Below are 56,602 nucleotides of genomic sequence, written 5' to 3' on the forward strand. Positions count from 1 at the left end.
GCGGCGGATATCGGCGCGCGTCAGATATGGTGGTACGCCACCGTCGGTGCGGCGATCGTGGCCCTGTTCCTTCTGGCGTTCGGTCGCAGCTGGATCGCATGGTCCGGCGCGGTGGTGCTGCTGATTGCGCCCCATGTCTGGGGTGCGCCGCAGCCCGAAACCTACGCGGGGCCGGTACCGCCCGAACTGGCGGCGCTCTTCGCCTCCCGGGCGCTGGGGACGGGACTGGCCGCATGGGTCGTGCTGGGTAGCCTCGCGGGATATTTCTGGCGGCGCGAAACGCTGCGCGCGGGGTGATCCCGCAGCTCAAGGAGCTATTCCATGGACAGGGCTTTGTGGCTTTTCCTGATCGGCCTCGTGTTCGGGGGCGGGCTCGGGTTCACGCTGGCCGCGGGCTATGGCGTGACCTTCGATGGTCATGACCATGCCGCTGCCGGTGCTGAGGCCCACGTCACAGTGGGCACGGAACACATGGCCCAGCATGCCACCCCGCTGGAGGTTTCGGCCATCGCCGCCCCGGAGGTTTCGCTGCTGATCGATCCCGACCCGGACGCAGGCTGGAACCTTCAGGTCAAGACGCGCAACTTCGACTTCGCCCCCCGCGATGCCGGGGGCGTTCACGTGGACGGCACGGGCCACGCGCATCTCTACGTCAACGGGGTGAAGCAGGCGCGGCTCTACGGCGATTGGCACCATATTCCCGACCTGCCCGCGGGAGAGGTGATCATCGAGGTTGTGCTGAACACGAACGACCACCGACCGCTGGCAGTGGCGGGGCGGAAGATCGCCGCCGAAACCCGGCTCATCGTCGAATGACGCGCCGCAATTTCCTCCGTCGCTTGCCCGAGGGCCCCGCTTGCGTTAGGCCCGGCCCATCCCCTTTGCCCCTATCACGATTGGACGTTTCAGTATGACGGTGACCCTGCATGTCTGCACAACCTGCCGCGCTGGCGAGATCGAAGCGGAGGATGCTCCCCGCCCCGGCGCGCGGCTTCACGCGGCCCTGACCGAAGCGGGCGCGCCCGAAGGCGTGCGCATCGTGCCGGTGGAATGTCTTTCCGCCTGTTCGCAGGGGGCTTCCGTGGCGCTTTCGGCCCCGGGCAAATGGACCTATGTCTACGGTCGCCTGAGCTGCGCGGATACGTCTGACATCCTCGCCGGTGCCGCGGCCTATGCCGCGACGACAGATGGCCTTGTGCCATGGCGCGAACGCCCGGTCATTTTCCGCAAGCAAAGCCTTGCCCGCATTCCCCCGATGGAGATTCCGAATGACTGACCTCGCAAAGATACCGGTGACCGTGATCACCGGCTTCCTCGGATCGGGCAAGACCACGCTGATCCGGCATTTGATGACCCATTCGCAGGGCCGCAGGCTCGCTGTTCTGGTCAATGAATTCGGGACGGTCGGCGTGGACGGAGACATCCTGAAATCCTGCGCGGACGAAGATTGCCCCGCCGAGAACATCGTCGAACTGGCCAATGGCTGCATCTGCTGCACCGTGGCCGATGACTTCATTCCGACGATCGAGGCGCTGATGGCGATGCCCACCCGGCCCGATCACATCCTGATCGAAACCTCCGGTCTGGCTTTGCCGAAGCCGCTGCTGAAGGCGTTTGACTGGCCCGCCATCCGGTCGAAGATCACCGTGGACGGGGTGATCGCGCTGGCCGATGCAGAAGCGGTGGCCGCCGGACGGTTCGCGCCCGATGTGGCGGCGGTGGATGCCCAGCGTCAGGCCGATGACAGCCTCGACCATGAAACGCCCCTGAGCGAGGTATTTGAGGATCAGATTTCCTGTGCGGACATCGTGCTTCTGTCAAAGGCCGACCTCGCGGGGGAATCCGGCCTCGCCAAGGCGCGCGAGGTGGTAGAAGCCGAAAGCCCGCGTCGGATCCCGATTCTGGAAATGAGCGAGGGCGTCGTTGACCCCAAGGTCGTGCTGGGCCTGAACGCGCAGGCAGAAGACGACCTAGCGGCACGTCCTTCCCACCATGACGGCGCCGACGATCATGAACACGACGACTTTGAAACCGTCGTGATCCCGATGCCCGAAATCGAAGATGTAAGCGCGCTCGTATCCGCGATCGAGGAAATGGCGGCGGAGCAGAACATTCTGCGCGTCAAAGGCTACGTGGCCGTCGCGGGCAAACCCATGCGCCTGCTTGTGCAGGCCGTGGGCGGGCGTGTCCGCCACCAGTTCGACCGGCCTTGGGGCAGCGACATGCGCGCCGGGCATCTGGTTGTCATCGCCGAACATGACGACGTGAACGAACCCCGCATCCGCGCGGCGCTGGGGGCCTGAAACGATGCATGTCGTCTTCCGCGACAGCCACGGGTTGGAGGATACGGACACACCGTTCGATCCCGGACAGACCCCGGCTGACCTGATCGTCCTGTCGTTTTCCGACAGCGATCTGGGGGCTTTCGCGGCGGGCTGGCATCGTGGGGGCGGCCCCGATGGGGACTTGCCCAGCCTGCGGTTGTGCAACCTCGTCGCGCTGCGGCACCCGGCCAGCGTGGACAATTACGTGGAACAGACACTCGCCGGAGCCAAGGGCATCCTGATCCGCCTGATCGGGGGCGAGAATTATTGGCCCTACGGGGTGATGCAGGTGCAGGACTTTGCCCGTCGCAACGGGATTGCACTGGCGATCCTGCCCGCCGACGGGCGCGAGGACCCGGCGCTCGACGGTTATTCCACCCTTCCGGTTTCCACCCTGCGGCGGTTGCAGCATTTGTGTGATGCGGGCGGCGCGGTCGCTGCGCAGGCGGCGCTTGCGCAGCTTGCCTTGGCTGCTGGTTTCTATGCGGGTCCCGTTCCCGGCGCCAAGTCGGTGCCGGACTGCGGCTTCTACACGCCGGAACGGGGGTTCGTGCCCTATTTCGATGCAGGCGCCGGCGATGTGGTGGTGGTGACCTTTTATCGCAGCTACCTCATGGCCGCCGATACCGCACCGGTGGACGCGCTGCTGAACGAACTCGCTGAACGCGGCTTCAACGCCGTCGGAATCTTCGTGCCCTCGCTAAAGGCCGAAAGCGCGCGAACGTTCCTGATCAACGCCTTCACCGGCGTGAAGCCTGTGGCCATCGTGAACGCCACCGCTTTCTCGGGTCGGGGTGAGGATGGCACCACGCCGCTGGACACGCCGGGCTGCCCCGTTTTTCAGGTGGCGCTCTCCACCGCGCGGCAGAAGGACTGGGCAGAGGCGGAGCGTGGATTGTCCCCGGCAGATCTGGCCATGCATGTCGTATTGCCCGAGGTGGATGGCCGGATCTTTGCCGGGGTGATCAGCTTCAAGGCCCCGGAGCGCAGGGACCCGCATCTGCAATACGCCCGGTTCAGCCACAGGCCCCATGTGGCCCGCATCCGCGCTGTGGTTGATCGCGTCAAGGCATGGCACCGGCTGTCGGAAACGCCGAAGGCGAAGCGGGAACTGGCGCTTGTCCTGTCCACCTACCCGGGTCGGACAGATCAGCTGGCCCATGCGGTCGGCCTTGATGCGCTGGCGAGTGTCGAAGACATGCTGCTGATGCTGGCGGGCTTCGGCTATGGGGTGCGCCCGCAGATAGGTTTTGGCCGGGCGCTGGCCAGCGAGATACTCGAATGGTCCCTGTCTGACTACGAGGCGGCGCTCGATGATCTGCCGGAGCCACTACGCGAGGCGGTCCATGAAGCATGGGGCAGGCCCGAAGCGGATCCCCTGGTGCGCGACGGTAGCTTTCACTTCCCCGCCATCCGCTGCGGGAACGCCTTGGTGGCGCTGCAGCCCGAACGCGGCGATCCTGCATCCCGGGACGACGATTATCACGACCTCGCCCGGGTCCCGCGCCATTCCTATGTGGCGTTCTACCTTTGGCTGCGGTCGCAGCGGCTGCATGCCCTGATTCACATGGGGGCGCATGGCACGCTGGAATGGCTGCCCGGCAAGGCGGTGGCCCTGTCTGACGAATGCTGGCCCGAAGTTCTGACCGGCCCGCTTCCGGTGATCTATCCCTTCATCGTAAATGATCCGGGTGAGGCGGCGCAGGCCAAACGGCGCATCGGGGCAGTCACGTTGGGCCATCTGCCGCCGCCGATGAAGGACAGCGCCGTGCCCGACGGGCTGTTGCAACTGGAACGGCTGCTCGACGAATATTCAACCGCCGACGGGCTCGACCCCTCCCGCCGGGACCGGCTGGTCGAAACGATCCGCTCCGAAGCGCAGGCCGCCGGGGTCGAGGAAGACCTCGGTCTCGATGCCGCAAGCTCCGCCGCCGAAGCGATCACCCGGATCGACCGTTTCGTCTGCGACATCAAGGAAAGCCAGTATGGTGACGGGCTGCATGTCTTCGGCACCGCCGAGGGTGAGAACGACGGCCTGTTGCAGGCACTGCGGGGCCGCAGGGTCGATGCGGGCCCGTCGGGCTCCCCCTACCGGGGCCGGTCCGATGTTCTGCCCACAGGCCGCAACCTCTTTTCCGTCGACCCGCGTGCCGTGCCCACCCGTGCCGCCCATGCGCAGGGCGTGAAACTGGCGGAGGAACTGCTGCGCCGCCATCTGCAGGACACCGGCGACTGGCCGCGCGGTCTGGTCGTGGACCTCTGGGGGTCCGCCACCATGCGCACGGCGGGCGAGGAAATCGCCATGGCCATGCATCTCGCCGGGCTGGCGCCGAAGTGGGACGCGGGCAGCGAACGGGTTTCGGGTTTCGAGGTCATACCCCTCACCCTGTTGAACCGGCCCCGCATCGATGTGACGCTGCGGGTCTCGGGGCTCTTCCGCGACGTTTTCCCGGGCCTTTCACAATTGTTCGAAGCGGGTGCCGAAGTCCTTTCGAAGCGAGAGGAAGCGGCGGACATGAACCCCTATCTTCAGCACGCGCCCCGGGTCTTTGGCCCGAAACCCGGCCTTTACGGCATGGAAATGGCCCATGCGCTGCACGATTACACCGATGCGGGCCGCGAAGCGGCGGGGCAGGCGTGGCTCAAGGGTTCCGAATGGGCCATCGATGCGCAGGGTACGGCGCGGCAGGATCGTCACGCGCTCGAGGCGCGGCTCAGATCGGCGGATGGCTTTGCCCATGTTCAGGATCTGGCGGAAACCGACATCCTGCTGGCGGCGGATTACGCGGACCACGAAGGCGGCTTTGCCGCCGCGATGGCGCACCTGGGGGCAGAGGCCCCGGCGATGTACCACGTCGACAGCACCCGCCTGAACGATCCCCGCGCCCGCACCCTGCCAGAAGAGGTCGCCCGCGTCGTCCGCGCGCGCGCTGCCAACCCCGGCTGGGCAAGCGGCATGATGCGCCACGGCTATCGCGGCGCCGCCGAGATCACCGCGACATTGGACAACCTTGCCGCCTTTGCTCATCTCACGCGGGAGGTCTCCGCGCATCTGTTCGATCTCTATTACGAGGCGACATTGGGCCGGAATGATCTGGTGGAGTTCATGGAAAGGGAAAACCCCGCCGCGCTGGACGCCTTGCGTCGCCGGTTCGAAGCGCTGCGCGATGCGGGGCTCTGGGTGACACGGCGAAATTCGATCTCCGCCGGGATGGACGCGGTTCGATGAACGCGGCCGCGCAGAACACGACGAGTCCCGCCGTACGCGGCTGGTGCCCCGGCGCGCTGCGCCCGATGCTTTCCGGCGACGGGCTCGTTGTGCGGCTGCGCCCGCGGCTCGGGCGTCTCTCGCGTGAACAGGCCGCCGGAGTGGCAGAGCTTGCGGAAATGCATGGCAACGGCATGCTCGACCTTTCCAGTCGTGCGAACCTGCAGATGCGGGGGGTGAGCGAAGAGGGACACGAAGGGCTGCTGACAGGGCTGCGCGCCCTTGGCCTGCTGGACGATGATGCAGAGGCGGAGGCGCGGCGCAACGTGCTGCACCATCCGTTTGGCGCCTGCATGGAAACCAGCGCCCAACTTGAGGATGCGCTCGCCGATCCGTCGCTGCCGGTCCTCTCCTCGAAATTCGGCTATGTTCTGGATGCTGGGCCCGTGCCGCTGCTTCGGGATGCGCCCGGCGACATCCGGCTGGAACGTCACCCCGAAGCCGGGCTGATCCTGCGCCCCGATGGCGCCGCTTTCGGCAAGCCCGTGGCTGAGGCGGATGCTGTACCGGAAATGCTTGCACTGACCCGTTGGTTCGCCGGGGCGGGCGGCTTTTCAACAGGGCGGATGCTGCACCTTGTGGCGCAGGGCGCCGCATTGCCGCCGGGCTACGTTGCGCCTGTGTCAACGGATGCTCCCGCGACGCCCGTCCCGGGACCGCAGGAAAACGGATACCTCGTCGCGCTCGCCTTCGGCCAGATGGATGCCGCGACGTTGCGCGAATTGTCCCGGCTGGGAGACGTGCGGCTGACGCCCTGGCGCATGGTCCTGATCGAGGGACTTGGGCAGGCACCCGACCTTCCCGGCCTCATCACGCGCGGGGATGATCCGCTGCTGCGGGTCGTGGCCTGCGTCGGGCATCCCGCCTGCCTGCAGGCGCGGGGAGAGACGCGGCAAACGGCCCGGACGCTCGCGCCTTTGGTCCCGCCGGGGCGCAAGCTCCATGTGTCGGGCTGCGCCAAGGGCTGTGCCCACGCCAAGCCCGCCGACTTTACGCTGATACCGGGACCCGAGGGATTTGATCTGGTCCGAAACGGCCGCGCCGACGCCCGACCGGATCGCCGGAGGCTGGATATGCCCGCACTTGCCCGCGTGCTGAAAGAGGAAGCCGATGCCACATAGCTACATCACCGACGGGGCGGAGATATACCGCCAGTCCTTCGCTACCATCCGGGCGGAAGCGGCGCTTTCCCGCTTTACTCCGGAGGAGCAGATCGTCGCCGTGCGCATGATCCATGCCGCCGGCATGGTGGGCCTGGAAGCGGCCATCCGCTTTTCCGAAGGCATGGCCATCGCCGCGCGGGCCGCGCTGGAGGAGGGCGCGCCGGTGCTGTGCGACGCCTACATGGTCTCCGAAGGGATCACCCGCAAACGGCTGCCCCGCGACAACGAGGTCATTTGCACCCTGCGCGATCCGAAGGTGCCCGACCTTGCCGCGCAGATGGGCAACACCCGCTCCGCCGCAGCGCTGGAACTCTGGCGGCCCCATCTATCCGGCGCCGTGGTGGCCATCGGCAACGCGCCGACGGCGCTGTTCCACCTGCTGAACATGCTGGAGGATCCCGAGTGCCCCCGCCCGGCGGCCATCATCGGGTGTCCCGTGGGTTTCATCGGGGCGGCCGAAAGCAAGGATGCGCTGATGCAGGATCTGCCCGTGCCTTCGATGATCGTCGAAGGGCGGCTGGGCGGCTCGGCGATCACGGTCGCGGCGGTCAATGCGCTCGCCAGCAGGGTGGAGTAGGACATGGGCCGCATCATTTGCGCGGGGCTCGGCCCCGGCGACGTCGAACTGATGTCCGTGAAGTCCGACCGGGTGATCCGGGGCGCCCGCCATGTCGCCTATTTCCGCAAGAAGGGGCGCGAGGGGCAGGCGCGGAGCATGGTGGCCGGAATGCTGGCCGATGGCGTGACCGAATACCCAATGGAATATCCCGTCACGACCGAACTGCACTTCGGCTCCGAAGAATACCGCCGCGAAATGGTGGCGTTCTATGAACACTGGGCGGACAAGCTGGCCGAACTCGCCGGGCAGCATGACGTCGTCGTGCTCTGCGAAGGCGACCCGTTCTTTTACGGATCCTTCATGCATCTGCACACCCGCCTTCAGGGCCGGGCCGAGGTGGAGGTGCTGCCTGCCATTCCGGGTATGGTGGGCTGCTGGAACGCGCTGGATACGCCCTTTACATGGGGTGACGATGTGCTCACCGTTTTGATGGGCACCCTGCCGGAGGATGAACTGGCAGGCCATATGGACCGCGCCGATGCGCTGGTCGTGATGAAAACGGGCCGTAACCTGCCCGCCGTGCGCCGGGCGCTGGACCGGGCCGGGCGGCTTGATCAGGCGTGGCTCGTTGAGAAGGGCACGATGCCCGGCCAGCGCATCGCGCGACTGGCCGAGGTGGACGATGCCGATTGCCCGTATTTCGCCATCGTGCTGGTGCACGGAAAGGGCCGCCGCCCGGAGGCACCGGAGTGAGCGGCTGGGTCGCGGTTGTCGGCCTTGGCCCCGGGCGCGACGATCTGGTGACGCCCGAGGTCAGCGCAACGCTAGCCGAGGCGACGGATATCATCGGATACATCCCTTATGTCGAACGGATCGCACCCGCCGCTGGGCTGACGCTGCATCCCAGCGACAACCGGGTGGAGCTGGAGCGCGCGGAACTTGCCCTGCGGCTCGCGTCCGAAGGGCGGCGGGTCGTTGTGGTCTCTTCCGGTGATCCGGGGGTTTTCGCCATGGCCTCTGCCGTGTTCGAAGGGCTTGAAGCGCATCCCGGATACATGGGCACAGAGATCCGCGTTCTGCCCGGGATCACGGCCATGCTGGCCGCCGCGGCGGCGGCAGGCGCACCGCTGGGCCATGATTTCTGCGCCATCAACCTCAGCGACAACCTGAAGCCATGGTCCCTGATCGAGCATCGCCTGCGCATGGCGGCCCGGGGCGATTTCGCCATGGCCTTCTACAATCCCCGGTCCAAATCGCGCCCGCATCAGTTCGGTCAGGCGCTCGATATTCTCCGCGAAGAATGTGGCCCGAAACGGCTGATCATTTTCGCCCGCAACGTCAGCCGCCCGGACCAGACGATCAGGACCGTCGAACTGGGGGAAGCCACGCCCGAAATGGCTGATATGCGAACGGTCGTTCTGGTCGGCAATGCCGCGACTCGGCGGGTCGGCCCGCATGTCTATACGCCGCGCGGGGCCGAATGACGCAGCCAGCTCAATACGGCTTCCGGCTGCGCGAGGACGTGGCCGCCGGGCACCTCCGGTCGCTGGGCGAGGATGACGGGCAGGCGCAAGGCACGCGCGGCATCCAGCTTGGCCCGCGCGCCGCTGCCGCCGGCATTCTTCGCAACCACATGGGTTATGCCGTGGGTTTCCATGAGCGCGCGGTCCCCCGCCACATCGAAAGGCCCACGCGCCAGTACGATGGCCGTATCCGGCAGGGGCAGCGCGCCTTCGGGCGGATCCACCAATCGCAACAGATAGTGGTGGTGGGGCGCCGTAGCAAACAATCCGATATGCTGTTTGCCGATCGCCAGAAAGATACGGGCAGGCTGTTCGGGCAGGGCGGCGGGCAAATCCTCCACCCCGGGTACGAAGGTCCAGTCATCCTCTGGCCCGGGATGCCAAGCGGGGCGCTCCAGCCTTGCCAGCGGCAACCCCAGTTGCGTGCAGGCGTCGTGGGCGTTGCGTGTCATCCCTGCGGCGAAGGGATGTGTGGCGTCGATCACATGGGTGATCGCTGCGCCCTCAAGGTAACGCAGAAGCCCCTCGACCCCGCCGAAGCCGCCAACCCGCGTGGGCAGGGGCTGGGAAACCGGCGCGCGGGTACGCCCCGCGTAGGAAAAGGTCGCATCGATCCCCGCGGCAGCCAGCAGGCCCGCCATTTGACTGGCCTCGGTCGTACCGCCGAGCAGAAGGATGCGCATGATGGGTGATCCCTGGCTCGTGATCATCGGGTTGAACGAAGATAGCCTTGCCGGTCTGTCGGGGGCAAGCCGGGCGGCCCTGGATGGCGCGGAAATCGTCTTCGGCGGGCCCCGGCACCTTGAACTGGCAGAGGTCGGCAGCCGGGGACGCCCCTGGCCCGTGCCGTTTTCGGTGGAACCCGTGCTCGCACTGCGAGGGCAGCAGGTGGCGGTTCTCGCCTCGGGCGATCCGTTCTGGTTTGGGGCTGGCGGCAGTCTTTCGGCACATCTCGAACCCGGTGAATGGCGGGTGTTTCCCGCCCCTTCCACCTTTGCGCTGGCTGCCGGCAGGCTGGGCTGGCGGCTGGAGGAAGTGCGCTGCATGGGGTTGCATGCGGCACCCATGGCGCGTTTGCGCCCCGCACTCGCCCCCCGAAGGCGCCTCATCTGCCTGTTGCGCGATGGCGACGCCCCGGCGGAACTGGCCCGTTGGCTTACCGGGGAGGGGGCCGGGACGGCAACCCTGCATGTCCTAGAAGCGCTGGGCGGGCCGAGGGAGCGCATTCGCAAGACCACAGCCGCCGTGTTTGACCTCAACGATATTTCCGCGCCGGTGGCCGTGGCTGTCGAACTGCCCGAAGACGTTGGGCTGTCGCGGACCTCTGGTCTTTCCGATGCGCTTTTTGCGAGCGATGGGCATCAGATCACCAAACGGCCCATTCGCGCGGTAACGCTGTCCAGCCTCTGCCCGCGCCCCGGTGAACGCCTTTGGGACTTGGGCTCAGGCTCCGGCTCGATCTCTGTTGAATGGTGCCTCGCCGGGGGGCGCGCCGAAGCGGTGGAGATGAAGCCCGCACGCCTCGACGCCATGCGCCGCAATGCCGAGGCGTTCGGGATCGAACATCTGATACAGATCCACGCGGGCGATTCACTGTCGCTCATCCACGACCTGGCAAAACCGAACGCGGTCTTTGTCGGCGGGGGTGCTTCCGCGCGGCTCTTCGATACGCTCTTTGCCGCCTTGCCCGCAGGGGTGCGGATCGTGGCGAATGGCGTCACGCTGGAGACCGAGGCGCTGCTGATCGAACAGCAGGCCAGCCGCGGCGGCACGTTGCTCAGGATCGAGACCGCGCAGGCCGAACCACTGGGTACGCTGCGCGGCTGGACGGCGGCGCGGCCGGTCGTGCAATGGGCGACAACGACATGAGGGTGGCTGGGATTGGCTTCCGGGGCGCGGCGGATGCAGCCGCGATCAACGATGCGCTGGACCGCGCCTTGGCCGAAGCGGGCGGGGCGATCGATGCGCTGGTGACCGAAGCCGCTAAGGCGCGCGCCCCTGTTTTCCGGGAAGTGGCGCAGGCGCGTGGCCTCCCCGGCCTCGGGGTGCGGGTAGAAGATATCGGCGGCCTGATGACGCCGACCCAATCGCAGCGCATTCAGGACCGTTTCGGGACCGGGTCGCTCTGCGAAGCGGCGGCGCTGGCCGCGGTGGGGCCGGGGGGGCGGCTGGTTGCGGTGCGGGTGATCTCGGGTGATGGTATGGCGACGGCGGCGATTGCCGAAAGCGAAGGGAACGACAGGTGACGGTACATTTCATCGGCGCGGGGCCGGGCGCGCCCGACCTTATCACGTTGCGGGGGCGGGACCTGATCGCGGCTTGCCCGGTTTGCCTCTATGCGGGTTCCCTCGTGCCCGAAGCGCTGCTTCAGCACTGCCCCGAAGGCGCGCGCGTGGTGAATACGGCGCGCATGTCGCTCGATGAGATCATGGAAGAGATCGCCGCTGCGGACGCCGCCGGCCATGATGTCGCGCGCCTTCATTCGGGGGACCTTTCAGTGTGGTCGGCCATGGGCGAACAACTGCGCCGCCTTCGCGCGATGGGGATCGCCTATGACGTCACGCCGGGCGTGCCGTCCTTTGCCGCAGCCGCCGCCGAACTGGGCGCGGAGCTGACGTTGCCGGGGGTGGCGCAATCGGTCGTGCTCACCCGGACATCCGGGCGGGCGACCGCCATGCCCGAGGGCGAGACACTTTCGAACTTTGCCAAAACGGGCGCCACCCTTGCCATCCACCTTTCCGTTCACGTGCTCGAAAAGGTCGTTGCCGATCTGACCCCGCATTATGGAGAAGACTGTCCGGTCGCCGTGGTCTGGCGTGCAAGCTGGCCCGATCAGCGCATCGTGAAAGCATCGCTCGGCACGTTGCGCACGGCAATCGGTGAAGAAATGGAGCGCACGGCGCTCATCCTCGTGGGCCATGCCATCGGGGCGGAGGACTTTGGCGAAAGCAGGCTCTATGCCGGAGATTATGACCGCCGCTTCCGCCCGGTCGGAACCGCGCCCCGCTTCCCGGAGGAAACATGATCCCCCCCGGCCTCCTGATCTCTGCCCCCTCCTCCGGGGCTGGCAAGACCACGCTGATGCTGGGGCTGCTCGCGGCGCTGCGGGCGCAGGGGGTGACCGTCCAGCCTTTCAAGAGCGGGCCTGACTACATCGATCCCGCGTTCCATACGGCTGCGTCTGGTCGTGCCTCCTTCAATCTGGATAGCTGGTCGATGCCCGATGCGGACATCGCCGGGCTGGTCGGTAATGCGTCAGGTGCGGACATGATCCTCGCGGAAGGGTCGATGGGCCTTTTCGACGGGGTCGCCAAACCGGGGGCCTGCGGAAACGGCGCAAGCGCCGATATCGCCGCGCGCATGGGCTGGCCCGTTGTGCTGGTGCTGGATGTGTCGGGGGCGGCGCAGTCCGTCGCGGCCACCGCGCTTGGTTTCAGCAGGATGCGGCCCGACGTGACGCTTGCCGGGGTCGTGCTGAACAGGGTGGCATCGCCGCGTCACGAAACGCTGGTGCGGGTCGGGATGGAACAGGTGGGCATCCGCGTGCTGGGCAGCCTGCCGCGCCGCAAGGAGATCGAGATGCCGGAACGACACCTCGGACTCGTGCAGGCGGGAGAGCAGGAAAACCTGCCCGATATCCTGTCGCAGGCCGCCGCGTTTGTAACCGAACATATCGACATTGCTGCCCTGCGGGCCGCCGCCGCGGGCACCTATGGCGAAACGCTGCCACCCGCTGTGATCACCCCGCCGGGGCAACGCGTGGCCCTCGCGAAGGACGACGCCTTCGCTTTCGTCTATCCGCATCTCGCCGCCGGATGGCGCGCGGCGGGGGCTGAGGTTCTGCCGTTCTCCCCGCTGGCCGACGAAGCCCCGGACCCAGATGCGGACGTCTGCTGGCTGCCCGGCGGCTATCCGGAATTGCATGCCGGTCGCCTCGCTGCAGCCGAACGGTTCCGCAATGGGTTGCAGACCTTTGCGCAGACAAAACCGGTGCATGGAGAGTGTGGGGGCTACATGGCGATGGGGGCGGGATTGGTGGATCGGGATGGCATACGCCACCGTATGGCTGGGCTGCTGGGGCTGGAGACATCCTTTGCCACGCGCAAAATGCACCTCGGTTATCGCCGCGCCGACCTCAACGCGCCGATCCCGGGGCACTCGGCGCGGGCAATGTTGCGCGGGCATGAATTCCACTATGCCACCATCCTTTCCGAACCGGATGCTCCCTTGGCAAGGATTTGCGACGCCAATGATCAGGACGTTCCCGAAACGGGTTCTGTCCGCCGGTTCGAAGGGGGCGGTCAGGCTACCGGGACATTCTTTCACATGATCGCCGTTGCATCGTGACCGGCTTCGTCTCATTCGTTTCCTCGGGCCCGGGAGATCCCGAACTGCTGACGGTAAAGGCCGTCCGCCGTCTGGAAGAGGCGGACGCGGTGCTGTTCGATGACCTGTCGTCCGGCCCGATACTTGCCCATGCACGCGACGATGCCGACCTGATCGGTGTGGGAAAACGCGCGGGTCGCGCCTCCCCCAAGCAGGACCATGTGAGCCGCGTTCTCGTCGATTACGCGCGGACGGGCCAGCGTGTGGTACGCCTGAAATCCGGTGACAGCGGGATGTTCGGGCGGCTGGAGGAAGAGATCACCGCCCTGCGCGGCGCCGGCATCCCCTATGAGGTGGTCCCGGGCGTGACCAGCGCCTCGGCGGCGGCGGCTGCCGTGGGTATTCCACTGACGCGGCGGTTGACCGCACGGCGGGTGCAATTCATTACCGGCGCGGATGTGACCGGCGGATTGCCGTCCGACGTCAACATGGCCGCGCTTGCCGATCCCATGGCAACGACGGTCATCTACATGGGCAAACGTACCTTTGCGGAACTGGCCGCGCGGCTGATCGCGCATGGTCTCGCGCCACAGACCCCGGCAATGCTCGCCGAAGCGGTTTCCACCCCCGCGCAGAAGATCACCCGGATGACGATAGAAGAGCTCGCCACGCATCTGCAATCCGCACCGAGCAGCACGCCCGCGCTCATCTTCTACGGCCCGCTGGCGGAGTTCGATCCTTGAAGGCTTTCGTTTGCACCACCTGTTCGCTGGGTCGCGTCGGGTTTCTCGAGACTTTGCGCGAGGCCCTGCCGGAGGGGATCCCGGTAGAGGGGGTTGAATGCATGTCCGGCTGCGCCCGGGACCAGACGGTCGCATTCCGCGCGACGGGAAAGGTGGCCTATCTGTTCGGAGAGATCACCGCTGCCGATCTGCCGGAACTGCGCCGGTTCGCGGAACTCTACGCCCGGTCCCCCGATGGGACATTCGCGGATGCCCGGGTGCTTGGCGGGCTGCGCATGAAGGCGATGGCGAGGATACCGGGATGAAGCTCACTCTCATCGGGATCGGCACAGGGAATATCGATCATCTGACACTGCAGGCGGCGAAGGCGATCAATGCGCAGGATGTCATACTGATCCCCCGCAAGGGGCCGGACAAGGCCGATCTGGCAGAACTGCGTATGCGGATTTGCCAAGAGGTCATTACCGGGAACCGGACGCATATCGTCGAATTCGATCTGCCAACACGGGACCCCGAGACGCCGGACTATCGCAGGCGCGTGGAGGACTGGCACGATGCCATTGCCGAGGTCTGGATGAAGGCGATGGAAGGCCAAAGCGGAGCCGAACGGTTCGGCCTGCTGGTCTGGGGGGATCCGTCGCTCTACGATTCGACGCTGCGGATCGCGAAACGGCTCGTCCCCCGCCCGGAAATCGAGGTGATCCCCGGCATCACATCCCTTCAGGCGCTCACGGCCACCCATGCTATTCCGCTGAACGATGTCGGCGCGCCTGTTACCATCACCACAGGGCGGCGCCTGCGAGACGGTGGCTGGCCCGAAGGCGTGGATACGGTCGCGGTCATGCTGGATGGCGAATGCAGCTTCACGGTCTTGCCGCCCGAGAATCTGCACATCTGGTGGTGCGCATATGCCGGCATGCCGAATGAAATCGCCATTTCGGGCCCTTTGGCGGAGGTAGGCGAACGCATCATCCGGCAAAGGGCCGAGGCGCGCGCGGCCCATGGTTGGATCATGGACATCTACCTGCTGAGACGCGGCTGATCGGTCCGCTCAGCCGGGGGGATCGACCTTGCCGCGCAGCGCTTTGATCTCGCCCCGGGCCTTCTTCGATTTGAGCCTGCGCTTCTTCGACCCCAGGGTGGGCCGCGTGGGGATACGCCGCTTCGGCGGAGTGAGCGCGCCCCGGATCAGATCGGCCAGCCGGTCGCGGGCAATATCGCGGTTCCGCGCCTGCGAGCGGGTTTCGTCGCATTGGATGATCAGCGCGCCCTCGTTGGTCCAGCGGCGCCCGGCAAGCCGTTTAAGCCGGGCTTTGACGGGGCCCGTCAAGGAAGGCGAGGTCGCGGCCTCGAACCGCAGTTCCACCGCCGTTGCGACTTTGTTGACGTTCTGCCCCCCGGGTCCGGAGGACCGCACGAAGCTTTCGGTAATCTCCCAGTCCTGTATCGCGACGTCTTTGGTGATATGCAGCATCGTGCCCCCTTGGCCCCATCATCGCATCGGAACGGGGCAGGGTGAAGGGGCGTTGATCCTGCGACTCCCAGACTGCGAAGGACCCGCGATGACACAGATGCTCACCCTCCCCGCGGTGGCGCAGATCGGCACCAGCCGCGAAGACCTGATTGCCCTGCGCGTGACCGGAGGGATCGACGCGGAACAGATGGACGCCCTCGCCAGCTTTTTGAATTCTGTGTTCGATGAGCGGGACACCGTCGATCTGTTGATTGTTTTCGACCGGTACATCCCGGCCGCCCCGGCGGACACATTCGACTGGGACGCGATCAAGGCGTGGTTTCGCGCGGATGGCAACCTACGGCGCTATATCGTCGTGGGAGACGGGGCGCATGTGAACGAGCTGCTGGACGGCCTGTCGAGCATCCTTCCCGTGACGCCCGAGATTTTCGACGAAGAATTGTCGGCCTGGCGGGCGCTCGATGCCCATGCGACAGCCCCGGGAAGCGTGTGAAACGATTACTCAAATGAAATGGGCCGCCCCCGATAGGGAGCGGCCCAATCGAATGGTTTCAGGAGGCGGAGCCGGTAAGACCCTGCGATCAACCTGGTGACTTCGACTGCCGGGGTTTGCCCTAGCAGGAAACCTCCCAAGCTGTTCCGACACCTCTCTCCAATACCGTTCTTGACACTGGATCACCTCCTTTACATTTGTTGAACTCACCCGCAGCGTTGCACAGCCTGCATTTTCCGCAAAGCGATTTTTCAACCTCTTGGCAATCAATCGCGCAGAGCGTGCGGGATCAGCCACTAGTTGCTGCGTGACAGGAAGCTTGATCAACGTACGACAGCGACCCGCCGCAGCCAATTACTCCGTCACGATGAACTCGGTCATCCGGGTGGATTGTATAGGCAGGAAATTATCGTCCGATATCGTGGTGAGCCGGGTCTGGCCGAAACGGTCCTTCCAGACGCTGATCGCTTCGAGGTTGTCGAAGCGCGAGGGCAGAGAGGTGATGAGGGTGACCTCTTCTGGAACGGGACCCTGAAATTCGAACCGGCGGATGCGGCTGCGAAAGCCCAGCGGTGTCACGCTGCGTTCCAGCAGGTACAACCGCCCCTCGTGGTCGTAATCCGCGCCCACTGGCACGAACGCGCCCCTGCGGATGAGGCGATGCACCCTCCGCCAGCGCCCCCGTTCGAGCGCGTAAACCGAAAAGGGGGCTGTGCGGCTGGTACTGCTTTCCGGAATGGCGTGAAGCGTTCCGCCCGGGGTGATGGCCAGCGCCTCCAACCCCTGATTGATGGGGAATCCCTTGAAGGCCTGACTGCGGGGAAGAACCCCGGTACGCCCTGTTTTCGGATCGATCCGCATGACCCGGTGGTCATTCTCTAACGAAACATAGAGTTGCCCGTCCGGCCCTTCGGCAAGTCCTTCGGCATCTGAATCGGGCTTTCCCAGTACGCTGCCGGCTGGGCTGCGCAGGGGCTGTGTATCCAGTACCTGGATGGCAGCAAGCGTGTCCAGCCCGTCCCGGATCAATCCCGCGGTGACGATCCGGCCCCGGTCCGACACGATGTAGGCCCGTTTGCCATCATCGGACACTTCCATGCCGGAAAACCCGCCGAACCAGCCTTCGTTCTGGGTCCAGACAACATCTGAGACCTGCTTCAGCGCGGGTTCGGCAACAGCGGGCAGGGCCGCGCTGCCCAGCGCGGCCATTAGGGCGAAAATACGAAGGATCAATTTGCGTCCAGTACCGCTTTGCACTGTGCCGGAAGGTCCGCCAGCAGAATTTCACGCCGGGGTTTGGCGGGTTTGGCATTGGGATCCGGCGGTGGCGGGTTCAGAATGTTCTTCTGCCACTGCGCGGCCTCTGCACAGCCGTCACCCGGCGGGGGCGGGGCCTGATTGGTGCAATCCGTCGCGCCCGGAGGGCAGGTCAGGCGCACGTGGAAATGGTAGTGATGCCCATACCATGGCCTGATCTTGCGCAGGTAGGACCGGTCGCTGGTTTCATCGGCGCACATCTGAACCTTGGCGCCGGGAAAGATGAAGATTCGCGCGACACGCGGATCGGAGGCGGCGGCCTTCAGCAACTGATGGTGCTGGGGCGTCCAGCTTTCGTTCACATAGGCGCCCGCCGCGCGCCGAAGCGAGATGGAGGAAATGCTTTCACGCTGGGCGCGGGAGAGGGCGAGCGATTTGGGCGGTAACAGCCAGATATCTGCATCGAGACCGATCTGGTGGCTGCGGTGGCCGGTCAGCATCGGGCCACCCCGCGGCTGGCTTATGTCTCCTACGTATATGCCGCCCCAACCGGGAAGCTGTGCGGCACGCTGGCTCAGCTTGTCGATGTAGTCGAGCATCTCCGGATGGCCCCAGTTGCGATTGCGGCCCAGCCGCATCGCCTGCCATGTCGAGCCGGTTTCCGCCAGTTGCATCCCACCGGCAAGGCATCCCTTGGAATAGCCGCCGTAGGGCGCGGGTGCCTGTGCGGAGCCATGGGTCTTCGCCCCGAAAAGGCGCTTTGCCTCCACATTGCTAAGCGCCCCGCCCGAAGAGCCGATCGTCGGCAGCACGGCAGATGGCGTGCCGTCAATGTCCAGATTTGCCTGCGCCTCGGGCGTGTCGCCGCCACAGGCTGCCAGAAGGATCGCCAACAGGGCGGCACTCGTCACACGATTTAAACTCATTCCTCAAAATCCCCCTGGGGTTTCACCCATGCTAGCAGGAGAAGGCCGATGATGAATAGCCCCACGATGGGGGCGATCCCCAATCTTTGACTGCCCGTCAGATCACTGGTCACGGCAATCAGCGCCGGGGCAAGGAACGAGGTTGCCTTTCCCGACAGCGCATAGAGACCAAATGCCTCCGTCATTCTTTCGGGATTGCCTTGCCGCGTCAGCATGTTGCGCGAAGATGCCTGCAAAGCGCCGCCTGCGGCGCCGATCAAGGCGCCAGCCACGTAGAACAGGATGTCCGGCAGGGGGGAGCCTTCGGGCAGTGCAATGCCCAGTACCGAAACGGGCGTGAGCGAAATGATCAGGCAGCCGGTGAGGATCAGAACGACACAGCAGAAGACGATCACGGGCATCGGCCCCACGCGCCGATCCACCCGGCCGCCCACCCAGCAGAATACCGCGCCGGAAATCGCGGCAAGGATGCCGAAGATGCCGATATCGATGATAGACCATTCCAGCACGCCGAGAGCATAGATACCGCCGAAGGTATACATCCCGTTGAGCGCATCGCGGTAGAACATGGAGGAACCGAGATAGGCCATTAGCGACGGGTGGCGGGGCAACCGCCGCAGGGTACGGACCAGATCGCGCAACCCCTGACCCACCCGGTAGCGCGCCGCCGCAGGCGCCGGCTGGTCGCGGATATAGAGGAAGAAGGGGATCATGAATATCACGTACCAGACGGCGGTGAAGGGGCCGACGATACGGGTATCGGCGCCGGTCTCCGGGTCCAGCCCGAATAGCGGGGGAAGCCCTGCCATCGTCACCCCCGATGGCGTTGCCTGAAAAAGCGCGATCATCACGATCAGCGCCAGCACGCCACCCGCATAGCCGAATGCCCAGCCGGAGCCTGATATGCGACCGCGCTCGGCAGGGTCGGGGTGCAGTTCCGGCAGATAGGAATTGGTGAAGATCGTGGCAAATTCCATCCCGATCAACCCAATGCCGAAGAACAGGAGCGCCAAGGGGACGGAAAAGCTCTGCGGCGCTGTCCACCATAGCCCGGCGGAACCCACCACGTAGAGCGCCGAGAAGAGCCAGATCCATGGCAACCGCCTGCCGGAGGAATCGGCCACCGCGCCGAGGATGGGCGCCAGCACCGCGATCAGCACACCCGCGACTGTCAGCCCGTAGCCCCAGTAGGCCTGCGCCTGCGCCTTTGCCGCACCGGGTTCCATGCCGTTTTCGATCAGCGCGGTCGTCGCCGTTTGCGCGAAGTAGGGGCCGAAAATGAAGGTCAAGAGCAGGGTATTGTAGGGCTGACTGGCCCAATCGAAGAAATACCAGCCCCAGATACGCTGTTTGACCGTGCCCATTCTTTCTGCCCTCCCGCCGTTGCGGAAAGGTAGAGCAGGGGCACCGCGTTGCTGCAAGCAATGATTGCAGCACGAACGTGACGACAACCAAGCCGCGCGGGTGTCTGAGGTCATCGACGCGATGAAGCACTGACCTTTGGCGTCAGCTTTGCATCTGCATCGGCGGCCACGCCCTGTCGGCCTCCGCTGCGACCCAGCGGGCGACCCAATCCGGCATGGGGGGCGATGTGTCCGCCCGACCCATGGCTGCAAGGATGCGCGGCGGCGGGATTAACCCCTTCGCATCGGTCAGTGCTGTGCGGTAGAGCACGTGGCTTGCACATTCTCCGTTGCCCTTCCACATGCTCTGTTCCAGATAGATGAACCTGTCGTCCCAGCAGGTCAGTCTGCTGCGCATCTCGAACCGCTCGAACCCGCGGATGCGACGGCGAAAGCGTGTGCTTGTCCCCGCAACCGTCATGCCCCAGCCTTCGCGCCGCAGTACGGCGATGAGCCCGAGCCGCTGCGCCAGCGCGGTCCGCCCCAGATCGTAAAGCGACAGCGCCCGCCCGTTATTGAGTTCGAGCCAAAAATCCAGATCATGCGGCCAGCACCTGTGATGGCTCACATGAACCTCCGTCAGCGAGGCCAAAGCGGGCTGCCGCCGGGCACGAAGCAGATCCTTGGTCATGCGCACGAAGGGAAACATCGGAATCCTCGGTTGGTCTGGGAAAGACGCGGGATTGCTTTTCCGAGCGGACGGGGTGGCGGTCAACGACAACCTCGCGGCACCCTTGCCCTTTGGTGTCGCGCCCTTTATCTCAACCACGTCTCGCGAAAGGGTACGCCATGGCCTCGTTGTTCCAAATCATCATGCTGCTGCTGGACATTGTCTGGTTCGTCATCATTGCGCATGTGATCATGTCGTGGCTGATCAACTTTCAGGTTCTCAACCTGCGCCAGCCGCTGGTGGCCCAGATCTGGGACGGCCTCAACCGGCTGCTGGAGCCGCTCTATAGCCGGGTCCGGGCCTTTCTGCCCGCCATGGGCGGCCTTGATCTTGCCCCGCTGGTGGTTCTGATCGCGGTGGCGATCCTGCGGATTGTCCTGATCAACAACGCGCCCGCGTTCTACTGACCGGATGCGCCCCCGTCGCGGGGGCGAAACCGGGTGGGGCCTTGCCCCGGATGCCGCCCTGTGGGACCTTGGGCGAAAAAGCGAAAACCCCTCCCGAGGTCATATGACAGGCGCTTCCACGCTTCTTCAGAACGTATTCGGATTCGATTCCTTCCGGCCCGGGCAGGAACCGATCGTCGACGCGGTGACGGCGGGGGAAAACGTGCTGGCGATCATGCCCACGGGTGGCGGTAAATCCCTATGTTTTCAACTTCCTGCCCTGCTGCGTGACGGGGTGACGGTGGTGATATCCCCCCTGATTGCCCTGATGCGGGATCAGGTCCGGAGCCTGCAGGAAGCGGGCGTGGCGGCAGGGGCGCTCACCTCCGGAAACACGCCGGAAGAAACGGACGCCGTATGGGAGGCGCTGGAAAGCGGGGCATTGAAACTGCTCTACATGGCGCCTGAACGGCTGGCTGCCGGTTCGGCCGCCGGAATGCTGCGCCGGGCGAACGTGCGCCTGATCGCGGTGGACGAAGCCCACTGTGTGAGCCAGTGGGGCCATGATTTCAGGCCGGACTACCTGCGCATCGGTGCCCTGCGGCGGGACCTTGGCGTGCCGCTCGCGGCCTTTACCGCCACGGCAGATGCCGAAACCCGTGCCGAAATCGTCGAGCGGCTGTTCGACGGAGAAGACCCGCGCCACTTTCTTCAGGGGTTCGATCGCCCCAATATTCATCTTTCCTTCGCGGCCAAGAATTCACCGCGCCAGCAGATCCTTAAATTTGCGGCGGCCCGCCGGGGGCAATCCGGCATCGTCTACTGCGGCACGCGCGCAAAGACCGAGGGGATCGCCCGCGCGCTTCAGGATGAAGGCCATGCCGCGTTGCATTACCACGGCGGGATGGAGGCCGATGATCGCAGAATGGCGGAACGCCGTTTCCAGCAGGAGGACGGGCTTATCGTTGTGGCGACGGTCGCTTTCGGGATGGGGATCGACAAACCGGATATCCGTTGGGTGGCCCATGCCGATCTGCCTAAGAGCATCGAAGCCTATTATCAGGAAATCGGGCGCGCGGGACGCGATGGCGCGCCTGCCGAAACGCTCACGCTTTTCGGTGCGGATGATATCCGCCTGCGCCGGGGCCAGATCGACGAAGGGCTCGCCCCGCCGGAACGCCGCATGGCCGATCACGCTCGGCTCAACGCGCTGCTGGGGCTTGCCGAGGCTCTAGCGTGCCGTCGACAGACCCTGCTGGGCTATTTCGGTGAAACGATCACGGGCTGCGGCAATTGCGACCTCTGCGAAACGCCGGCAGAAGTCTTCGACGGCACCACCGCCGTGCGCAAGGCGCTGTCTGCGATCCTGCGCACCGATGAATGGTTCGGCGCGGGCCACCTGATTGACATCCTGCTGGGGCAGGAGACGGACAAGGTGCGTGCGCGGGGTCATGCAGACCTGCCAACCTTCGGGGTGGGTCGCGAATACGACAAGCGCCAGTGGCAGGCCGTGTTCCGCCAGATGATGGGCCGCGATCTGGTGCGCCCTGACCCCACAAGGCACGGGGCGCTGCGCATGACTGATGCGGCGCTGCCGATCCTGCGGGGGGAGGCCAGCATAGACCTGCGCCGCGATACGATCACCGCCGCGGCGAGCGAACGCCGCCCTGCGGTCAAGGCGCTGGTGTCGGACGAAGACGCGCCCCTGCTCAGCGCGCTGAAGGCGAAGCGCCGGGCACTGGCCGAAGCGGCGCGCGTTCCGGCCTATATCATCTTTACCGACCGCACCCTGATCGAGATGGCCCAGACCCGGCCCGGCGACCTCGACGCGATGGCGCGTATCGGCGGCGTCGGGGCCAAGAAGCTGGACAGCTACGGTTCGGCCTTCCTCGAAGTGATCAACGGGGAGGCTCGGGAAATGCATCCCACCCGCCGAAAGCTGGCAGGTCGCAACGCAGGGGAGCTTTATGACAGGCTGCTGCAGATTCAGGCGGATTTGTCCCGCGGCACGCAAGGCACCGACAAACCGTTAAGCTGCTCCGCCTCGCAACTGGCCAAGGTGGCACAGTTGCGCGATCCCGACGATACGACACTGGAACGGGTGCTGGGCGAGCGCCGCGCCGCCCGGTTCGGCCCCGCCTTTCTGGACGTTCTGCGGGGTGCGGGCTAGGTAGCCTGCGAAAGCAGAGGGAGAATGGCGATGCTGGTGGTGATTTCACCCGCGAAACGGCTGGACTGGAGCGAACGGTCGCAGAAGATGACGGAACCGGCCTTTGCCGCCGAAGCCGACAGCCTTGCACGAACCGCCCGCAACCTGCCCCTGCGCGACCTCAAGTCGCTGATGTCGCTGAGCGACGATCTGGCGCGGCTGAACCGTGACCGGTTCAAGGACTTCACGACAGAGCCGACAGCGGACGCCACCCGCCCCGCGATCCATGCCTTCGCGGGCGACACCTATCAGGGTCTCGAAGCGGCAACGCTGGGGGAGGACGCGATGGATTGGGCACAGGACCATCTGCGCATCCTGTCCGGTCTCTATGGGCTGCTGCGACCGCTCGATGCGATACAGGCCTACCGGTTGGAGATGGGCAGCCGTCTCAAGACCCGGCGCGGTGCCACGCTTTACGAATACTGGCGCGACGATATTGCAAAGGCGCTGAATGCCCAAGGCGAAGCTGTGGGTGCCAAGGTTCTGGTGAATTGCGCCAGTCAGGAATATTTCGGCGCCGTGCCGACCAAGGCGCTCAAGCTCGATGTGGTCACGCCGCGCTTCATGGAAGACAAGGACGACGGGAAGGGGCCGAAGATCGTCAGCTTCTTTGCCAAGAAGGCCCGGGGCGCAATGGCGCGTTTCATTGTCGAAAACCGGTTCTCCGACCCCGCCGATCTGCGCGCCTTCGAAGCGGGCGGCTATACTTGGCGCGAAGACCTGTCCACAGAGGCAGAACCGGTATTCGTGCGGCCCTATCCCGAAGGCTGACGCGGGGCCCCGGGCCATAGTGGGGCCATGCCGTCTTTCCACGCGGCGGTGATCTGACCGAGAAGTTGCGATTTACGCAGCGGTTTTGCCAGATAATGATCCGCACCCGCGGCGAGGATATCGGCATCGTCGCCATGCATGGCATGGGCGGTGAGCGCGACGATCGGCACATGCCCCCCTTCGCTCGCTTCGAAGTCCCTGATGCGCCGGGTGGCTTCGCGCCCGTCCATGCAGGGCATCGAGACATCCATGAAGATCAGGTCCGGCCGTTCCGCACGGAAGGCATCCAATGCTTCCTCGCCATTCGCGGCCATGGTGAGGGAAAGATCGAGGTGTTTGACCATCTCCCGCAGGACAAGCTGGTTCGTGCGGTTATCCTCCGCCGCGAGCACGCGCATCCGGCGGGGCCCTTGCGCCGACGCGCGCGGCCCGCGTTCCGAAGATTTGAGGGCGGTGGCGATTTCGGCGCAGAGGGTTCGGCGGGGCAGGGGTTTTTGCAAAAGGGCCTGCAACAGCCCTGCATCGGGGTCACGCTGGGCGCTTCCGGGGTTCGAGCTGAGCATTAGTATCGGGGCCTCGCACCCCGCACCCCTGAGAGCGCGGGCCAGGAGCAGGCCGTTCATCCGCGGCATCTCATGATCCGTCAGCACGATATCCACGCTGGTGTCCATGCGCCGCAAAGCTTCTGCGCCATCGCGGCAACTGGTCACGCGGGCACCGAACTGTTCGAGCTGCCGTGTCACGATCAGCCGGTTCACCTCCAGATCGTCGACCACCAGCACATGGCATTCACCGAGGGGCCGTTTCTCTGGCACGTGGGGGGCTTCGGCGGCGACGGGCAGATCGAGGGAGAAGCCGAAGCATGAACCTTCGCCTTCCTGTGAATCGACCCAGATTTCGCCGTTCATGAGGCCAATCAGCCGCCTGCAAATGGCAAGGCCAAGCCCTGTCCCGTCGAACTGACGATTGCAGGTGTTCTGAACCTGGCTGAATTCGTCGAAAACCTCACTCACCATCGCGGGTGAGATGCCGATGCCCGTATCCTCGATGGAGACGTGAAGGCCCGTGTGCCCCGCAACTGCAGAAGGGCGGCCCACTGCCCGGACAAGCACATGGCCCTGGGCCGTGAACTTTACCGCGTTCCCGATCAGGTTGGTGAGTACCTGCCGAATCCGACCGGCATCTCCATTCAGCTGTGCGGGCAGGCCGATATCGTAGTCGAGCAGAAGGGAGAGACCTTTTTCCCGTGCGGCCGGCTGCAACAGCAGGATAACCTCCCGCATGGCCTGTTCGAGGTCGAAGGGTTCGGGGTTCAGGTCCAGCTTTTCCGCTTCGATTTTCGAGTAGTCGAGCACGTCGTTGATGATGACGACCAGCGCTTCGCTGCTGTTCTTGATCGTTTCGACATAGAGTTGCTGTTCACCGGTAAGCACAGTGTCTGCCAGCAGGTCCGCCATACCGAGAACGCCATTCATCGGGGTTCGGATTTCATGGCTCATATTCGCCAGGAACACCGATTTCGCCCGGTTCGCGCGCTCGGCCAGGGCGCGGGCCTCCTTCAACTGGGCCTCGTATTCCACCGTCGCCGTGATATCGATGCCGAGCGACACGAGGTCTCCGCCCGGCCCGCGCCGGTCGATCATCTTGATGTGTTTGCCGTTCCACAGCTTGATCACCATGGGATGGGGCGCGGGTGATTGGCGCCGTTGCATCATCATGGCCCGCCAATCCGCCGGGAGCAGGCTGCCGGTATCGATAATTCCTTCCTCGGTCAGAACCTGAAGGATCGTCATGTAATTCACCCCGGGACCGATGAGTTCGAGCCCATCGAAAATGACGAGATAGGCCTTGTTCGCCATGATCATTTCGTCATCCGCGTTGAAAAAGGCGAAACCGTCGGCGATTGTCTGGATAGAATGCCACAGCCGCCGTTCCGTCAGGGCGATGCGCTGGTTCGCCGCGCTCAGATCGGATTTCACCCGCTGATTCTCATCGCGGATGGTTTCGACCTCCGCCCGGGTTTCCACGATCTCTTCCGAGAGTTGCCGTGCGTGTTGGCCCAGTTTGCGATTGGCCGCGAAAAGCTCCGCCTGTTTCAGTTCCAGAAGACGTTCCGCCTTCAGCCTGCCCCGGCGTTCCTCCGTCAATCGGCTGGCAAGGTTCATGCCGCTTTCCCTGCTTGAATCTTTCCCGGATCCATAGCTCGAAGATGCTGAACAGTTGTTTAATCGAAGACGAGGGGGGCAAATGTCCTCAGCGACGGCCTTCCCGCAGCCATGCGGCGATGATGAGACCGGCGCTCAGCAGCAGGACCAGCCACCCCGGCAGCAGCGGCGTCTGTGTCACATCGCGGGTTTCATAGGCCGCACGCGGGGTGAGGCCCAGCCAACCGCGCCCGGCTGCGGGCCGGCCCGGCCGGACGTTGCGCAACCGGGGCAGGCCATCTTCCACCCGGGCCGAGCCTCCTCGCTGCGCGTTGAGGATCGGCTCCATCGCGTCGGCGCTCGCGATGGTTTCGACGAATTCGCGCGGCGCCGCAGGACCAAGCCCGATCACGGCGGTCTGATCGCCGTTTTCCAAGCGGTAGAGGCCAATCTCCGGCCCTTGGAACGTCGCCGTGAAAAGGCCGGGATCGGTAGGTGACAGTTCCAGTTCGGTGGTCGACCCGTCCGGCCCGGTGATCGTGAGAGGGGGGACGCTGTCCTTCAACGTCCGCCGGACGATCTGCATGGTCTGGCCTTCTGCGGTGGCGGTAAGGGCCTCCTCTTCGAGTTCCGGCTCCTCCATCATCCAGTGGGCGAGCCTGCGCAGCAGTTCCAGTTGCGGGCCGCCGCCTTCGTAGCCCCGGCTCCACAGCCACGCGTGATCGGATGCAAGCAGCGCGACGCGCCCCTGCTCCACCCGGTCAAGGATGAGCAGCGGGCGATCATCCACCCCTTCGAGCAAGACGGCCCCAGCGGGGTTGGTCACGTCGATCTGGCGCAGCCAGCGGCCCCAGTCGCCGTTGTTGGGCAGCCCCGCAGTCACGGGGTGCCTTTCGCCGATATCCGAGACGCGGGGCAGATAGGGTTCGGCGAGCACCCGCGCGGTGGGGGTCGCGGGCAGCACATCGCCAAGGGGCGAACGGTAGAGACTGTCCGCGCTGGCGAAGTCCGGCCCCGCCGCGACCAGAACGGCCCCGCCCTGCCGAACATAATCCGCAACGTTCTGCAGGTAGAGGGCGGGCAGGATCCCGCGCCGCTTGTAGCGGTCAAAAATGATCAGGTCGAAATCCGCGATCTTGTCCATGAAGAGTTCGCGGGTCGGAAAGGCGATCAGCGACAGTTCGTCGACTGGCACGCCATCCTGCTTTTCAGGGGGGCGCAAAATGGTGAAATGCACCAGATCGACCGATGAGTCGGACTTCAGAAGGTTCCGCCACGTGCGCCCGCCGGGGTGCGGTTCGCCACTTACCAGCAGCACGCGCAGCCGATCCCGCACACCGTTCATCTGGATTAGCGCGGCGTTGTTTCGGTCGGTCAGTTCGCTTTCGACGCCCGGCGTAGTGAACTGGATGACGTTGCGCCCGCCGTGGGGCAGGGTGACGGGCAGTTCGATATCCTGTCCGATGGGGATGTCGAAGGATTGCGGCGGCTCTCCGTCCACTGAAATATCCAACTGGGCGAGGCCCGTGCCCTGTGGCGCGGCCCCCATGTCATCGATCCGCAGCGTGAGCGTCACCGGTTCGCCGATGATCGCGAATGCCGGTGCGTTGCGTACGCTCAGGCGCCGGTCCCAGTCATCTTCTTTTCCAGTCAGGATCAGATGCATCGGCGCGGGCAGGTCCAGCGCGAGATCGGTATCGTGGATACGCCCGTCGCTTACGGCCAGCAGCCCCGAAATGCGCGCCCGGGGCTCTTCGGCGAGCGCATCGGCCACCGAAGTCATCAACCGCGTGCCCGCGTCGTCCGGGCTGTCCGGAACGGTGATGCGCCGCAGTTCCGTGTTGGGCCGGGCCGCGATCTGCTCGGCTAGGGCGTCAGCGGCGCGCGAGGACTGCTCCTCCCGGTCACCGAGCCGCTGGCTGGCGCTCTTGTCCTCGAACAGCATCACGATATCGGTAAGCGGCGCGCGGTCCTCCACCTGAAAGGACGGCCCCATGAGGGCAGCCAGCACGATCAGCGCGGCCAACCCCCGCAATGCCCAGCCCTTGAGGCCGCGGAGCGCTGCCAAGACAGTAGCGGCAGCGGCGATACCGGCCAGTATGATGAGCAGCACCATCGGCAGAAGGGGATCGAAAACGATGCTATGCGTCATTGTCCCAACCTGTCCAGAAGCGCGGGCACATGCACCTGATCGGATTTGTAGTTGCCCGTGAGCACATGCATGATCAGATTGACACCGAAGCGCAGCGCAAGTTCCCGCTGACGGTCGCCAGAAAACCCGCGACCGATCGGCAGCAGGGGCGCACCGTTTTCAGACACCGCCCAGGCCGAGGCCCAATCATTGCCGCCGATCACGACGGGCGTCACCCCGTCATTCAGGTTACGGAAGGGCATCCCTTCGACCTTTTCGGCATCCGGCGGGGCCGCTTCGACCCAGATGTCGCGGCTGGCATGCCGCCCCGGAAAATCCTGTAGCAGATAGAAGGTTCGCGTCAGTACGTGATCCGTGGGCACCGGCTCCAGCGGTGGAATGTCGAGCGGTGCGGCCAGTTCCTGCAGCTTCCTGCCGTTGGCGCTGGCGGTGCCGAAACGCGCGATATCGGCATCGCGCGTGTCGAACAGGATCAACCCGCCGGAGCGCAAATAATCGTTCAGCTTTACATAGGCCGCGTCGGACGGGCGCGGCTGATCCGGCGTGATCGGCCAGTAGAGAATGGGGTAGAATGCCAGTTCGTCCGTTTCAAGATCTACCCCGGACGGCAGGGCAGGCTCTACCGAGGTGCGGAAGAACAACGTATCCGAAAGCCCCCGCAACCCCGCGGCGGCGACATCGTCGACCTCACGATTGCCGGTCAGCACATGGGCGAGCGAGACTTCCGCCGCCGCACTCAGCGCTTCGGTTTCGGCTTCTGTCTGGGCCCCGAGGTTCTCCGGTGCAAGGGTGAGCGACAGCACCAGCAACGCGCTGGCGACGGTTGTGCTGCTTGTCTTCAGCAGGCGGCCCGACAGGGCCAGCGATGCGGCAGCGTCGGCGGCCAGCAGCAGGATCGCCAGTCCCAGCAGCCAGCCGGCGATCGGTTGTTCGGGGGCTACGGACAGCCCGTGAACCGTAATGTCGGCAGGCCAGCCCGCCGGGGTAAGCTCCGTCTCCGGGCCGATGACATTGCGTGCGATCCGCCTGTCACCCGAGGCATATATGCCCGGCGGCACTTCGGCCCCGGTGGGCGCATCGAGCAGCCGGGCCCCATCGATACCGGGCATGGTTCCGGCATCCGAAAGCGTGCCGAACCCGTCCATCACCCGCACCGGCGTCCATGTGGTGCCGTCAAGAGCTTCGGCATCCGGGCTCGCCGCGGCGGATGACGTCGCGAGCCGTTCCATCATCTCGACAAAGAGACCGGAGAGCGGCAGGGAGGACCATTCCGCCGTCGCCGTCACATGGAACAGGACGATCTGGCCCTGACCCACCTTCTTGCGTGTCACCAGCGGCGTTCCATCGCTGAGCGAGGCGATGACCCGCTGCGCCAGCGTCGGGTCGGGCTGTGCGACGACCTGGGCGGAAACGGAGACATCATCGGGAATCGTGAGGCCATAGAAGGGCGAGCTATCCCGGAACGGCGCAAGCGACTTCGGCTCCCCCCAGCTCATGGCGCCGCCGACGCTGCGGCCCCCGGCACGCAGGCGCACGGGCATCAGCGGATCCTCTTCGATCCGGCTCACGTCGCTTGCCGCGATGCGCGGCCCGGCAAAGCGGATCAGCATGCCGCCCTTGTCGATCCACTCCTGCAGGGGTTCTGCCTCGGCCGGGGCGAGGGTGGCGATATCGGCCAGCACGATCACGTCCGGATTGGCGGGCAGAACCTCGGCGATACTGCCGTCGATTAGGTCCGCCGTCGGGGCGAGGGCCTGTTCGATGTAATGCAGCGGCGCGAGCAGTTGCAGGCCTTCGCGGTCGCTTCGCCCGCCGATCAGGGCGACTTCGCGGCGCCGCAGGGCGTCATCCACAAGGGTCGTGGCACCGGCGGACCGCTGCCCGGCGATATCGAAAGAGGTGATGCGCGCGCGCAGTTCGGACGGCAGGGAAAGCGCCGTTTCCGCCTCGGTCGCGTCCGCCTCGAATGTTGTCTGAGCGGTGGCGAGGACCCGGGCGTTTCCGGCGGGGTCACGGCCCTGCGCCTCGACCGTGACTTCTCTTTCCAGTCCCGCCGCCGCCCGCCGCAGGGTAAGCATGACGGCCCCGTCCTCGTAGCGCGCGGTCGCGATGGCCAGTGTATTGGCGCCCGTCTGAAACGCCTCGACGGTTCCGTGACTGCGCAGGCTCGCCAGCATCGCATCACGACCGTCATAATCGAGCCCGTCGGCGAACCACATGGTATCGAACCGCCCTGCATCCGCGATGGCGGCCTGTGCCCGCGCCAAATTGCCTTCGGTCGGTTGCCAGGGGGCGGGTTCCAGACCCGGCAGACGACTGCGCCAGACGTCCGCGGCCTGGAACAAGGGGGCTTCGGGCGCGGTCAACACCATGAAACCCACGGGGCGCCCGGCGCGACCGGCGCGGGTCAATTGCGCCTCGATTGCTTCCATCTGGCGTGGCCAGCCGCTCGCCCCGGCCCAACTGCCGTCGAGAACCATGAGCAGCGGTCCGCTACCGGATGACTGATCGCGCTGCGGGTTCAGGACCGGGCCCGCAAGCCCGATGATGATCGCGGCGACGGTAAGCATCCGCAGCAAAAGCAACCACCACGGCGTCCTGTCGGAAACGGATTCGTCATCCGTCAGGCCCAGCAGCAGGGCGACGCCGGGAAACCGGCGGCGGATGGGCGCGGGCGGGACGGCCCGCAGGATCAGCCACAGCACCGGCAGGGCCAGCAAGGCCGCCAGCAGCCATGGCGCGGTAAAGCCTATGCCGCCAAGAACCGTCATGCAGCGCGATCCAACGCACCATAGAGCCAGAGAAGGCCCGTTTGCGCGGGCTTGTCCGTATGGTGCAGGCCATACCGCCAGCCGGTCAGGGTGCAAAGCTGCTGCAACTCATGCTTTCGGGCCGCCAGCCGGTCGATGTAGCGGTCGCGCAGATCGTTCGCCTTTAGCGTTTCATGCCGCAACGTGCCGCCCATGCTTTCAAAGACGGTCCGCCCCGCGAAGGGAAATGCCTCTTCCGAGGGGTCGAGGACATGGAGCAGCGCCCCCCGGACGCCCCGGTCCGCCGCTTTGGTCAGGGCTTCGCGAACCTGACCCAGGTCGCCCATGAAATCGGACACGAAGACCGCGCGGGCGTTGGGGATCATGGCGCGATGCTCCGGCGGCGCATAATCCGCCTCGCTATCGCGGCTCAGCATTTCAGTCAGGCGCAGGATCTGCGGGTTTCCCCGACGGGGGGGAAGCTCCGTCCCAGTGAGGCCCACGCGTTCGCCCCCGCGGATGAGCAGGATCGCCAGCGCAAGCGACAGCAGGCGCGCACGATCCGCCTTTTCCGGCAGGTCAGCGGTGGAGGCAAACCGCATGGATGCCCCCTGATCGACCCAGAGCATGACCGATTGCGCGATCTGCCATTCGCGTTCTCGCACGAACTCATGGTCGCCCATGGCGGATCGCCGGTGATCGATGGCCCGGCGGCTGTCCCCGGTCTGGGCCGGGCGGTATTGCCAGAAATCGTCCCCCAGCCCGGCGCGCCGACGTCCGTGCGCCCCCAGTAGCACCGCCCCCGCCAGATATTCCGCCCGCGCCAGCAGCGGCGGCAGGCGCGACGCTTCGCTTTCGGCCCGCGCCCTGAGGGCGAGGCGCGCGGTCTCCTCTTGGGCGGGGGTGCCGGTCACGCCGCGGCCTTTGCCCCGGTGAGCTGGGTCGCGGTCTCACTGATCAGGTCGCGCAGGCTGTCGCCCCGTGCGCGTGCGGCAAAATTCAGCGCCATCCGGTGGATGAGCACGGGATGCGCCATGTCGAACACGTCTTCGGCCGAGGGTGCGAGCCGCCCCTGCAGCAAGGCGCGGGCCCTGACCGCCAGCATGAGCGCCTGTGCCGCGCGGGGGCCGGGGCCCCATGCGACGGTATCGCGAACCTTGCTGCTGACATCTTCGCCATCGGGCCGGAATGCCCGAACGAGATCGAGAATGGTTTCCACCACGGAATCGCCCACGGGCATGCGCCGCAGAAGCCGTTGCGCATCCAGCAGTTCACCAGCGCCGAACACTTGTGTGGCTTCGTCTTCCGCTTCGCCGGTGGTCGCGATCAGGATGTCGCGCTCGGTCGCGCGGTCGGGATAGGGCACATCGATCTGGACCAGAAACCGGTCCAGCTGCGCTTCGGGCAGCGGATAGGTCCCTTCCTGTTCGATCGGGTTCTGCGTGGCCAGCACGTGAAAGGGCGTACCAAGCGGCCTGTCCTGCCCGGCGACGGTCACGGTCTTTTCCTGCATGGCCTGCAAAAGTGCCGATTGGGTCCGTGGACTGGCCCGGTTGATTTCATCGGCCATGAGCAGCTGGCAGAAGATCGGACCCTCGATAAAGCGAAAGCTGCGCGCGCCGTCAGCGGCGGTATCGAGCACCTCTGATCCGAGGATATCCGCCGGCATCAGGTCCGGGGTGAACTGCACGCGCTTTCCGTCCAGCCCCATCACCGTGCCCAGCGTTTCCACGAGGCGCGTCTTGCCCAGTCCCGGCAGGCCGATCAGAAGCCCGTGACCCGCGCACAACAACGCGGTGAGCGTCAGTTCGACCACACGCTCCTGCCCGATGAAGCGCCGCGTGATGGAGGATTTGGCCGATGCGAGCTTGTCACCAAGGTCCTCGATCTGCGCCACCATGTCGTCCGACTGGCTCATGACTTTCGCTCTCTTCCGGTTATATGGTTGCGTTGAATGTAAGTGTATCTTGATCTCGGGAAATGGCAAAAGCGATGAGTGGACAAAAAACCGTGACACCTTCGGCCGAAAGCCTTGCCGCATCGGCCAAGGCGGCGAAAACAAAGGGCGGCCCCCCGCTGGAACAGTGGAACCCGCCCTTCTGCGGTGATCTGGACATGCAGATCCGGCGCGACGGCACATGGTTCTATCAGGGCACCCCCATCGGCCGGATCGAACTGGTGAAGCTCTTTGCCACCATCCTGTGGAGGGAGGGTGACGACTACTTCCTCAAGACGCCGGTCGAAAAGGTCGGCATCACGGTAGAAGACGCCCCATTCGTCGCGGTTGATTTCGAAGCCTCTGGGCAGGGGGAGGCGGGGGAGCTGACCTTTACAACGAACCTCGGCGATACCGCAACCGCTGGGCCCGACCATCCGATCCGCGTGGAGCGGGACGCCGAAACGGGGGAGCCGTCGCCCTATGTGCTGATCCGCCGAAACCTCGAAGCGCTCATCGACCGCAAGAGCTTTTACCGGCTGGTCGATCTGGGCGCGCATCACGACGGGTGGTTCGGCCTGTGGTCGGGCGGAGAGTTCTTTCGCATCATTCCGTCGGATGAGCTGCCGAACGAGGAATAACCGGAACAGACCGTATCCCGGCGAAAGGCGTTTGCATGAAATACGCGGCCAACCTGTCGTTGCTCTGGCCAGAGCTTCCCTACCTCGACCGATTCGACGCGGCTGCAGAAGCAGGCTTTTCCGCGGTGGAGATCCTGTTTCCCTATGACCTCGCGGTAAAGGAAACCCGCCGCGCGCTGCTTCGGAATGGGCTGGAACTGATCCTGATCAATGCCCCGCCGCCGAACTACACCGGCGGCGCGCGGGGATTTGCCGCCGTACCCGGGGGCGAGGCGCGGTTCCGCAGCGATATGAAGCGCGTCTTTCGCTATGCGGAGGCGCTGGGTGTTTCGATGATCCATGTGATGGCCGGAGAGGCGGAGGGAGAGACCGCCCGACAGACCTTTGTGGAAAATCTGCGCTGGGCAGCCGCTGCGGCCCCATCGGGCCTTATGCTGAACATCGAGCCTCTCAACCGTACCGCCATGCCGGACTACTTCCTCGCCTCCTACGATCTGGCGAGAGAGGTGCTGGAGGCGGTTGATCGCCCGAATGTCAGGCTGCAGTACGACAGTTATCATGCGCAGGTCATCCACGGGGACGCGGTAGAGGTCTTGACGGATTTCGCGGACTTAATGTCACATGTGCAGATCGGCGATGCGCCCGACCGCAGCGCCCCGGGGACCGGCAGCGTCGACTTCCCTGCGCTTTTCGAACGGCTGGCCCAACTGCATTATGACGGCTGGATCGCAGGGGAATATCATCCCGGGGGGTCTACGGAAAAGACGCTGGGCTGGCGGCAGATTCCCGCGCTTCATCAATCGGAATAATGTAGCTGTCGTAGTAGTTTGCGCTGATTCCAGTGGCCGCGGATCTGTTTCGTCAGAATGGTCGTCGGGATGAAGTGAACATCGTCGTTTTCATCGACGCAACGTTCGAACTTGCGTCGCGCGACGACCAGCTTCGAGGCATGGCCCGAAGCGGCGCCCACCGTGATCTCGATCTCCTTGACCGGCTCTCCATCGGGGATCTCGGTCTTCTGGCGGGCGCGGTAGATCAGGTCCCGGAAGCTGCCGATGTCCATGTATTCCCCACTTTTCAGCGGGCCCTGATTGGTCCGTTTGATGGGGTCCTCCATCGTGTCGAGGTTCAGTTCCTCCCGGTCGATGACCGAAGCCTCATATGTCTTTTCCCCGATGGTCAGCCGCGCGAGGATCGCGATGACATAGATCGGTTCCGTCGCCATGTTGGAGATGATGCAGCGCGCCCGTTCGTCTTCTGCCGCGCCGTGGCTGATCATGATGACGGCCTGACGCTGCCGCACGAAACCCATGTAGAGGATTTGCAGATAGGCAAGCCACACGAGTGCTGAAATCATACCCAGGCCGAGGCGCAGAAGCTCGGCGTTATCCTTGATCCATTCCATGCCGCTAAACGCCGCTTTTGCGCCGACGGGTCCATGCGATGGCCAGAAAAATCCGGATTCGCCCGATTCAGTGCGCCGCGGCCCAGTTTGCTCCGGTGCCCGCGTCCACCGTCAGTTTCACGTCGAGCTTCACCACAGGGTCATTCGCGTTTTCCATTACGTCCTTCGCGGCGGCGATCAGATCGTCCTCTGCCCCGCTGTCGACTTCGAAGAGAAGTTCGTCATGAACCTGTAGCAACATGCGGGCAGGCAAATGATCGATGGCCGCCGGCATACGGATCATGGCACGCCGGATCACATCGGCCGCCGTGCCCTGAATGGGCGCGTTGATGGCGGCGCGCTGGGCAAAGCCGGCGCGCGGGCCCTTGGCCCCGATCTCCGGGGTGTTGATCTTGCGACCGAACAAGGTCTCCACATAACCATGCGCCTTGGCGAAGTCCTTCGTATCGTTCATGTAATCGCGGATGCCGGGGAAACGTTCGAAATAGCGGTCGATGAAGCCCTGCGCCTCGCCCCGAGGAATGCGCAGGTTGCGCGCAAGTCCGAAACCCGAGATGCCGTAGATGACACCGAAGTTGATGGCCTTTGCGCGGCGGCGAATGTCCGGCGTCATCTCTTCCATGGGAACGTCAAACATCTCGCTCGCTGTCATGGCATGGATGTCGTCGCCCCGCGTAAACGCTTCCTTCAAGGCGGGAATGTCGGCGATATGCGCGAGGATGCGCAGTTCGATCTGCGAATAATCCAGCGCGACGAGCGTCTTGCCCTCTTCCGCGACAAAGGCTTCGCGGATGCGGCGGCCTTCCTCCGACCGGATCGGGATGTTCTGCAGGTTCGGATCGGTGGAGGCGAGCCGCCCGGTGCTGGCCCCGGCAATCGAATAGCACGTATGGACCCGACCGGTTTCGGGGTGGATGTGATCCTGCAAGGCGTCGGTATAGGTGGACTTGAGCTTTGAAAGCTGTCGCCAGTCGAGGATGCGCGCGGGCAGTTCATGCTCCGTCGCCAGATCTTCGAGGACATCGGCGCCGGTGGCATAGGCGCCCGTCTTGCCCTTCTTGCCGCCTGCCAGCGCCATTTCATCGAAGAGGATTTCGCCCAACTGCTTGGGCGAACCCACGTTGAACTTGCGGCCCGCCAGTTCGTAAATTTCGTCTTCCAGCCCGGCCATCTTCTGCGCAAAGGCGTTCGACATGCGCGACAGCGTATCGCGGTCCACCTTGATGCCCGACCGTTCCATCCCGGCCAGCACCGGGACGAGTGGCCGTTCGAGCGTTTCATAAACCTTCGTGACGCCCGCGCGATGCAGTTGCGGTTTGAATAGCTGCCACAGCCGCAATGTGATATCCGCGTCCTCGGCGGCATAGCACACCGCGTCGTCCACCTGCACCTTGTCAAAGGTGATGGCGGATTTGCCGGTGCCCAGCAAAGGCTTGATCGGGATCGGAGTGTGGCCGAGGTACCGTTCGCTGAGCGTATCCATGCCGTGGCCATGCAGACCGGCGTGCATCGCGTATGACAGCAGCATCGTATCGTCGAGCGGCGCCACCTCGATATTGAGGCGGGCGAAGATCTTGGCGTCGTATTTCATGTTCTGCCCGATCTTCAGGATCGACGGATCCTGTAGCATGGGCGTCAGCATCTTCAGTGCATCCTCCAGCCCCATCTGGCCCTCCGCCAGATCGTCGGAGCCGAAGAGATCGTCGGCACGGTTCGCCTTGTGGGTCAGCGGGATATAGCAGGCCTGCCCCGGCTCCACGCAGAGCGAAACCCCCACCAGTTCCGCCGTCATATCGTTGAGCCCGGTGGTTTCCGTATCCACGGCGACGTAGCCGCGCTCATATATCCGGTCCAGCCAGACCTGAAGCGCGCCGGCATCGCGAACACATTCGTAGCTTTGCGGATCGAAGGGCACATCGGCCATCTTCGGCATCTCGGGCGTCGCGGGGGCGGTTTCGGGGATCACGGGTGCCTCGCGGCCCAGACCTTCGGCGACGCGGCGCGACAGCGTGCGGAACTCCATCTCCGCGAGGAAACCCAGCAGTGTTTCGGGGTCAGGGTCGCGCACCTCCAGATCGTCGAGCGTGAAATCGAGCGGCGTGTTTTCGTCCAACAGTACCAGCTTGCGGGACAGGCGGATTTGCTCCGCATGGTCGATGAGCGTCTGGCGCCGCTTGGGTTGCTTGATCTCTTCGGCGCGGGTGAGCAGCGATTCCAGATCGCCATATTCGTTGATGAGAAGTGCGGCGGTCTTGATCCCGATCCCGGGCGCGCCCGGAACGTTATCCACCGAATCCCCGGCGAGCGCCTGCACGTCCACGACCCGTTCGGGGTAGACGCCGAATTTCTCGAACACGCCGTCACGGTCGATGCGGGTGTTCTTCATGGCGTCCAGCATCTCCACCCCGTCGCCCACAAGCTGCATGAGGTCCTTGTCAGACGAGATGATGGTGCAACGCCCGCCCGCCGCACGGGCCTGAACGGCAAGCGTGGCGATGATGTCGTCGGCCTCGAACCCTTCCTTTTCCTTGCAGGCGATGTTGAAGGCTTCGGTCGCCTTCCGGGTCAGGGGGATCTGGGGGCGCAGGTCCTCGGGCATTTCGTCCCGGTTCGCCTTGTACTGGTCATACATCTCGTTGCGAAAGGTATGGCTGCCCTTGTCGAAGATGACGGCGGCATGGGTGGGCGCGTCGGGGCCCGCGTTGTCCTGAATCATCTTCCAGACCATGTTGCAGAATCCCGCCACGGCCCCGATCGGGATGCCGTCGGATTTGCGGGTCAGCGGCGGCAAGGCGTGAAAGGCGCGGAAGATGAATGCCGAGCCGTCGATAAGATGCAGGTGATGGCCTTTGCCGAATGTGCCGGACATGGGGTGCCTCCGTAGGGTCGGCGCCCTTTTGCCACGAAGCGGCGCGGTCTGCCAGCATCAAGGGGGCGGCGCAGGGTCCTGCAAGGCGGCGTTGGCAGGGATCAACGGGTCTTCGGTGGGGGAGCGGTAGGCGGAACGCTTAAGCCGGTTCGCTTAGTCCTTGTCCGCGAAATCGGCGTGAATGTATTTCGCGTCGCAATAGCCGCATTCGACCCAGCCCTTGTCCTGCGGTATCTGCAGCCAGACCCGTGGATGGCCCAACGCGCCTTCCCCGCCGTCGCAGGCGACGCGGTAGGTGTTCACGATGCGGGTCTCGGGCGGCTGGATGGTCATGTCTGTCAGTCCTGAAGAGCGGCGTCTGCCCCGGTTATGACCAATGCCGCCACGCGGGGCAAGGCCCGCTCTGCCCGCGGGCGGCGGCGGGCTTTGGCGAATCGCCGCGCGGGTCACCCGGTGCAAAGGAAAGAGGTTCACCCCGCCCGCCGCAGAAGGTAAGACCGGCGCAGCAGAGCCAGAAAGCGAGCAGACGGCCCACCATGACCACACCCAAGCCAGTCGTTCTATGTATTCTCGATGGTTGGGGGCTGCGTGAGGAGCGTGAAGGCAACGCCCCGGCCCTTGCCCATACACCCAATTTCGACGGCATCATGGCCCGCTGCCCCAACGCGACGCTGATCACCCACGGCCCGGACGCGGGCCTTCCGAAAGGCCAGATGGGCAACTCCGAAGTGGGTCATACCAATATCGGTGCGGGCCGCGTCGTGGCCATGGATCTAGGGCAGATCGACCTCGCGATCGAAGAAGGCTCCTTCGCGGTCAATCCCCGGCTCACCGACTTTGCGCAGCGGCTGGTCGAAAGTGGCGGCACGGCGCATTTACTGGGTGTGGTATCCGACGGCGGCGTGCACGGGCACCTCAATCACATGGTCGCGGCTGCGCAGGCGCTCAACGCGGCGGATGTACCAGTTGTTCTGCATCTGATGACGGATGGGCGGGATGTGTCCCCCACTTCCGCGCTCACGTATCTTGAGGAGTTGCAGCAGGGATTGCCCGAGGGGGTACGCATCGCGACCGTAACAGGCCGCTATTTCGCGATGGACCGTGATACCCGCTGGGACCGCATCGCGAAGGCCACCGCCGCCATTATCTCGGGCGAGGGCGCGCGCGCGGATACGGCGCACGAGGCCGTGGAACGGGCCTATGCCCGGGACGAAACCGACGAATTCGTAACGCCGACCATCATCGGCGACTACGCCGGTGCCTCCGACGGTGACGGGCTATTCTGTCTCAACTTTCGCGCGGATCGCGCACGGCAGATCATGTCCGCGCTGGGTGACCCTGCATTCGACGCCTTCGATACCGGCCCTCGGCCCGACTGGGCGGCGCTGATGGGAATGGCGGATTATTCCGAACACCACGGCAGCTTCATGTCGACGGTCTATCCCAAGCCGGAAATCGTGAACACGCTGGGCGCCTGGGTCGCGTGCCATGGGCTGCGCCAGTTCCGGTTGGCGGAAACCGAGAAATATCCCCATGTAACCTTCTTCCTGAACGGGGGCGAGGAAGCGGCGGCGACCGGAGAAGACCGCCACATGCCGAAATCCCCGGATGTGGCGACCTATGACCTGAAGCCAGAAATGTCGGCCGACGAAGTCACCGACAGGCTGGTTGCGGCGATCCGCGACGGCTACGACCTGATCGTGGTCAACTATGCAAACCCCGATATGGTGGGGCATACCGGCGATCTCGACGCGGCGATCCGGGCCTGTGAGGCGGTAGATTCAGGGCTGGGCCGGGCCCTGTCCGCCCTGCGGGAGGTCGGCGGCGCCATGATCGTCACGGCGGATCACGGCAACTGCGAAACGATGATCGACCCCGAAACCGGCGGTCCCCATACCGCCCATACGCTGAACCCGGTGCCGGTCGTGATCGTCGGTGCGCCCGAAGGGGCGACACTGCGCTCCGGCAGGCTCGCCGATCTGGCACCGACCGTTCTGCAACTGCTCGGCATAGACCAGCCGGAGGAGATGACGGGGCGATCCCTGCTGAGATGATGCGCGCGCTGATCATAGGCTTGATGCTTTGGCCAGCGCTGCTCTGGGCGGAACAGGATGCTGCCAGACAGGCGCGCGCAGCCGCCGATCAGTTGGAGGCGGCGTCGGCGCTGCTCGATGCTGCGGAAGGCGCCGGGGACAGGGTGGCGGCGCTCACAGAAACGATACAGGCCTACGAGAAAGGGCTCGCCGCGATGCGCGCGAGCCTGCGGCAGGCCGCGATCAACGAAAGCCAGTTGCAGGCACGCCTGCAGGCCCGTGACGGCGAGGTCGCGCAACTGCTGAGCGTTTTGCAAAGCATTGGCGGGGACCCGTCGCCGGTGGTGCTGCTGCACCCAGACGGGCCGATGGGCACCGCGCGGGCGGGGATGCTGCTGGCCGAACTTTCCCCCGCGCTGAACGCGCGGGCCGAGGCGCTTCGCCGAGACCTCGATAACGTAAAGATGCTGCGGCGCCTGCAGACCGATGCGGCGGGCAGATTGCAGGAAGGACTGGCCGAGGTACAGGGCGCGCGCACGACGCTCAATCAGGCGATGGCGAACCGGACCGAACTGCCCAAGCGCTTTACCGAGGATCCGGTGCGCACCGCGATCCTCATCGCGTCGAGCGAAACGCTCGAAGGCTTCGCCAGCGGGCTTTCCGAAATCGCGACAGAGGAAATCGAACCGGCACCGGTCAACCTCGACGGAAAGGTGGGCGACCTCGCATTGCCCGTTCAGGGGCTGGTGCTGCGGGGGGCCAACGAGCCCGATGCCGCCGGCGTGTCACGCCCCGGTATCATCCTCGCCACGCGCCCGCGCGCTATCGTGACGACACCGGCGGCGGCAACGATACGCTATGTCGGCCCGCTGCTGGACCTCGGCAATGTCGTCATCCTTGAACCGCAGGTCGATACGTTGTTTGTATTGGCCGGACTGGACGTGGTTTACGGCGAAGCCGGCCAGGTCATAGCGGGGGGGACGCCGATAGGTTTGATGGGTGCGCCGCAAGGGGGCGCCCCGGGTGCATTGTCAACACTCAGTGATGGCACTGGCACCGATCGTTCCGAAACGCTCTATATAGAGGTCAGGCAAAACAACATTCCACAGGATCCACAGGATTGGTTCCGTACCGACAAGGATGAATAGGCAGATGAAGAAATTCGTAATGGCGGCTCTCGGCGGCACATTGGCCGGCGTGATTGCCACAACGCAGATTGCCGGGCCGTTGCTGGCGCAGGAATCCGTCAAGATCAACAACGTTTACGAACAGCTCGATCTCTTCGGTGACATCTTCGAACGTATCCGCGCCCAATACGTGGAAGAGGTTGACCCCGCCGATCTGATCGAAGCCGCAATCAACGGCATGCTGACATCGCTGGACCCGCATTCCAGCTACCTGTCCCCCCGCGACGCGCTGAAGATGCGCGAGCAGACCCGCGGTGAATTCGGCGGCCTGGGAATCGAGGTCACGCAGGAAGACGGCTTTGTGAAGGTCGTCTCCCCCATCGATGGCACCCCCGCCGCAGAGGCCGGGATCGAAGCCGGGGATTTCATCACCCATGTCGATGGCGAAAGCCTTCTGGGCCTGCTGCTGGACGATGCGGTCGAGATGATGCGCGGCCCCGTCGGGTCGGAGATTGTCATCACCGTCGTCCGCGAGGGCGAACAGGAACCCTTTGACGTGACCATCGTGCGCGACACCATCCAGTTGACCGCCGTGCGCGCACGGACGGAAGGTAAATCCGCCGTTCTGCGTGTGACCACCTTTAACGAACAGACCTTCCCCAAGCTGAAGGAAGGGCTGGAGGAGCAGATCGAAGCCGCGGACGGCATCGAGAACCTCAACGGTATCGTTCTTGACCTGCGCAACAATCCCGGTGGTTTGCTGAGCCAGGCAATCGCCGTTTCCGACGCTTTCCTTGAGGAAGGTGAGATCGTGAGCACGCGGGGCCGCGACCCCGCCGACGGGGACCGGGTGAACGCGACACCCGGCGATCTGGCAGAGGGCAAACCCATCGTGGTTTTGATCAACGGCGGCTCCGCCTCAGCGTCCGAAATCGTTGCGGGCGCGCTGCAGGATCACCGCCGGGCCATCGTGGTGGGCACCAAGAGCTTCGGCAAGGGGTCGGTGCAGACGGTCATGCCGCTGCGCTCCGACGGGGCGATGCGTCTGACGACGGCGCGCTACTACACCCCCTCGGGTCGTTCGATCCAGGCACTCGGCGTTTCGCCCGATATCGTTGTGGCGCAGCCCCCGGTGGTGCCCGGCAATGAAGAGGAAGAGGACGAAAGCCTCGCCCGGCCGCTGCGGTCGGAAGCGGACCTGCGCGGCAGCCTGAACAACGACAGCCTGTCGGACGATCAGATCAAGCAGATCGAGGAAGACCGCGAGAAGGCAGAACAGGCCGCCCAACTGCGCGAAGAGGACTATCAGTTGGCCTATGCCATCGACATCCTCAAGGGTCTGTCGGCGCTCGGTCCGCGGGACTGATAGGCAAGGGACCTGAAGTGAAGACAAAGGAACGCAGGCGAGAGCATCGCCTGCGTTCTTTACGTTACGGCGGATGATTTATGCCGGAGGGCGCAAAACCCTGTCAGGCGGTTTCGGTGCAATGCCGGCGGAATGCGCGCTTCAGCATGTCGAGCTCGGCACGCAGCAATTCGGTTTCGGCGCGGATGTCATCCCCCAGCACTTCGCCCATGATCAACGTCACATGGGCCAGCGTATCCCCGCTTGCGTCGTCGAGGATCAGCAGGGTCTGCACCCCGTCGGAGATCGCATCCGACGGGATGGGGAAGGAAAGCAGCCACTGCCCTTTCGCATCCGCAGGCTCAAGGGCCACGCCCTCCACCGTTTTTCCCAAGTGGGACACCGAGATGGCGGGGCTGTCGCCCCCGGTATGGCTGACGATCCCCCGCCATGTGCCCTGACGGATTCCGGTTTTGGTCACGGTCGTTGTGGCCATATCAGGGCTCCTAGATCTGTGCGCGCGGACGGCGGGAGAACGTTAGATCGCGAATGATGATCTCGTTCATCTCCGCCCCTTCGAAGATGAGGTCGATCCACGCCTTCTCCACGCGTTTTTCATTGAGGTTGGAATAGGCGAGGTCGAATTCGACGCGGATTTCCTTTTGGTCCAGCGGCAGTTCGCGGACGATCTGTTCGCTGTTGGGACCGTGCCGGATGTTGAGCCGCGCGAAAATTTCGAGCGGCTTCTCGGTTTCCACGATCAGGTCCATGCGCAAAAGGTGGTTGCGCTTCAACCCCTTTACCCCCGCTTCCGGCAGGTCGAGCACGAGGGACAGGAACGAGCCGTCGAACCGGAAGACATCCATGCGCAGCCCGTAGGGGGCAAGGTCCTCTTCCCGCAGGTTGCGCACCTGCCGCAGGGTGAGCTCGGAAAAGTCGCAGTCGTGGAACAGGGTAATCTCGTCTCCGAGGGTCGATTTCGTCGCGACCGAAGAGATGCCGGGCACCGGCAGCGCCCCACGCCACAGGTCGGGCCGCCATGCCCAGTCCGCATTATGTGGCTTGGGGAACCCGGTTGAGCCGACCAGCGGCAGGGAAAGCCGTTCATCCGCGTTGTGGATGAGGCTGTCGAGATGGACCTTCAACTGGCGCGCCCTGAGGCTCTGGCGTTCCAGCGTGGGCAGGTCGGTCCTGTCGGACCGCCGCGCGATCTTCGCCCATTGGCGGACCATGCTTGAAAACAGGGTAGTGTCGAGGAATGTCTCGCCTAGTTTGCCCATAACCTGCCTGGCCTTCTGCCTTTTCGGCACTCTATCGCCGGTCCCGCTATCGTTCAATCGCTTTGGCGACAGTGCAATGCGCGGTCTGTCACTGTTTCGCCTGCGGAAACTAGCCTCACTTGCTGGCGGCCCGAGTCCTTTCCAGCAGGGATGTCACCACCGCACGCCCCGCACGACCGGCGGCCCGGGCACCCGCCGGTTCATAGAAGGCGACCCCCACCATTCGGTCATTCAGCAGCATCGCACCGCGCCAATGCCGCTCCGAAAGCCCCTCCTGCGGGGCTGGGCCGCGGGCATGAAAGACGAGCTGGGCCGGCCCCTCGCTTGCGTCGGAAATTTCGTTCAGCGCGGCTGCCCGCGCGATTTCGGTGATGGTGGGCAGTGGGCCGTCGGGCGCGACCGGAAGCATGCTGACGCTGATGACACCGAGCGGGGCATTCAGGTCCGTGACCGGCCCGCCCAGTGCCTCGCAATGGGCCAGCAAGGCAAAGTCCTTGTCGATACTCGCCCGGTCGATGCAGAACCCCGAAGGCGGCACCAGCATGATCGCCCCGCCCGACATGCGCGCCCGCGCCAGCGGAAGCGTATCTTCCGCGCCCTCGGGGCTGCGCAGGGACAGGGTGCCGAAGCCCTGACCGGCCTCGCAGCCGGACAGGGCAAGCAGCGCAAGCGCTGTGAGAGGACCCTTACAGGTCCATGTAGTCATGCGTCTCGGCCTTGGCGCCGGGATGAGTGACCGCACCCAGATAGGTCGGCCCGACGAGCTGTGCGTATTTCCACAGGGCTCCGCTGGCATAATTCGTCGGGCGGGCACCTTTCCATTCAGCGCGGCGGCGCTCCAGTTCCGCGTCGTCGAGATCGACGGTGATGCTGCCTTCGATCGCGTTCAGCGTAATCATGTCGCCGTTCTTCAGCAGGGCGATTGGCCCGCCATGCGCAGCCTCTGGGCCAACGTGGCCGACGCAGAACCCCCGCGTCGCGCCCGAGAACCGCCCGTCGGTGATGAGGGCGACCTTCTTGCCCATGCCCTGACCGGACAGCGCTGCCGTGGTTGCCAACATCTCGCGCATGCCCGGGCCGCCTGCGGGGCCTTCGTTGCGAATGACGAAGACATCGCCTTCAGCGTAATTGCGGTTCTGCACCGCCTCGAAGGCATCCTGCTCACATTCGAATACAAGCGCGGGTCCTGTGAAAACGATGTCGTCCTCGCTCATGCCCGCGATCTTCACGATAGCCCCTTCGGGGGCAAGGTTGCCCTTCAGACCAACGACACCGCCGGTCTTGCTGATCGGGTTCTGAACGCTGTGGATGACCTTGCCGTCGGCTTCCCGGTCGATCTTGTCCAGTTCCTCGCCGATGGAATAGCCGGTCGCGGTCAGGCAGTCCTCATGCAACAGGCCCGCCTTACGCAGTTCCTTCATCACCACCGGCACGCCGCCCGCTTCGTAAAGGTCTTTGGCGACATATTGGCCGCCGGGCTTCATATCAACGAAGTAGGGTGTGTCGCGGAAGATTTCGCAGACGTCATCAAGGAAGAAATCGATCCCCGCCTCATGCGCCATGGCCGGAAGGTGCAGGCCCGCGTTGGTCGATCCGCCCGTGCAGGCCACGATCCGCGCCGCGTTCTCGAACGCCTGCCGGGTGCAGATGTCGCGCGCGCGGATGTTTTTCTCGATCAGGTTCATGACCGCCGCGCCGGAGGCTTCGGCATAGGCGTCACGCGATTCATAGGGGGCGGGCGCCCCCGAAGAGTTGGGCAGCGCGAGGCCGATGGCCTCGGACACGCAGGCCATGGTGTTGGCGGTGAACTGCCCGCCGCAGGCACCGGCCGATGGGCAGGCGACGCGCTCCAGCACTTCGAGCGCGGCCTGCGACATGGTGCCGTTCTGGAACCGGCCCACCGCTTCGAACATGTCCTGAACCGTGAGGTCGCGACTGGCGAAATCTTCCGGCACATCGGCACCCGCCGGCGCCTTGCCCGGCAGGATCGACCCCCCATACAGGAAGACTGACGGCACGTTCAGCCGGATCATCGCCATCATCATGCCCGGCAGGGATTTGTCGCAGCCCGCAAGCCCGACGATGGCATCGTAGCAATGGCCGCGCATGGTCAGTTCAACGGTATCGGCGATGGCTTCCCGCGACGCCAGTGATGAGCGCATGCCCTCGTGGCCCATGGCGATGCCGTCGGTGACAGTGATCGTGGTGAACTCCCGCGGTGTGCCCTGTTCGTTGCGCACGCCGATCTTTACAGCTTGCGCCTGACGGTTCAGCGCGATGTTGCAGGGGGCCGCTTCGTTCCAGCAGGTCGCAACGCCGACCAGCGGCTGGTGGATTTCCTCCTCCGTCATGCCCATGGCGTAATAATAGGACCGGTGCGGCGCACGCGCGGGGCCTTCGGTCACATGGCGGCTTGGCAGTTTGGACTTGTCGAAACGCTGGGTGGTGGACATGAAGATTGGCTCCCGGTTCAAGGTTGCCACGGGAATAAAGCCCGAGCCTTTTGGCTGCAAGCGTCATGCGTCTTGTTGTGCACTCCCGGTGCGACGCGTAGATTGCCCCAACCCCGAAACGGCCGCAGGCCCCAGCGAAAGTCACGGCGCATGGAGTCCAGCATATTTTCCTTTATCTGGAAGCATTCGCGCCGCGAGCAGCTTCATCTGCTCGGCCTCACACTGGTGACCTTTCCGTTTCTCTATGCCACGCTGGAATTGCCCAAGCGCATCATAAACGATGCCATCGGCGCCGCGAGCGAGACGGCGCGGCTGTGGCAGTTCGAGATAACACAGGTGCAGTTCCTACTGCTTCTCTGCTTTGCCTATCTCGCCGCGGTGCTGATCCATGGTTTGCTGAAAATGCGGCTCAACACCATGAAGGGCGTGGTGGCCGAGCGGTCGCTGAGGAGGTTCCGCTATCAGCTTATCTCCCGGATGATGCGCTTCCCCCGGAGCTATTTCCAGACCACCTCCCAGGGGGAGCTGGTTTCCATGATCACGTCCGAGGCCGAGCCGATGGGCGGTCTGATGGGCGATGCACTGGCGCAGCCGGTCTTTCAGGCCGGACAGATGCTGATCATCGTGGCCTTCCTGTTCATTCAATCGCCCTGGTTCGGATTGGCCGGGGTGGCGCTGATCCCGCTGCAGGCATGGTTGATCCCGCGCCTGCAGCGCCAGATCAATCAACTGAACAAGGAACGGATCGCCGAAGTCCGGCACCTGTCGGCCCGCATCGGAGAGACGGCGGCAGGGGTCACCGACCTGCGCACCAACGGGGGCTGGCGCCTGCGCCTTGCGGATTTCACCGAGCAGTTGGGCCGGTTGTTCACGATCCGCTTTCGCATCTATCAGAAAAAGTTTTTCATGAAGTTTCTCAACAACTTCATCACGCAACTGACGCCCTTCTTCTTCTACGCCATCGGCGGCTATCTGGCAATCAAGGGCCAGATCACCGTCGGGGCACTGGTGGCCGCGCTTGCCGCCTACAAGGATCTCAGCAGCCCGTGGAAGGAACTGCTGGCCTATTACAACCAGACCCAGGATATGGCACTGCGGTGGGATGTCGTCACCGAACGCTTCGCTCCGCGCAACGCGATCGATCCCGCCCTGTTCGAAGGGGTGCCGGAGGAGATTCCGCATTTACGGGGCGACATCAAGCTGCAGAACGTTTCTGTGCGCAACGGCGATGGCAACCTGCTGCTGGAGGACCTGACGCTTACCATTCCGCCCGGATCCCACGTCGCCGTGCAGATCGCGAACCCCTCGGAACGAGTGGCATTCTGCGACGTGCTCACGCGGGAGGTATTGCCCTCCAGAGGCCGTATCGAGATCGCCGGGCATGATCTGTCGCAGCTTCATCAGGCGGTCATCGCGGCGCGCATCGGCTATGCGCACAGCACCCCTTACATTTTTCAGGGGACGGTGCGGGACAACCTGCTCATGCCGCTGATGACCGGCCCGAAGACCGTCCTGTGGGACCCGGAGGGGCAAGACAGGGCCGCCATCGAAGCGGCACGGGCCGGGAACAGCCCCGATAGCCTGAAGGCAAATTGGCTCGATCCGGGCCTCGCCGATCTGGCCACGCAGCAGGACATCCACGACTGGTGGTTCGGCCTGACCCAGGCCCTGGGCATCACCGAAGCCATCGTGCGCAACATGCTGAACGCGCCCATGGATCCGGACAAGCACCCCGACCTCGTTCGGCATGTGCTGGATCTGCGCCCTCTCGTCGCGCGGCGGCTCGATGCAGCGGGGCTGAGCAAGCCGGTTCATCGGTTCGACCCGGAGAAGTTCAATCCGGCGATGCCGCTGGGCGGCAACCTGATCTTCGCCAGCCCCCGGCGCCCGATTTCGCAGGAAAACCTGGTGGAGCAACGGCAGTTTCTATCGCTCGTCGCCGAACACGGGCTGGCGGAACAGGGCATCGCCATCTCCCAGACCGTGGTGGAAACGCTGCATCAGGCCTTTGGCAACGACGGTACGGACCATCCGCTTTTCAACATGCTGGGCATTGAGGAACCTCTCTATGAGCAGTTGGTCGATATTGCCGAAAGGCGGCGGGCCTCCGGTGATGCGGCGCTGAGCGACGACGAATTCGCGCTGCTGCTGACCGTTCCCTTCGCCTTGACGGCAGAACAGATCGGGCCCGCCTTTCCCGAGAGCTTCAAGCAGGAGATCCTGCATCTGCGACGCACCGGGGGGGCCGCCCTGCGCGACAGGATGCGCGATTTGTTTGTCCCTATCGCACCGGATGCCTATCTGCCGCAGCTCACGGTGTTGGAAAACCTTATCTACGGTCGCATATCGGCAATGGCGGGTCTGCAACGGGATCTGATCGAGGACGTCGTGGCCGAGGTGCTGCGCGAACAGGGGCTATGGCAGATGCTGGCAGTCAATCTTTTCGACACGCCCACCACGATCGGTGGCAGCAACCTGCCCGCGGGCTTCCAGCAAAGGGTCGCGTTCAACCGGGCCGCGATCAAACGACCGGACATCATGGTATTCAATCAATCGCTGGCCGTGCACAGCACCGAAACCCGAGCGACGATCCGCACCAAGCTGGGGGAGTATCTGCCGCAGACGACCCAGATTTACGTGGATGACACGTTCGCCAACCCCGAAACCTTCGACATCCACGTGCAAATTCGCAATGGCCGGATCGATGGTGATGAGCCGGTGGAGCCCGCCCGCGCGGGGGAGGACGCGTCGGACGATCTGCGGCGCAAGTTGCGCGTCATTTCCCGCAACGCGCTTTTCGGCAGTCTGGACGCGCGCAGCCAGCGGCTGCTGGCCTTCGCCGCCCGCTGGTACGAGGCCGAAGCCGGGCAGCGTATCTTTACCACCGGTGAGCCGCCGGATGCGGCCTACCTTTGCCTTTCCGGCAAGGCGGAGCTCTCATGGCCGGGGACCGCGCGCGATGTTGCCCCGGTTTCGGAAGTGGGGCCTGGCCGCCTTATCGGGGATCTGGCGATCATCCTGAACGAACCCCGGCAGCTTGACCTGACGGCTGTGGAGCCGACGCTTTTCCTGCGGCTTGGGGCGAAGGAGTTTCTGGCAGTCGTCGAAAACGACCGCAAGATCTTGCTGACCTTGCTTCAGACAGTTGCAGGCAACCTGTCCGGTGCGGCGGACCGCATAAGATCCTCCTATACCGAGCCGCTTCGCGATGACCCGCCGGGGGGTGGCCGCGAAGGGGCGCCGAAATCGCCCGGGGAGGAACCCTCAGAATGATGCCGCCCGCCTCTTACCAGCCGCATGAAATCTTGGTCGCCCCCGCGCGCCCCAGCCGCGCGCTTTGGCGACTGGTGCTTGGCTTTCTGCTGGCAGGCGCCGCCTATCTCGCTCTGGCGCAGGTCTTTTTCCAGACGGCATATTCGCTCGCAGGCGGGGGCGGGCTCGCGTTTTTTGAGCGGATGATGAGCGGGCAGAGCCCTGCCGCCATGTACCTGCTGCTTTTCTCTTTCGGTCTCATGATCGTCGGTGTGGCCATGGCGTTGCGCGTGGTGCACCGCCGGTCGCTGGCCGGCTTGCTTGGACCGCGCGCGCTCTTCGTCAGGCAGTTCGGCGTGGTGACCGTGGCGCTTTTGCTTCTCGGCGTCGTGATTCTGCTGCTCCCGCCATGGGGCATGGGGGGAGAGCTAATTCCCAACCTGCCGTTCGGTCGCTGGTTCTTGTTGCTGCCCCTTTCGTTGCTTGCGGTTCTGGTCCAGGTATCGGCAGAGGAGATCGTCTTCAGGGGCTATCTGCAACAGCAACTGGCTGCGCGTTTCGACTCACCCGTGATCTGGATGGCGGTGCCCTCGGTGGTCTTCGCGATGGGTCACTATCTGCCGGAGGCGGCAGGGCCGAACGCCCTGATGGTCGCGCTCTGGGCCGGTGTCTTCGGCATGCTGATGGCCGATCTGACTGCGCGGGCAGGGTCATTGGGCCCCGCCATCGCGGCGCATTTCGTCAACAACATCACCGCCATCCTCGTGGTGTCACTGCCCGACGACCTTTCGGGGCTGTCGCTCTACCTCACGCCCTTCTCCATGGCCGATGTCGAAGCCATGCGCGGCTGGCTGCCGGTGGATTTCGCGCTGATGTTCGTGTCTTGGCTGGCGGCGCGGCTGGCGCTTCGGCGTTGATTGCAATTTCGCGCGGCGGGGCTTATTTCGGGCGAACAAGCGTCAGCAGGGGCTCTCAATGAACTGGATCACGAACTACGTCCGTCCGCGGATCAATTCGATCTTTTCGCGTCGCGAGACGCCCGACAACCTATGGACGAAATGTGACGAATGCGGAACCATGCTGTTCCACCGTGAGATCTCGGAAAACCTGAACGTCTGCACGAACTGCGGCCACCATATGCCGATTTCGCCCCGCGACCGTTTCAAGGCGCTGTTCGATGGCGGTATTTTTACCGAAGTGAAGGTGCCCCAGCCCACCGCAGACCCGCTGCATTTCCGGGATCAGAAGAAATATCCCGATCGTCTGAAAGCGGCGCAGAAGGAAACCGGTGAAACCGAGGCCATGCTCGTGGCCCGCGGTGAAATTGGCCGCACCCCCATCGTCGCCGCCGCGCAGGACTTTTCCTTCATGGCAGGCTCCATGGGGATGTATGTGGGCAATGCCATAATCGCCGCCGCCAAGGAGGCGGTGAAGCTGAGACGCCCGCTGGTGCTTTTCTCTGCCGCGGGCGGCGCGCGGATGCAGGAGGGTATCCTCAGCCTGATGCAGATGCCGCGCACGACGGTCGCGGTGCAGATGCTGAAGGAAGCTGGCCTGCCCTATATCGTGGTGCTCACCCATCCGACGACAGGCGGGGTCACCGCTTCCTACGCGATGCTCGGCGATGTGCAGATTGCAGAACCCAATGCGCTGATCTGTTTCGCCGGTCCGCGTGTGATCCAGCAGACCATCGGGGAAAAACTGCCCGAAGGCTTCCAGCGGGCCGAATACCTGCTCGACCACGGTATGCTGGACCGGGTCACCCCCCGTACCGAATTGCGTGAGGAACTGACGACCATCCTGCGGATGCTGACCGGAAAGCCCCCCGCCGTGCGCGGCGACCTGCCCGCCCCCAGCGAAGGGGGCGAGCTTCCGCATGCGCTCAGCCCCGAGGCGGACAAACCCGCGAAATGACGGAAGTATCGTCGGACGTCATCCTGCAACGGATGATGTCGCTGCACCCCAAGGTCATCGATCTTACGCTGGATCGCATGTGGCGGCTGCTGGATGCGCTGGGCAACCCGCAGAATGACCTGCCGCCGGTGATCCATATCGCGGGCACCAACGGCAAGGGGTCCACGCTGGCGATGATCCGTGCCGGGCTGGAAGCGGACGGCCATAGGGTGCATGCCTATACCTCGCCCCATCTGGCGCGCTTTCACGAACGTATCCGCCTTGCCGGAACGCTGATCGATGAGGCTGCGCTCAGCGCGGTACTCGATGAATGCTATGCTGCGAATGGCGGCGAAAACATCACCTATTTCGAGATCACGACCGCCGCTGCCCTGCTGAGTTTCGCCCGGACGCCCGCGGACTACACTCTGCTCGAAGTGGGGCTCGGGGGGCGGCTGGACGCCACGAATGTCGTTGAATCGCCTGAGTTGACAGTGATCACGCCGGTCTCGGTGGATCATCAGCAGTTTCTTGGCGACACGCTTGCCCAGATCGCGGGGGAAAAGGCGGGCATCATCAAACGGCGCGTGCCTTGCGTCGTCGGTCCGCAGGAAGTGGTGGCGCTGGAGGTGATAGAGGCCCGGGCCAATGCGTGCGCAGCCCCGTTGCTCGCCTATGGCCAGCATTGGCACGCCCATCCCGAAGGCGACCGTATGGTCTTTCAGGATGAGAGAGGTCTGCTGGACCTTCCGCGCCCCAACCTGCTCGGCGACCATCAGATCGCAAACGCGGGGTCGGCGCTGGCGGCGCTGCGGTACCTCGGCGCCTCGGAGGCCGCTTTCGAGTCGGCGGTATCGCAGGCCGAATGGCCTGCGCGCATGCAGCGGCTGACCTCCGGTCCCTTGGCCACACAAGCGCCGGAGGTGGAGCTCTGGCTGGACGGCGGGCACAACCCTGCCGCGGGAATTGCCATCGCCTCCGCCCTTGCGGCGATGCCGGAAAGGCCCACGCACCTGATTTGCGGGATGCTCAACACCAAGGATGTGAAGGGCTACCTCAGGCCACTGGCCGCGCGGGCCGATCACCTCTGGGCGGTCTCGATCCCGGGGGAGGCGAATACATTGCCCGCCGCGGAGACCGCTGGCGCTGCCATTTCAGTGGGGCTGGACGCAAGCGAAGCGGCAGGCGTGTCGGATGCTCTGGCGCGGATCGTGGAGCGCGAACCGCAGGCCCGCGTGTTGATTTGCGGCTCTCTCTACCTAGCCGGGAACGTGTTGCGCGAAAACGTCTAGCAGCCGATTTCACGCGCTCCCCCGGGCGAGCCGCAGAATCTGGTGTATGCTTGGGGTGCATCGAAAATTGCCGTCGAAGCACCCGCCGCCTACCAGATATACGAGCTTGCCATGCAGGAAAATTCCGCTTCCGCAAAGAATAATGCCCCGCGCGAGGGTTCTCCGCTGGCGCTGGCCATCTATGCCTTTTTCGGGGTGGCAATCATCGTTGTTGGCCTTTTCGTACTGCGTGCGCAGATGACGGGCGATCATTTTGAAATGTCGGGCCCGATGCTCGATTATTCCGACGAAACGGGGGAGGGGGCGGCGTTGTCGCCCGCCGCCCTGCCGCCGGTCCACCCCCCCGCCGAAGCACTTTCCGAAGGCGAGGAGCAGGCCGCGCATGAACCTACCTCCGTCAGGGTCATGGCCACCGCGCAGGACCGGGCCATCGACATGGACGCGCTACTGACCGCCATGCTGGACCGGCTCGGCCAGCCAAAGGCCGCTTCCCAACCGCTGCGAGACAGGCTGAGCGTGACCTTGGAACAGGGACGTTCGGATGCCTATATCGATACGTTTCTGAATGCCGCAATCACCCGTGGCGACATCGAACCGCCCCTCGCGCTGACGACTGTCGCCGGGCGGCTGGATACCGATACCCTGCTCGAAACCCTAGTGCTTGCGACCGATAGCTTTGAGACGGCGGCGCATCGTGCATTCGCCAGTGCCCGCCCCCATGAGTTGCGCCCTACGGACAGTTTCGCGGGGCTTTCGCTGCATTACTACGGGCATCCGCTGGCACATGATCTTATCGCCGGCGCGAACGAGGACCGGGCGAGCCTTGCGGACGCCGAGGTCGGTCAGGTCGTTTCCATCCCCGCCTTCTGATCGCCCCAGTCTTCTGACTGCATCTCCCGCAGGCGGGAGGCGGTGCGCTCGAATTCGAAACTGCCCTCACCTTCGAGGTAGAGCATCTCCGGCTCGGCTGCCGCAGAACAGATGAGCCGCACCCGCGCTTCGTAGAGCGCATCGATCAGGGTGACGAAGCGCTTGGCCTCGTTGAAATTCGACCGCCCCAGCCGGGGCACGTCGTCCAGCAGCAGCACACGCACGGATTCCGCCACCGCGAGGTAATCGGCGGGGCCGAGGGGCCTGCCGCAAAGCTCGTGGAATTCCGCCCGCGCGATCCCGTTGCGAAAGGCGGGCAGCATGATGTCGCGTCCCTTGACATGCAGGGTCAGCGGTGTGCCCGGCCCCCCGGCCAGATCGTCCCAGACGGCATTCATGGCGGCGCGGCTTTCGTCGTTCACGGGGGTGAAATAGACCTGCATTCCCGAAAGCCGGTCCTGCCGGTAGTCGGTCGGGCTGGCCAGTTCATGGACAACCATATGCTCTTCGATCAACTCGATGAACGGCAGAAAGAGTTGCCGGTTCAACCCGTTCTTGTAAAGGTCCTGCGGGACGCGGTTCGACGTCGTGATGACCACGACGCCCGCACTGAAGAGCGCCTCGAACAGGCGGCCCACGATCATCGCGTCGGTGATATCGGTGATCTGCATTTCGTCGAAGGCCAGCAGCCGCACACTTTCCGCCACATCGCGGGCAACCGGCGCAATGGCATCGTCTACACCCGTTTGACGCGCCGCATGTAGTGCCGTGTGAATTTCCTGCATGAAGGCATGAAAATGCACCCTCCGGGCGGGGATATCGTCCAACGTGGATACGAAGAGATCCATCAGCATGGATTTCCCCCGGCCCACCCCGCCCCAAAGGTAAAGGCCCTTCGGGGGTTCGGGCGCGCGGCGGAACAACCCCTTGCGGGCCGGCGCTTTCAGCCCATCGCGAATGCGGTCGAACTCCGCGATCACGGCGTCCTGCGCGGGATCGTGTTTGAGCTGCCCGGAGGCGATCTTTTCGTCGAAGAGTGCGCGCATCGTCGTCATGGCGCAGGCTTACTACCCCCTGCAGGGGATGGAAAGCGGGGGCGAAGGTGGGCGGCGGGAGATGGGTGTCGAGGGCTATTCCCCCTGCCGGGGATTGGGCATAGTCTGCCGTCGTTCACCCCCCCCCCGGAAGGACCTTTTGTTGGAATACCGCAGTTCGCTTTTCACGCCGGTCCTTATCGTAGGCTGCGTGATCATCATGGTCAGTTTCGCCGTGCGCGCCTCCTTCGGGGTATTCCAGATCCCCATCGCCGAAGAGTTCGCCTGGGCGCGGAGCGAGTTTTCACTGGCCATCGCGATCCAGAACCTCGCATGGGGGATCGGGCAACCCATCTTCGGGGCGCTGGCGGAAAAGATAGGCGACCGCCGCGCGATCATCATGGGGGCGTTGATCTATGCGCTGGGATTGGCGCTTTCGGCGCAATCCACCCTGCCGATCGAACATCAGGCCTATGCGTGGCTGGTGGGATTCGGCATCGCGGGAACGGGATTCGGCGTCATCCTCGCCGTCGTGGGGCGGGCATCATCGGACGAAAACCGCTCCATGTCTCTCGCGCTTGTTACGGCTGCGGGCAGCGCCGGGCAGGTCTTTGGCGCTCCGGTCGCTGAATGGATGCTGACGTTTCTGACGTGGCAGATGACCTTCCTTGTTTTCGCGGGGGTTGTCCTCTCGCTCGTGCTGACGCTTCCTTTCATGCGTGCGCCCGCCATGGCCAGCAAGGCGGAGCTGGAAGAATCCATGGGCCAGATCCTCGTCAAGGCGTTCCGCGATCCGTCCTATTCCCTCATTTTCCTCGGCTTTTTCTCCTGCGGCTACCAGCTTGCCTTCATCACCGCGCATTTCCCGGCCTTCGTGACTGAGATGTCGGGCCCGATCGTGCCGGGGGGCGTTCTGCACAACATCGGCATCACCACGACCTCTGCGCTGGGGGCGGTAGCGATATCGCTCATCGGGCTTGCCAATATCGCGGGGACGCTTCTGGCTGGCTGGGCGGGCAAGCGGTATTCCAAGAAATATCTGCTGGCGGGGATCTACACGGGCCGGACCCTGATTGCCGCGATTTTCATACTCCTGCCCATTACCCCGCTCAGCGTCATTCTGTTTTCCGTCGGAATGGGTGCGCTGTGGCTGGCGACCGTACCGCTCACCAGTGGGCTGGTCGCCCATATCTACGGGTTGCGTTACATGGGCACGCTCTACGGTATCGTGTTCTTCAGCCATCAGCTTGGCAGCTTTATCGGTGTCTGGCTGGGGGGGCGTCTTTACGACGTTTACGGAAATTACACCGCCGTGTGGTGGATCGGCGTGGCGGTCGGGGCGTTCAGCGCGATCGTGCATCTGCCCATCCGCGAACGGCGGCTCGAAGGACTGGTCACTGCCTGAGCGGCTCAGCGGCCCGCAAGTGCGATCAGTTCGCTGCGCAGGATGCGCAGCACCTCGTTCGTATGGGTATAGGGCAGGCCGTGCCCGGCGCCGGGGATCACTTCCTGCACCGCGGAACGGTTCCATTCGGCAAGCGTCCCTACGCAGGAAAGCGGTATCACGTCATCGTCCCGCCCCCAGACAGCGAGAACGGGCAGGCCTTGTTGGGCGATACGGGTGTGCGCCTCCCGCTGGTCAGCCGCCAGTATCCCGCGCAGGCTCGACAGGACGGACCGGATGAAGCCGCGCGAGTCCAGCTCTGCGGTTTGCAGCTTTCCGATGTCGGGGACGGAACTGGGAAGGTCCCGCTCCGCCTCTACCCCCTTGCGGAACTGGCGCGGATAAACGGCGTGCATCAACCAGTCGCCCAATAGGGGACTGCTGCGAATGATGTTGATCATCCGCCCCGCCGGAACCCGCATTCCGGCAGGTGCGAGCAGTACCAGTTGCTGTATGCGGCCCGGATGTTCGGCGGCGAAGGACGTGGCGATAGCACCGCCCATCGAATAGCCGATGAGGGTGATATCGTCCCCCACGCCCACATGATCCAGCAATTCCCTCAATTGCCGGTGAAAGAACTGTGCGTCCTGCCTCGTTCGGGGGCGATCGGAATAGCCGCGCCCATAGAGGTCATAGACCAAGACACGGCATCCCATCAGCGCGAGGCCACGCGCCAGGCCGCGGTAAACGAAGCTGGGTGTGGTAAGCCCGTGGACGCAGACCACCACAGGGCCGGTTCGCGGCCCGAACCAGTCGTAATGGGTGACCCCCATCGACAGTCTGGCGAAATGACCGGGCGCGTTGCCCCGGACCCGGTCGTCCATGGGGCGGCGGCGGTATTCGGTTGCCAGCGGCGCCGCTGCACCGACGCCCAGCAACAGCCAGAGCCAGCTCACCTGTTCGCCATCCAGCGGTCGAGAATATGCCGGCTGGTCATGAGATCGAGATGCGCGCCCCCGCCATTCTTGAACAGCGTGATTTCGTCGTCCGAACGGCGCTCGAAGGCCGATAGTTCATAGTAGTCGGCCAGAATGTCGTCTTGGGTGATCGTGCCTGCCTGCACCGGTATCTCGATTTCCCCGATATGTCCCAGCGTGGTGGCCCGGCTGTCGACGAAGATACGGGACCGGGTCAGCGCAGCATCATCGGCTTCCCGCATGTCGGGGCGGTAGGCTCCCACCAGATCG

52 protein-coding genes (1 of these 52 cut by a window edge) are annotated in these 56,602 nt (G+C 64.5%); 31 read left to right on the top strand and 21 right to left on the bottom strand.

Annotation, left to right across the window (positions count from 1 at the left end):
• The 9 genes from A3728_RS17275 to cobJ all read left to right on the top strand — a co-directional run.
• Window positions 1–297: CbtA family protein (locus A3728_RS17275; RefSeq protein WP_201722342.1), on the top strand; the 297-nt coding region annotated here is incomplete at its 5' end.
• A gap of 24 nt (window positions 298–321) precedes the next feature.
• Window positions 322–816: a hypothetical protein gene (locus A3728_RS17280; protein ID WP_067926513.1), complete on the top strand. Its 495-nt coding sequence runs from the start codon at window positions 322–324 to the stop codon at window positions 814–816.
• Between the two features lie 94 nt (window positions 817–910).
• Window positions 911–1,276 (top strand): DUF1636 family protein, encoded by a 366-nt coding sequence (locus A3728_RS17285; protein ID WP_067926516.1) that lies wholly within the window; start codon window positions 911–913, stop codon window positions 1,274–1,276.
• Window positions 1,269–2,303 (top strand): cobalamin biosynthesis protein CobW, encoded by a 1,035-nt coding sequence (gene cobW / locus A3728_RS17290; RefSeq protein WP_067926519.1) that lies wholly within the window; start codon window positions 1,269–1,271, stop codon window positions 2,301–2,303. Before A3728_RS17285 ends, cobW begins: the two co-directional genes overlap by 8 nt.
• 4 nt (window positions 2,304–2,307) lie before the next feature.
• Complete coding sequence (gene cobN / locus A3728_RS17295; protein WP_067926522.1) at window positions 2,308–5,553, top strand: cobaltochelatase subunit CobN; 3,246 nt, start codon at window positions 2,308–2,310, stop codon at window positions 5,551–5,553.
• Entirely contained in the window at window positions 5,550–6,713 is a 1,164-nt protein-coding gene (locus A3728_RS17300; RefSeq protein WP_067926525.1) for a hypothetical protein, read from the top strand. Before cobN ends, A3728_RS17300 begins: the two co-directional genes overlap by 4 nt.
• A complete protein-coding gene (locus tag A3728_RS17305; protein WP_067926528.1) occupies window positions 6,703–7,332 on the top strand; it encodes a precorrin-8X methylmutase in 630 nt (209 codons plus the stop codon). Before A3728_RS17300 ends, A3728_RS17305 begins: the two co-directional genes overlap by 11 nt.
• Window positions 7,333–7,335: 3 nt before the next feature.
• Complete coding sequence (gene cobI, locus A3728_RS17310) at window positions 7,336–8,067, top strand: precorrin-2 C(20)-methyltransferase (RefSeq protein WP_067926531.1); 732 nt, start codon at window positions 7,336–7,338, stop codon at window positions 8,065–8,067.
• Complete coding sequence (gene cobJ, locus A3728_RS17315; RefSeq protein ID WP_067926534.1) at window positions 8,064–8,798, top strand: precorrin-3B C(17)-methyltransferase; 735 nt, start codon at window positions 8,064–8,066, stop codon at window positions 8,796–8,798. Before cobI ends, cobJ begins: the two co-directional genes overlap by 4 nt.
• On the opposite strand, the gene A3728_RS17320 is transcribed toward cobJ, so the two are convergent.
• Complete coding sequence (locus A3728_RS17320; RefSeq protein WP_067926537.1) at window positions 8,774–9,520, bottom strand: cobalt-precorrin-6A reductase; 747 nt, start codon at window positions 9,518–9,520, stop codon at window positions 8,774–8,776. The genes cobJ and A3728_RS17320 overlap by 25 nt on opposite strands.
• A 1-nt stretch (window position 9,521) precedes the next feature.
• Here A3728_RS17320 and A3728_RS17325 point away from each other — a divergent pair, with 1 nt between their 5' ends.
• From A3728_RS17325 to cobF, 7 genes are read left to right on the top strand one after another with little or no spacing between them, the layout of a single operon-like run.
• A complete protein-coding gene (locus A3728_RS17325) occupies window positions 9,522–10,706 on the top strand; it encodes a bifunctional cobalt-precorrin-7 (C(5))-methyltransferase/cobalt-precorrin-6B (C(15))-methyltransferase (RefSeq protein WP_067926540.1) in 1,185 nt (394 codons plus the stop codon).
• Window positions 10,703–11,083: a cobalamin biosynthesis protein gene (locus A3728_RS17330; RefSeq protein WP_067926676.1), complete on the top strand. Its 381-nt coding sequence runs from the start codon at window positions 10,703–10,705 to the stop codon at window positions 11,081–11,083. Before A3728_RS17325 ends, A3728_RS17330 begins: the two co-directional genes overlap by 4 nt.
• Entirely contained in the window at window positions 11,080–11,862 is a 783-nt protein-coding gene (gene cobM / locus A3728_RS17335) for a precorrin-4 C(11)-methyltransferase (RefSeq protein WP_067926544.1), read from the top strand. Before A3728_RS17330 ends, cobM begins: the two co-directional genes overlap by 4 nt.
• Window positions 11,859–13,184, top strand: a complete 1,326-nt coding sequence (locus A3728_RS17340; protein WP_067926547.1) for a cobyrinate a,c-diamide synthase — start codon at window positions 11,859–11,861, stop codon at window positions 13,182–13,184. The genes cobM and A3728_RS17340 overlap by 4 nt, the downstream gene beginning before the upstream one ends.
• Window positions 13,181–13,906 (top strand): uroporphyrinogen-III C-methyltransferase, encoded by a 726-nt coding sequence (gene cobA / locus A3728_RS17345; protein WP_067926550.1) that lies wholly within the window; start codon window positions 13,181–13,183, stop codon window positions 13,904–13,906. Before A3728_RS17340 ends, cobA begins: the two co-directional genes overlap by 4 nt.
• Window positions 13,903–14,211 (top strand): DUF1636 domain-containing protein, encoded by a 309-nt coding sequence (locus tag A3728_RS17350; RefSeq protein WP_067926553.1) that lies wholly within the window; start codon window positions 13,903–13,905, stop codon window positions 14,209–14,211. Before cobA ends, A3728_RS17350 begins: the two co-directional genes overlap by 4 nt.
• On the top strand, window positions 14,208–14,948 hold the full coding sequence (gene cobF, locus A3728_RS17355; RefSeq protein ID WP_067926556.1) for a precorrin-6A synthase (deacetylating): 741 nt from the start codon (window positions 14,208–14,210) through the stop codon (window positions 14,946–14,948). The genes A3728_RS17350 and cobF overlap by 4 nt, the downstream gene beginning before the upstream one ends.
• Before the next feature lie 9 nt (window positions 14,949–14,957).
• On the opposite strand, the gene arfB is transcribed toward cobF, so the two are convergent.
• The gene (arfB, locus tag A3728_RS17360; protein WP_067926559.1) at window positions 14,958–15,380 is read right to left on the bottom strand and encodes an alternative ribosome rescue aminoacyl-tRNA hydrolase ArfB; all 423 of its coding nucleotides are present in this window, start codon (window positions 15,378–15,380) and stop codon (window positions 14,958–14,960) included.
• 88 nt (window positions 15,381–15,468) lie between these two features.
• Between arfB and A3728_RS17365 the strand changes: the two genes are divergently transcribed.
• Window positions 15,469–15,873, top strand: a complete 405-nt coding sequence (locus A3728_RS17365; RefSeq protein WP_067926562.1) for an STAS/SEC14 domain-containing protein — start codon at window positions 15,469–15,471, stop codon at window positions 15,871–15,873.
• Window positions 15,874–16,227: 354 nt separating this feature from the next.
• Here A3728_RS17365 and A3728_RS17370 read toward each other — a convergent pair whose 3' ends face one another.
• The 4 genes from A3728_RS17370 to A3728_RS17385 all read right to left on the bottom strand — a co-directional run bounded on the left by A3728_RS17370 (window position 16,228) and on the right by A3728_RS17385 (window position 20,108).
• A complete protein-coding gene (locus tag A3728_RS17370; protein ID WP_150120866.1) occupies window positions 16,228–17,106 on the bottom strand; it encodes an esterase-like activity of phytase family protein in 879 nt (292 codons plus the stop codon).
• Entirely contained in the window at window positions 17,103–18,056 is a 954-nt protein-coding gene (mepA, locus tag A3728_RS17375; protein ID WP_067926568.1) for a penicillin-insensitive murein endopeptidase, read from the bottom strand. Before mepA ends, A3728_RS17370 begins: the two co-directional genes overlap by 4 nt.
• Window positions 18,053–19,420 carry an MFS transporter gene (locus tag A3728_RS17380; RefSeq protein WP_067926571.1) on the bottom strand — a complete coding sequence of 456 codons (1,368 nt, stop codon included), beginning with the start codon at window positions 19,418–19,420 and terminating at the stop codon, window positions 18,053–18,055. Before A3728_RS17380 ends, mepA begins: the two co-directional genes overlap by 4 nt.
• A gap of 142 nt (window positions 19,421–19,562) precedes the next feature.
• Entirely contained in the window at window positions 19,563–20,108 is a 546-nt protein-coding gene (locus tag A3728_RS17385) for an acyl-CoA thioesterase (protein WP_067926575.1), read from the bottom strand.
• 140 nt (window positions 20,109–20,248) lie between these two features.
• On the opposite strand from A3728_RS17385, the gene A3728_RS17390 reads away from it, so the two are divergent.
• From A3728_RS17390 to yaaA, 3 genes are all read left to right on the top strand, one after another.
• Window positions 20,249–20,536: a YggT family protein gene (locus tag A3728_RS17390; protein WP_067926578.1), complete on the top strand. Its 288-nt coding sequence runs from the start codon at window positions 20,249–20,251 to the stop codon at window positions 20,534–20,536.
• A 103-nt stretch (window positions 20,537–20,639) separates the two neighbouring features.
• The gene (gene recQ, locus A3728_RS17395) at window positions 20,640–22,685 is read left to right on the top strand and encodes a DNA helicase RecQ (protein WP_067926581.1); all 2,046 of its coding nucleotides are present in this window, start codon (window positions 20,640–20,642) and stop codon (window positions 22,683–22,685) included.
• Window positions 22,686–22,715: 30 nt separating this feature from the next.
• Window positions 22,716–23,495, top strand: a complete 780-nt coding sequence (gene yaaA, locus A3728_RS17400) for a peroxide stress protein YaaA (protein ID WP_067926679.1) — start codon at window positions 22,716–22,718, stop codon at window positions 23,493–23,495.
• Here yaaA and A3728_RS17405 read toward each other — a convergent pair.
• The 5 genes from A3728_RS17405 to A3728_RS17425 form a co-directional block, all read right to left on the bottom strand.
• Window positions 23,480–25,660 (bottom strand): response regulator, encoded by a 2,181-nt coding sequence (locus A3728_RS17405; protein WP_067926584.1) that lies wholly within the window; start codon window positions 25,658–25,660, stop codon window positions 23,480–23,482. The genes yaaA and A3728_RS17405 overlap by 16 nt on opposite strands.
• A gap of 88 nt (window positions 25,661–25,748) precedes the next feature.
• Window positions 25,749–27,791: a hypothetical protein gene (locus A3728_RS17410; protein ID WP_067926587.1), complete on the bottom strand. Its 2,043-nt coding sequence runs from the start codon at window positions 27,789–27,791 to the stop codon at window positions 25,749–25,751.
• Complete coding sequence (locus tag A3728_RS17415) at window positions 27,788–30,562, bottom strand: DUF4159 domain-containing protein (protein WP_067926591.1); 2,775 nt, start codon at window positions 30,560–30,562, stop codon at window positions 27,788–27,790. Before A3728_RS17415 ends, A3728_RS17410 begins: the two co-directional genes overlap by 4 nt.
• Window positions 30,559–31,455 (bottom strand): DUF58 domain-containing protein, encoded by an 897-nt coding sequence (locus tag A3728_RS17420; protein ID WP_067926594.1) that lies wholly within the window; start codon window positions 31,453–31,455, stop codon window positions 30,559–30,561. Before A3728_RS17420 ends, A3728_RS17415 begins: the two co-directional genes overlap by 4 nt.
• Window positions 31,452–32,459, bottom strand: coding sequence for an AAA family ATPase (locus A3728_RS17425; protein WP_067926598.1), 1,008 nt, complete (start codon window positions 32,457–32,459; stop codon window positions 31,452–31,454). The genes A3728_RS17420 and A3728_RS17425 overlap by 4 nt, the downstream gene beginning before the upstream one ends.
• Window positions 32,460–32,533: 74 nt before the next feature.
• On the opposite strand from A3728_RS17425, the gene A3728_RS17430 reads away from it, so the two are divergent.
• Both A3728_RS17430 and A3728_RS17435 read left to right on the top strand, forming a co-directional pair.
• Window positions 32,534–33,118 carry a DUF1285 domain-containing protein gene (locus tag A3728_RS17430; RefSeq protein ID WP_067926601.1) on the top strand — a complete coding sequence of 195 codons (585 nt, stop codon included), beginning with the start codon at window positions 32,534–32,536 and terminating at the stop codon, window positions 33,116–33,118.
• Between the two features lie 35 nt (window positions 33,119–33,153).
• Complete coding sequence (locus A3728_RS17435; RefSeq protein WP_067926604.1) at window positions 33,154–33,927, top strand: hydroxypyruvate isomerase family protein; 774 nt, start codon at window positions 33,154–33,156, stop codon at window positions 33,925–33,927.
• Here the strand turns inward: A3728_RS17435 and A3728_RS17440 are convergent.
• The 3 genes from A3728_RS17440 to A3728_RS17450 form a co-directional block, all read right to left on the bottom strand.
• Window positions 33,915–34,523 (bottom strand): hypothetical protein, encoded by a 609-nt coding sequence (locus A3728_RS17440; protein WP_067926607.1) that lies wholly within the window; start codon window positions 34,521–34,523, stop codon window positions 33,915–33,917. The genes A3728_RS17435 and A3728_RS17440 overlap by 13 nt on opposite strands.
• 67 nt (window positions 34,524–34,590) lie before the next feature.
• Window positions 34,591–37,392, bottom strand: coding sequence for a DNA polymerase I (polA, locus tag A3728_RS17445; RefSeq protein WP_067926611.1), 2,802 nt, complete (start codon window positions 37,390–37,392; stop codon window positions 34,591–34,593).
• A 153-nt stretch (window positions 37,393–37,545) separates the two neighbouring features.
• Window positions 37,546–37,725, bottom strand: a complete 180-nt coding sequence (locus A3728_RS17450; RefSeq protein WP_067926615.1) for a zinc-finger domain-containing protein — start codon at window positions 37,723–37,725, stop codon at window positions 37,546–37,548.
• A gap of 203 nt (window positions 37,726–37,928) precedes the next feature.
• Between A3728_RS17450 and gpmI the strand changes: the two genes are divergently transcribed.
• The 3 genes from gpmI to A3728_RS17465 are packed head-to-tail and all read left to right on the top strand — an operon-like array spanning window position 37,929 to window position 41,918.
• Entirely contained in the window at window positions 37,929–39,446 is a 1,518-nt protein-coding gene (gene gpmI / locus A3728_RS17455) for a 2,3-bisphosphoglycerate-independent phosphoglycerate mutase (RefSeq protein ID WP_067926618.1), read from the top strand.
• A complete protein-coding gene (locus tag A3728_RS17460; RefSeq protein WP_067926622.1) occupies window positions 39,443–40,573 on the top strand; it encodes a murein hydrolase activator EnvC family protein in 1,131 nt (376 codons plus the stop codon). The genes gpmI and A3728_RS17460 overlap by 4 nt, the downstream gene beginning before the upstream one ends.
• A 4-nt stretch (window positions 40,574–40,577) precedes the next feature.
• Complete coding sequence (locus A3728_RS17465) at window positions 40,578–41,918, top strand: S41 family peptidase (RefSeq protein ID WP_067926625.1); 1,341 nt, start codon at window positions 40,578–40,580, stop codon at window positions 41,916–41,918.
• A gap of 103 nt (window positions 41,919–42,021) precedes the next feature.
• Here the strand turns inward: A3728_RS17465 and A3728_RS17470 are convergent, their stop codons facing one another.
• The 4 genes from A3728_RS17470 to ilvD form a co-directional block, all read right to left on the bottom strand.
• On the bottom strand, window positions 42,022–42,393 hold the full coding sequence (locus A3728_RS17470; protein ID WP_067926628.1) for a hypothetical protein: 372 nt from the start codon (window positions 42,391–42,393) through the stop codon (window positions 42,022–42,024).
• Window positions 42,394–42,403: 10 nt separating this feature from the next.
• On the bottom strand, window positions 42,404–43,177 hold the full coding sequence (locus A3728_RS17475; RefSeq protein WP_067926631.1) for a DUF6478 family protein: 774 nt from the start codon (window positions 43,175–43,177) through the stop codon (window positions 42,404–42,406).
• 115 nt (window positions 43,178–43,292) lie between these two features.
• Window positions 43,293–43,883 carry a hypothetical protein gene (locus A3728_RS17480; RefSeq protein ID WP_067926634.1) on the bottom strand — a complete coding sequence of 197 codons (591 nt, stop codon included), beginning with the start codon at window positions 43,881–43,883 and terminating at the stop codon, window positions 43,293–43,295.
• Entirely contained in the window at window positions 43,864–45,630 is a 1,767-nt protein-coding gene (ilvD, locus tag A3728_RS17485) for a dihydroxy-acid dehydratase (RefSeq protein WP_067926637.1), read from the bottom strand. The genes A3728_RS17480 and ilvD overlap by 20 nt, the downstream gene beginning before the upstream one ends.
• A 150-nt stretch (window positions 45,631–45,780) precedes the next feature.
• Between ilvD and A3728_RS17490 the strand changes: the two genes are divergently transcribed.
• The 5 genes from A3728_RS17490 to A3728_RS17510 are packed head-to-tail and all read left to right on the top strand — an operon-like array spanning window position 45,781 to window position 52,937.
• Window positions 45,781–48,903: an ABC transporter transmembrane domain-containing protein gene (locus A3728_RS17490; protein ID WP_067926640.1), complete on the top strand. Its 3,123-nt coding sequence runs from the start codon at window positions 45,781–45,783 to the stop codon at window positions 48,901–48,903.
• Complete coding sequence (locus A3728_RS17495) at window positions 48,900–49,799, top strand: CPBP family intramembrane glutamic endopeptidase (protein ID WP_067926643.1); 900 nt, start codon at window positions 48,900–48,902, stop codon at window positions 49,797–49,799. The genes A3728_RS17490 and A3728_RS17495 overlap by 4 nt, the downstream gene beginning before the upstream one ends.
• A gap of 58 nt (window positions 49,800–49,857) precedes the next feature.
• Window positions 49,858–50,796, top strand: coding sequence for an acetyl-CoA carboxylase, carboxyltransferase subunit beta (accD, locus tag A3728_RS17500; RefSeq protein ID WP_067926646.1), 939 nt, complete (start codon window positions 49,858–49,860; stop codon window positions 50,794–50,796).
• Window positions 50,793–52,067, top strand: coding sequence for a bifunctional folylpolyglutamate synthase/dihydrofolate synthase (locus A3728_RS17505; protein WP_067926649.1), 1,275 nt, complete (start codon window positions 50,793–50,795; stop codon window positions 52,065–52,067). Before accD ends, A3728_RS17505 begins: the two co-directional genes overlap by 4 nt.
• Window positions 52,068–52,109: 42 nt before the next feature.
• Complete coding sequence (locus A3728_RS17510; protein WP_067926652.1) at window positions 52,110–52,937, top strand: hypothetical protein; 828 nt, start codon at window positions 52,110–52,112, stop codon at window positions 52,935–52,937.
• Here the strand turns inward: A3728_RS17510 and zapE are convergent.
• On the bottom strand, window positions 52,910–53,992 hold the full coding sequence (gene zapE / locus A3728_RS17515) for a cell division protein ZapE (protein ID WP_067926655.1): 1,083 nt from the start codon (window positions 53,990–53,992) through the stop codon (window positions 52,910–52,912). The two genes, A3728_RS17510 and zapE, sit on opposite strands and share 28 nt — an antisense overlap.
• A gap of 199 nt (window positions 53,993–54,191) precedes the next feature.
• Between zapE and A3728_RS17520 the strand changes: the two genes are divergently transcribed.
• Window positions 54,192–55,376: an MFS transporter gene (locus A3728_RS17520; protein ID WP_443069093.1), complete on the top strand. Its 1,185-nt coding sequence runs from the start codon at window positions 54,192–54,194 to the stop codon at window positions 55,374–55,376.
• Between the two features lie 5 nt (window positions 55,377–55,381).
• On the opposite strand, the gene A3728_RS17525 is transcribed toward A3728_RS17520, so the two are convergent.
• Both A3728_RS17525 and A3728_RS17530 read right to left on the bottom strand, forming a co-directional pair.
• Entirely contained in the window at window positions 55,382–56,311 is a 930-nt protein-coding gene (locus A3728_RS17525) for an alpha/beta fold hydrolase (RefSeq protein WP_067926662.1), read from the bottom strand.
• Window positions 56,308–56,602: the 3' end of an ornithine cyclodeaminase family protein gene (locus A3728_RS17530; protein WP_067926665.1), read on the bottom strand. The gene runs 626 nt beyond the window's last position; the window shows 295 of its 921 coding nt (coding positions 627–921); its start codon lies off the right edge, out of view; its stop codon occupies window positions 56,308–56,310. Before A3728_RS17530 ends, A3728_RS17525 begins: the two co-directional genes overlap by 4 nt.

Origin of the sequence: Sulfitobacter sp. HI0040 (genome assembly GCF_001634885.1) — a bacterium.
In the GTDB taxonomy this organism is placed as follows: Bacteria; Pseudomonadota; Alphaproteobacteria; order Rhodobacterales; family Rhodobacteraceae; genus Sulfitobacter.

Excerpts from the sequence above, each read along its gene's own strand:
- A3728_RS17280 (WP_067926513.1), top strand. The coding sequence starts at position 322 with ATGGACAGGGCTTTGTGGCTTTTCCTGATCGGCCTCGTGTTCGGGGGC.
- A3728_RS17285 (WP_067926516.1), top strand. The coding sequence starts at position 911 with ATGACGGTGACCCTGCATGTCTGCACAACCTGCCGCGCTGGCGAGATC.
- cobW (WP_067926519.1), top strand. The coding sequence starts at position 1,269 with ATGACTGACCTCGCAAAGATACCGGTGACCGTGATCACCGGCTTCCTC.
- cobN (WP_067926522.1), top strand. The coding sequence starts at position 2,308 with ATGCATGTCGTCTTCCGCGACAGCCACGGGTTGGAGGATACGGACACA.
- A3728_RS17300 (WP_067926525.1), top strand. The coding sequence starts at position 5,550 with ATGAACGCGGCCGCGCAGAACACGACGAGTCCCGCCGTACGCGGCTGG.
- A3728_RS17305 (WP_067926528.1), top strand. The coding sequence starts at position 6,703 with ATGCCACATAGCTACATCACCGACGGGGCGGAGATATACCGCCAGTCC.
- cobI (WP_067926531.1), top strand. The coding sequence starts at position 7,336 with ATGGGCCGCATCATTTGCGCGGGGCTCGGCCCCGGCGACGTCGAACTG.
- A3728_RS17320 (WP_067926537.1), bottom strand. The coding sequence starts at position 9,520 with ATGCGCATCCTTCTGCTCGGCGGTACGACCGAGGCCAGTCAAATGGCG.
- A3728_RS17325 (WP_067926540.1), top strand. The coding sequence starts at position 9,522 with ATGGGTGATCCCTGGCTCGTGATCATCGGGTTGAACGAAGATAGCCTT.
- A3728_RS17330 (WP_067926676.1), top strand. The coding sequence starts at position 10,703 with ATGAGGGTGGCTGGGATTGGCTTCCGGGGCGCGGCGGATGCAGCCGCG.
- A3728_RS17340 (WP_067926547.1), top strand. The coding sequence starts at position 11,859 with ATGATCCCCCCCGGCCTCCTGATCTCTGCCCCCTCCTCCGGGGCTGGC.
- cobF (WP_067926556.1), top strand. The coding sequence starts at position 14,208 with ATGAAGCTCACTCTCATCGGGATCGGCACAGGGAATATCGATCATCTG.
- arfB (WP_067926559.1), bottom strand. The coding sequence starts at position 15,380 with ATGCTGCATATCACCAAAGACGTCGCGATACAGGACTGGGAGATTACC.
- A3728_RS17365 (WP_067926562.1), top strand. The coding sequence starts at position 15,469 with ATGACACAGATGCTCACCCTCCCCGCGGTGGCGCAGATCGGCACCAGC.
- mepA (WP_067926568.1), bottom strand. The coding sequence starts at position 18,056 with ATGAGTTTAAATCGTGTGACGAGTGCCGCCCTGTTGGCGATCCTTCTG.
- A3728_RS17380 (WP_067926571.1), bottom strand. The coding sequence starts at position 19,420 with ATGGGCACGGTCAAACAGCGTATCTGGGGCTGGTATTTCTTCGATTGG.
- A3728_RS17385 (WP_067926575.1), bottom strand. The coding sequence starts at position 20,108 with ATGTTTCCCTTCGTGCGCATGACCAAGGATCTGCTTCGTGCCCGGCGG.
- A3728_RS17390 (WP_067926578.1), top strand. The coding sequence starts at position 20,249 with ATGGCCTCGTTGTTCCAAATCATCATGCTGCTGCTGGACATTGTCTGG.
- recQ (WP_067926581.1), top strand. The coding sequence starts at position 20,640 with ATGACAGGCGCTTCCACGCTTCTTCAGAACGTATTCGGATTCGATTCC.
- yaaA (WP_067926679.1), top strand. The coding sequence starts at position 22,716 with ATGCTGGTGGTGATTTCACCCGCGAAACGGCTGGACTGGAGCGAACGG.
- A3728_RS17405 (WP_067926584.1), bottom strand. The coding sequence starts at position 25,660 with ATGAACCTTGCCAGCCGATTGACGGAGGAACGCCGGGGCAGGCTGAAG.
- A3728_RS17410 (WP_067926587.1), bottom strand. The coding sequence starts at position 27,791 with ATGACGCATAGCATCGTTTTCGATCCCCTTCTGCCGATGGTGCTGCTC.
- A3728_RS17415 (WP_067926591.1), bottom strand. The coding sequence starts at position 30,562 with ATGACGGTTCTTGGCGGCATAGGCTTTACCGCGCCATGGCTGCTGGCG.
- A3728_RS17425 (WP_067926598.1), bottom strand. The coding sequence starts at position 32,459 with ATGAGCCAGTCGGACGACATGGTGGCGCAGATCGAGGACCTTGGTGAC.
- A3728_RS17430 (WP_067926601.1), top strand. The coding sequence starts at position 32,534 with ATGAGTGGACAAAAAACCGTGACACCTTCGGCCGAAAGCCTTGCCGCA.
- A3728_RS17435 (WP_067926604.1), top strand. The coding sequence starts at position 33,154 with ATGAAATACGCGGCCAACCTGTCGTTGCTCTGGCCAGAGCTTCCCTAC.
- A3728_RS17440 (WP_067926607.1), bottom strand. The coding sequence starts at position 34,523 with ATGGAATGGATCAAGGATAACGCCGAGCTTCTGCGCCTCGGCCTGGGT.
- polA (WP_067926611.1), bottom strand. The coding sequence starts at position 37,392 with ATGTCCGGCACATTCGGCAAAGGCCATCACCTGCATCTTATCGACGGC.
- A3728_RS17450 (WP_067926615.1), bottom strand. The coding sequence starts at position 37,725 with ATGACCATCCAGCCGCCCGAGACCCGCATCGTGAACACCTACCGCGTC.
- gpmI (WP_067926618.1), top strand. The coding sequence starts at position 37,929 with ATGACCACACCCAAGCCAGTCGTTCTATGTATTCTCGATGGTTGGGGG.
- A3728_RS17460 (WP_067926622.1), top strand. The coding sequence starts at position 39,443 with ATGATGCGCGCGCTGATCATAGGCTTGATGCTTTGGCCAGCGCTGCTC.
- A3728_RS17465 (WP_067926625.1), top strand. The coding sequence starts at position 40,578 with ATGAAGAAATTCGTAATGGCGGCTCTCGGCGGCACATTGGCCGGCGTG.
- A3728_RS17470 (WP_067926628.1), bottom strand. The coding sequence starts at position 42,393 with ATGGCCACAACGACCGTGACCAAAACCGGAATCCGTCAGGGCACATGG.
- A3728_RS17475 (WP_067926631.1), bottom strand. The coding sequence starts at position 43,177 with ATGGGCAAACTAGGCGAGACATTCCTCGACACTACCCTGTTTTCAAGC.
- A3728_RS17480 (WP_067926634.1), bottom strand. The coding sequence starts at position 43,883 with ATGACTACATGGACCTGTAAGGGTCCTCTCACAGCGCTTGCGCTGCTT.
- ilvD (WP_067926637.1), bottom strand. The coding sequence starts at position 45,630 with ATGTCCACCACCCAGCGTTTCGACAAGTCCAAACTGCCAAGCCGCCAT.
- A3728_RS17490 (WP_067926640.1), top strand. The coding sequence starts at position 45,781 with ATGGAGTCCAGCATATTTTCCTTTATCTGGAAGCATTCGCGCCGCGAG.
- A3728_RS17495 (WP_067926643.1), top strand. The coding sequence starts at position 48,900 with ATGATGCCGCCCGCCTCTTACCAGCCGCATGAAATCTTGGTCGCCCCC.
- accD (WP_067926646.1), top strand. The coding sequence starts at position 49,858 with ATGAACTGGATCACGAACTACGTCCGTCCGCGGATCAATTCGATCTTT.
- A3728_RS17505 (WP_067926649.1), top strand. The coding sequence starts at position 50,793 with ATGACGGAAGTATCGTCGGACGTCATCCTGCAACGGATGATGTCGCTG.
- zapE (WP_067926655.1), bottom strand. The coding sequence starts at position 53,992 with ATGACGACGATGCGCGCACTCTTCGACGAAAAGATCGCCTCCGGGCAG.
- A3728_RS17520 (WP_443069093.1), top strand. The coding sequence starts at position 54,192 with ATGGTCAGTTTCGCCGTGCGCGCCTCCTTCGGGGTATTCCAGATCCCC.